The following is a 57671-nucleotide window of genomic DNA, read 5'->3' as shown; positions in this document are numbered from 1 at the left end:
CTTGGCGAGTTGCATCTCCGCCGGATTCGTCTTCAGCGCAATCTTGTCGGTGAAGGTTTTGAGCGGGTGCGGATTGAGGATGTCGTAGGCGCGCTTTGCCAGTTCAAGGTCGGCATCATTGATGAAAGCCTCGCGCCAGATCGGGAACGGCAGTACCACCGAGCCATCGCCCCGCTCGGCCGCGATCGCATCGAACAAGCCGACATATTGCGGCGGCACCATATCGTTGAGCGACTCGCCGTTATTCGGGACGAAGGCGTTCCAATAGACCAGCCTGCGAATCCGCTCCGGCGCGAGGTCGGCGACGCCGGTGATAACCATGCCGCCATAGGAATGTCCGAGCAGGACTACCTCCTTGAGATCGTTCTCGGCGAGATAATCGACGATCGACTGGATCGCTTCCTTGAGCCCCGTCGTCTTGGCATCACCCGGCCGATTGCCTTTGATCGTCGGCGTATAGACCCGATGGCCGGCGGCGCGAATCGGCGCGGCGACGGACTCCAACTCGGCACCAGTATGCCAGGCTCCGTGGACGAGGACGTAAGTCGACATGTTGTGGCTCCTCCCGAGGAATGGTTAGATCGGCCGGGTGTCGGCGTCGGTTCAGCCATATTGAACCGCGCGGGGGCCTCAGCGCTTGTCTGGCGCTGAACCGCATTGGTCTCGGAGCGAACTGATGGAGCAGGTCATTTCCGAAAGGCGGCCGCGGCACTTCATCTGGGATACCGCGGAAACACGCCCCTTGGAGCAATTTTCCTATTATCGCGAGGCGATCTGCCAGGCCTTCATGAACCTGACGCCGGAATCGGCGGTGACGTTACGCTTTCCGGCGAAGGTCGAGACGATCCGGCTTGGGGCCGGCGCAATCAACCGGGTGGCGTTTCCGGAGCATACCGTCAACCGTCGTCGCGCCGATATCGCCGCGTCGAGTGAGAGCTGCTTCTACCTCAACCTCAAGATCGCCGGCCGATGCCGCATGCTGCAAGGCGATCGAGAGGTCAGCCTGTCGCGCGGCCAGGTCGGCATTATCGACAGCGACCGCGAACTCAAACTGCTGCATGATCGCGGGCCGGCGCTTGCGGTGGCCTCATTCTGGGTACCCTCGCGCGCGCTGCGTGATCGGCTGCCGCCATCCTTCGACTTCGAGGCGGAACGGGTCTCAGACGATCCATATGTTGGCCATCTCATCGTTGAGACCGCGCGATCGCTGAACTCCGGCGCACTGCGAATGACCGAACAGGACGGCGTTCGGTTGTTCGGCGTGTTGCTCGATCTTGTCGCACTCAGCCTGTCGCGCCGCTCGCGAGGACAAACGGCGGAAGCGCCGTGCTTTGCGGATGCGACGGCGCTCGCGCTGCGTCGAACCGTGCACGAGCGGCTGCGCGAACAGGGGCTGACCGTAGCGGCAGTCGCAAACGCCGTCGGCATCAGCGAGCGCTATGTGCACAAGCTGTTCGAACGCTCCGGCACCACGTTTTCGCGCTACATCGTCGAGCGTCGACTAGACGGCGCAGCGGCGGATCTGAAAGATCCGGCGCTGCTGGACCGCGAGATCGGGACCATTGCCTTCGATTGGGGCTTTTCGGACCTGTCGCACTTCACAAAACGCTTCAAGCAACGCTTTGGCTGCAGGCCGCGAGATTGGCGTAGCGGATAGGACCCTCACGCATCTTCCGTCGCGGCCATCGGCTTCGGCGCAACGCCCTCGCCCGGCTTGAGGCGGAATTCGTAGGTCATGAGATGCCAGGGCGATGCCGCCGGCTTGCCGTCCGGCATGGTCGGATCGGTGCGCTTTTCGACCTTGGCGATCAGTTCGTTCTTCACGCCGAACACGACGTCGGTGTCGATATATTTGTCGCCTTCGACGAAGACATGCGTCACCAGCGGCTCGTGTCCGGGCGCATTGACCAGGAAGTGCACATGCGCCGGGCGCATCGGATGACGGTGCAGCGCGAGGATCATCTGGCCGACCGGACCATCGGTCGGGATCGGATAGCTGCACGGCAGAATGGTGCGGAAGAAGAACCGGCCATCCTTGTCGGTGATGAAGCGCCCGCGCGAGGACGGACCCGCCGTCTCATAGTTCGGCTTTTGTGAATCGTACCAGCCGTCGTCGTCGGCGTGCCAGATATCGACCGGAACGTTCGCGAGCGGCTTGCCATCGAGATCGGTGACGCGGCCCTGCACGAACATCTTCTCGCCCTCAAGGTTGGGAGAGACGTCGGTGCCATGCGGCATCGGTTTGTGCTCGCCGACATAGAACGGACCGAGCACCGTGGTTTCGGTCGCGCCTTCGCGCTCGCGGTGATTGACGGCGTCCACCAGCATCGAGACACCGAGCACGTCAGAGAGCAGGATGAACTCCTGCCGGCTCGGCGTGCATTTCTGCCCCACCCGGGTCAGGAAATCGATCGCATATTCCCATTCGCCGAAGGTGAGGTCGGTCTTTCGCACGAATTCGTGCAAGGACTTCGTCAATTCCTCCATCAGGAATTTCACCCGCGGATTCCTGACCTCCTCGAAGCTCTTGATGACGGCGGCGGTAAGTTCCTGGTCATTGAATTGGGGCATTTCGCTCGGTCCCTGGGGTTATGTCCGTTTGGCGGGAAATCTACACCAGCGAACAGCTCAAAGTAAGCCGAACGCGATTGGAATGCCGTGCCGATTTCGGCTATCACCTTCTCACTTTTTCAGGAGATGAAACCCGATGGCCGCCTCGCTCCCCCTCACCTCTCCCGAAGTCGCCGGCATGTCGAAATCGGCTTTCGAGCGGATCGAGAACCACCTGCGCGAGCGCTACATCGAGGCTGGCCGCTTTCCGGGAGCCCAGCTTTCCGTCTATCGGCGCGGTCACCTCGTCCACTCCTCCTCGCAGGGCTTTGCCGATCTCGAGCGCAAGGTCCCGGTGAAGGACGACACGATCTTTCGCATCTACTCCATGACCAAGCCGATCACGAGCATTGCCTTCATGATGCTGGTCGAGGAAGGCCGCGTCGCGCTCGACGAGCCCGTCCATAAATATATCCCGGAGTGGAAGAACCTCGGCGTATTCCAGGCTGGCGTCTGGCCGGCCTTCCTGACCCGCCCGCCATCGCGGCCCATGCAGATCATCGACCTGATGCGGCACACCTCCGGCCTGACATATGGCTTCCAGCAGCGGGGCAATGTGGACGCTGCCTATCGCGAACTGAAACTCGGCGAGGTCGAGAAGGCCGGCACGCTGCAATCGATGATATCGGATCTCGCCAAAATTCCGCTGGAGTTTTCGCCGGGCGAAGCCTGGAACTACTCTGTTTCGACAGATGTGATCGGCTATCTCATCGGGCTGATCAGCGGCAAGCCGTTCGAGCAATTCCTGCAGGAGCGCATCTTCGATCCGCTCGAAATGGAAGACACCGGCTTCTTCGTCCCGACTGAGAAAGCCGACCGTCTGGCCGCGTGTTACTCGGCAAGCCCGCAAGGCGCGATGACCTTTCATGCCACCGATCGCAAGGGCGGCCTCACCTTGCAGGACGATCCGGCGACTTCTTCCTTCCTCTCGCCGCCCTCGTTCATCTCCGGCGGCGGTGGGCTTTGCTCGACGTCGGCGGATTACCTTACCTTCTGCCGCGCTTTGCTTAACGGCGGCGAGCTCGATGGCACGAGGCTGGTCGGCCCGAAGACGCTTCATCTGATGCGGTCAAATCACCTGCCTGACGGCAAGACGCTGCCCGAATTGTCGCGATCGCTGTTTTCGGAAGCCACGTATCACGGCATCGGCTTCGGCCTCGGATTTTCCGTCACGCTCGATCCGGCGCGAACGCTCATTCCCGGCAGCCGCGGCGAATATGCCTGGGGAGGCGCGGCGACGACGTCGTTCTGGATCGATCCGGCGGAAGAGCTGATCGCCATCTTCATGACCCAGGTGCTGCCGTCGACCGCAACCCCGATCCGGCGCGAATTGCGAACCATGATCTATTCGGCGATCACCGAGAGCAACGTCTAGCCGATGCTTTGCAGACTCGGGAAGGTCTCGAGCAGCCAGATGCTGGCTGCCGAGACACCGCCGGTCAAAAAGGCAATTCCCGTGGCGACGAGCAGCACGCCCATGGCCTGTTCGACGCGCGCAAGATGCCGCTTCATGCGCGCAAACAGCTCGGAGAATTGCTCGACCATGAAGGCTGCGATCAGGAACGGAATGCCGAGGCCGGCGGAATAGACCGCGAGCAGACCGGCGCCCTTCGCCACCGTGGTTTCAGAAGCTGCAATCGACAGGATCGCCGCCAGGATCGGCCCGATGCAAGGCGTCCAGCCGAACGCAAAGGCAAGCCCCATCACATACGCGCCCCAGAGCCCGACGGGTTTTGGGATCGGCAGCCGCCCTTCCCGCATCAACAGATCGATGCGCGTCAGCCCGAGGAAGTGCAGACCCATCACGATGATGACGATGCCTGCGACAACCGACAGCTCGGCCGACCAGGCATGGATGAAGCTTCCGACCAGCGACGCGCTGGCGCCGAGCGCCACGAACACGGTGGAAAAGCCCAACACGAACATGACGGCCGAGATCATGACCGCGCGGCGGGAGCTCGATACGGCTTCGTCGTTGGCGACGTGCTCGATCGTCGCGCCCGTCAGATAGACCAGATAGGGCGGCACCAGCGGCAGCACGCAGGGTGACAGGAAGCTGACCAGGCCCGCAATCAGCGCGGCGGGGATCGAGACGTCATGGATCATGGTGGGCGTTCCTTAGCGGATATCGCAAAATCCGCAAATCACGACCTTGCGCGAGTGTCCCGCTTCCGAAGCTGGCCGCGTGACGCCCGGAGGCCAACGCCCTTACTTGACGAGCTTCAGCGAAACCGGACCACGCGGGCGCAGGCCTTCCTGCGGTTTCGACGAAACCGGCTTTGCCGCCCCCTCCTTCTCCCGCACCATCGCATCGCACAACGCCTTCAATTCCGAATCCTCGATCCGGTTGAGCTTGATCCGGAGCTCCAGAATCGCGACCGAAACCAGTTGCGCCGTGTCGCGATCACCGTTCAGGATGAGAGATGCCTGGCACTCCTCGAGGGTTGCCAACACGGCTCGCAAATTCACTTCAAAATGAGCCACAGCGTGTTTCCGTCACCGAGCTTGCGAGAAGATCAAAGTCGTCCGGGCAACAGATGCACCAACCCCACGCCACCCGAAAAAGTCCGAAGATATTAGGACTGAGAAGATAGTTTTCGTCGTTACACAGATTTGTGACATCACCGCCCGTCCCCTAATGATTCGGCCGCAATTGTCGCGTGCCTCGCCCGCGACCTGCGTTGTTTATTGCTGGTGCACCGCGAAAAGCCCCCGAACCAGGCTTTGCCAGTCTAGCTCCGATGCTCCTTTCAGTTTCGCGGCGACCTCTTCGAGGAGCGTCAGAGTCAAAGCCACACTGGAATCATAGAGTTGCAGTGTCCCCTTTGGTTCAGACATTCGCAAACACGCGCTGCCGCGATATCGTACGAATGTCTGAACCGGGACACTAGTGCCCACTGAAGTTCGTGCTCTATCGCGGCGCGCACCTTCACGAACTTCGGAAAGTCTTGGGCGCTAGCAAACTTGTTGATTCTAGTACCGCTTTATCGATCTGAAGTCCCTGATCGAACTAGCCGCCTGTCGTGCAAGGACTTCAGATCGGCGGTACTAGTGCAGCCTGTGGGTGTAGGTGTCATTTTTCGGCGAGGCATTTAAGCCAGACGCGTCAAAAAGTCCTCCCGCTGACAGCGTCAGGGTTGTGATATGACCAATAACCTGCCAAAGCAGGTTAGGACGATCCTTAGGATTAGAAGTATTGGAGAAACGCCTTGCGGAAGGCACTTTCTGTCTGGATCGAAGCAAGGCGCAGTTCGATGGCGTTCGGGACCACCCTGCCTTTTTTGTCGGATTACGAACGTCATTCATTTGCAGGCGGCGGTTGAGCCGTTTTTTGGAGGGTGTCAAATCCCCGTAGATTTCCGGGGGTGGACACCAATTGACACACTGGATGCAGGTCCGAAGCCGTATAAGGGTGATCCCCCGACCCGGATATTCGGACGCTTCATGAGCGAAGGACGGTAGAAGCAGTATGAACAAATCCATGGCCAAGAAGATGAAGCAACGCAGTGCCGGGAAGCCGGACATTGAGCTGGGCAAGCGGATCCGCTTGCGGCGTGTGGAGCAGAAGATTTCACAGGCCGAGCTTGGGGAACAACTTGGCGTCAGCTTTCAACAGGTCCAGAAGTACGAGAAAGGCGTCAATCGCGTCGGCGCCGCCCGTCTTCAGCAGATCGCAACCGCGCTCGATGTGCCGGTCACGTTCTTTTACGATGGCGACAGCAAGGCGCGCGAAGTCGAGAGCCTGCTGTTTCTGGACAGTGCCTTCAGCCTGAGGTTGCTTCGCGCCTACTCGAAGATCAAGGACCAGACGGTGCAGCGTCAACTCGTCTCCTTGATGGAATCGATCGCAGCGAACGAGGACTGATTCAGGGCGCCCGCGACGTTCCTTCCGCGGACGCGGTCGATCAGGGCCAAAGGATCGGCTGGCGCGGAATGGCCGCGCCATGCCACATGCTGATCGGGCCGCGACAGCGCCAAGCGACCATCGCGAGCCATCTCCGGCGGAACTGCAACGTCGATCAGCTTGAGCGGGAACTTTCTCATCTCCGCAGCCTGCATGAGCGTTGCGGCGTCCGTCGCCGGATCAAACCGCAGCAGCGTGAATTCCGGCCCCATCCGGTCATACAGCGAAACGCCATCCACATCCATGAGATGCGGCGTCCGGCAACCCGGCACGGTCGAGGGCGTATAGCTGCCCATCGTATAGGACGGCGGCTCGGCGCCGTCATAGGCGATGATCGGCGAGCGATCGTAATAGCTGCCGAAGTTAAGCCCCGCACAAGCATATTGCTGCACGTTGATCTCGTAAGTGAGGCGTCCGACATCCTGCCGCACGCGGTCGCCTTCCGCGCTCGCCTCCTCGATTGTCTCGGGAACGGCGCCGCGGCGCTTGATCTCGGCCTCGGCATGCGACATCGCAAACCGCGACACCTGGTTCGTGATCGGGTGCCGCTCGGCCTCATAGGCATCGAGAATGGAGGCGGGAGCCCAGCCATTGAGATGCGCCGCCAGCATCCAGGACAGGTTGGTCGCATCCGCTATGCCGGCATTCATGCCGTAGCCCGCGTAAGGCACCCAGATATGAGCGGCATCGCCTGCGATGAAGGCGTTGGACCTTCGGAATTTGCTCGCGATCAGCCGCCGGCCGACCCAATCCTCCCTGGAAATCACCTCGTAGCTGAAATCCGCCCCCACGCCCAAAATGGTGCGGATGCAGGCGTCGCGATCGACGGAATCGAAATCGTTCTCGCCAGGCATCATGTAGTTGTGCACCAGCCAGCGCTCGCGGCCATCGATCGCATAGACCATGCCGGAGCGGCGCGGATTGATCGCGCCGGTGCCCCAGGCCGGCGCAACTTGCTGGCGGTCGATCAGATCGGCACTGCGGATGTAGGTCGATTGCACGCGCTGGATCACCGCGTCGCCTTCAAAGGCGGCCCCGATCGCCTTGCGGACGATCGATCGTGCACCGTCGCAACCGATGAGATAGCGGCAGCGTACGGATTTCACCAATCCCGTGTCGAGATCGCGCAACCTCACATCTGCGAATTCGTCGCCGAGCACCACCTCTTCTGCCGAGGTGCGGTTGACGATACGGATCTGTCTTTGCGCCGCGGCGTGCTCGAACAGGATCGGTTCGAGGAAAATCTGGTTGATGCGGTGCGGTGGCTCAGCCGTCGGCCAGTTGCAGTCCGGACCATCCTTGCGCGAAAAACGGTCGCGGCGGCAGGGAATTTCGATCCGCGTCAGTTCGAGGCCGGTAAACGCCGTGCGGTAACTGATGTCGTGCGGATAATCCGCCGGCAGGCCGGCGTTGCGGACCTTTTCGGAAAGCCCCAGCCGCCGAAAAATCTCCATGGTGCGGGCGGCGACGTGATTGCATTTCGGCTCCGGCGGCTCGGCGGCCGCACGGGTCTCGACCACGGTGACGTCGATCCCCCGCCATGCCAGATCGATTGCCAGCGTTAGGCCCACCGGACCCGCGCCGACGATCAGGACATCCACTTCCACCCCCTCTGACATCAGGTCCAGAACCTCCGCCAAGCGGCTGACAGCCGTGCTTTTTCTCGAACCAGACTAGCGTCGCCGGCGACATACCGAAAGCAGCCCGCGCTGCGCGCAGCGTGGGATGCAAAAACCGCAATTCGGGCTTAATCGGAAGGCAACCCTCGGGGTTCTATTTTCGAGACGTTTCGCCGGTCGATTGGGCGGCTACCTGCTTTTGATTTTGGGGGATTTGATTCATGCGCCACTTGATTGCGCTGGCCGCGGGCCTCGTCCTTGCGACATTGCCCGGCTTTGACCGAAGCGCCGCCCAGGCTCCCAACCCGCCAATGGCGCTGAAGCCTGTCGCCGCAGCGCCGGGCGCCCCAACCCACGCCAAGCCGGCCGTGGCTGTCTCGACACCCGAGTCCCGCTCGGCCGCCGCGCTCGCGCTGTCGCATGAGCCGACCTTTGACGAAGGCACCGCACAGCGGATCAAGGAGGCGGCGCTGAGCTATGGCGATATCGCGGTGCGCGGCGGATGGCCGATGATCCCACCGGACGCCAAATTCGCAATCGGCACAGCCGGCCCCAACGACGATCTCTTGCGCCGCCGCCTGATCATCAGCGAGGATCTCGCCAGCGACAAGGCGACGGGTCCGTTCGACGAAGCGCTTCTCGAGGCGGTCAAGCATTTCCAGGTGCGTCACGGCCTCGCCGCCACCGGCACCATCACGCCGCGCACGCTTGCCGCCCTCAACGTGCCGGTTCAGAAGCGCATCAAACAGCTTGAGGCTTCGCTCGAGCGGCTTGAGAACATGAACTTCCAGTTCGGCCAGCGCTATGTGGTCGTCAATCTTCCCGCGACCTTTGCCGAAGCGGTCGAGAACGACGTCGTCGTCCGCCGCTATCGCGTGATCGTCGGCAAGACCGAAAAGCCCTCGCCGACGCTGACCGCCGAAATCACTGGCGTTGTTCTCAACCCGACCTGGACCGTCCCCTCCTCGATCGCGAAAACCGAAATCTCGTCGCATATGCGTAAGGACCCCACTTACCTGTCGCGCATGCACATGGAGGTGCTGGACGCGCACGATCGCCCGATCGACCCGGGGTCGGTCGATTGGTCCGGGACGCATGTGCCGAATTTCACCGTGCGCCAGCAGAACGGCACCTTCAATGCGCTGGGTCAGGTCAAGATCGATATGCCGAATCCCTATTCGGTTTACATGCACGACACCAACCAGCGGAATCTCTTCAGCGACGACTACCGCTTCGACTCCCATGGTTGCTCGCGGGTCGATAACGTTCGCGACCTCGCCACCTGGCTGTTGCAGGAGGAGATGCAGAAATGGAATCGCGCTGCCGTCGATGCAGCGATTGCCACCGGCGTGCACCAGGAGATCGCCCTGCCAAAGAAGGTTCCTGTCGCCTGGATCTATCTGACCGCGTGGATGACCCGCGACCAGACCGTCCAGTTCCGTAACGATATCTACGCCCAGGACGAGCAGCTCTTGGAAGCGACCGCCGAGGAGGCCGCCTTCTTCAACCAGGCCGCCAATCATCCGCTGACCGCGCATATGGCGAGGTGAGCCCAAGCTCGGCCTCATGGTTCTCCCGGCGATGCGCAGCATCGTCCGGAGACGCACAGCTTCGCAGTGCTCCTCACCATGAGGGTTTCAGACCTCATCCTGAGGAACGCGCATCCCGAGGCAGGCCGCTGCGAACGGTTCCAGGAAAGCGCGCGTCTCGAAGGATGAGGCCGCGATCCCCGGTTGAATTTGCGCGCCCGGAGTCCTATGCGTAAGCCGCATGAACAGCCTCGCTACGGCCGAAAAACCCCTGATGTCCTGGTCTCGCCACGGTTCGCATAATGTGGCGAGTTCCACCAAGGCAGCGCCGTTCCTCCCCATGAGCCGCGCCGAGATGGCGGCGCTCGGCTGGGATGCCTGCGATATCGTGCTGGTGACGGGCGACGCCTATGTCGACCACCCGAGTTTCGGCATGGCGATCATCGGCCGTCTGCTGGAAGCGCAAGGCTTCCGCGTCGGCATCATCGCGCAGCCCGACTGGCAGTCGGCGGAGCCGTTCAAGGCGCTCGGCAAGCCAAGAGTGTTCTTCGGCATCACCGGCGGCAACATGGATTCGATGGTCAACCGCTACACGGCGGATCGGCGTCTGCGCCATGACGACGCCTACACACCGAACGGCGAAGGCGGCAAGCGGCCGGACCGCTGCACCATCGTCTATGCGCAGCGCTGCCGCGAGGCGTTCAAGGATGTGCCGATCGTGCTCGGCGGGATCGAGGCCTCGCTGCGCCGGATCGCGCATTTCGATTACTGGTCCGAAAAAGTGCGCCGCTCGGTGCTCGCTGACGCCAAGGCCGACCTTTTGCTCTATGGCAACGCAGAGCGCGCCGTGGTCGAGGTGGCGCACCGGCTTGCCGGCGGCGAAGCGCCGCGCGACCTCAGCGACATCAGAGGCGTCGCACTGTTCCGCCGCGTGCCTGAAACTTATACCGAGCTTCACGCCGACGATCTCGACTCCGCCGACGAGGGCGCGCGCCGCCAGGCCGGCGACACCGTGATCCGGCTGCCGGCGTGTGAGCAGGTCGAGCAGGATCGCGAGGCGTATGCCAGGGCTTCACGCGTGCTGCATCGGGAGAGCAATCCCGGCAATGCCCGCCCGCTGGTGCAGCGCCATGGCGATCGCGACTTGTGGCTGAACCCGCCGCCGATCCCGCTGACATCGGACGAAATGGATTCCGTCTACGACCTGCCTTACGCCCGCGCGCCGCATCCATCTTACGGCGATGCCAAGATCCCCGCCTGGGATATGATAAAATTCTCGGTGACGATCATGCGCGGCTGCTTCGGCGGCTGCACCTTCTGCTCGATCACCGAGCACGAGGGCCGCATCATCCAGAACCGCTCGGAAGGCTCGGTGCTGCGCGAGATCGAGCGCATCCGCGACCGCACGCCCGGCTTCACCGGCGTGATCTCCGACATCGGCGGCCCGACCGCCAACATGTATCGGATGGCGTGCAAGGACCCGAAGGTCGAGGCGCTATGCAGACGCCCGTCCTGCGTCTTCCCCGACATCTGTCCGAACCTGAACACATCGCACGACGACCTGATCCGCCTCTATCGCAAGGTGCGCGAGGTGAAGGGCATCAAGAAGGTGATGGTCGCCTCCGGCGTCCGCTACGATCTTGCAGTGAAGAGCCCGGAATACGTCAAGGAGCTCGTCACTCATCACGTCGGCGGCTACCTGAAGATCGCGCCCGAGCACACCGAGCGCGGTCCGCTCGACAAGATGATGAAGCCGGGCATCGGCGCCTATCACCGCTTCAAGGAGATGTTCGAGGCCGCCGCAAAGCAGGCCGGCAAGAAATATTACCTGATCCCGTATTTCATCGCAGCGCATCCGGGCACGACCGACGAGGACATGATGAACCTTGCGCTGTGGCTCAAGAAGAACCGTTACCGCGCGGATCAAGTTCAGACATTCCTGCCCTCGCCGATGGCGACCGCTACCGCGATGTACCACACCGGCGTCAATCCGCTACGCGGCGTGCGGCGTGGGACCAGCGACAAGGTCGAGGCGATCAGGGGGCTCAAGCAGCGCCGGCTGCACAAGGCATTCCTCCGCTATCACGATCCGGACAACTGGCCGGTCCTGCGCGATGCACTACGGCAGATGGGCCGCGCTGACCTGATCGGTTCGCGCCCCGATCAGCTCGTGCCGGCGCATCAGCCGCCGGGCACCGGCAAGGCCGCCGGCACGCGGCGGCCGATACGCGACGGCGGGCGGACGCAACGCTTCACCACCAAGGGCGTGCCGATCCGCAAGTAGGCGGCGATCAGGGCGACTCGGGCATCACCGCTTTCGCATTGTCCTTCGCAAAAATCGTGGGCACGTCGAACTTGCCGGTCTCGAGATCATATCGGCAGCGCCAGCCATTCACCACGCCGGTCTGCATCGGCTTGTTGCCCTTGACGTCCGCGTCGCCTGAGAGCCCGATGAGGAGATAGCGGTTCGCCGGCCAATCGACGCCGAGCCAGCGATAGTTCTCGTCGGTGCCCTTCACGAGATTCGCCGAGATGTGGTACTCGGGCTCCTTCTTGACCTTTCGCCATTCGGGACGGGTCTTCATGTAATCCCAGGCCAGGTCGGCCAGCGGCTTCTTGGTTGCGGCAACGAAGCCTTGCGGCGTGAGGTGATACAGATAGAGCGTCATTGTACCCGAGCCGATTTTTTGCATGCGCACCAGCCACTTCGAATCGCTGGTGAAGCGAAACCCTGCTGAATAGTCGTCCTGCTCGGGACCCAGCATGGTGAATGTGCCCTCACGGCGCGCCCAGAACTGCCATTTCCAGTCGTCGGCGTCCTTGTTCACGTATTGCTCGATCGTGGTCGCGCCGTCCGGCGATTTCTGGGTGTGTTCGTCTTCGATCTTGTAGCCGGCCGGCGGACCCGCCGGCCGCGCTGCAGCCGCGGCGCTGCTCCAGGCGCCGATGCCGCAGGCCATAAGCAGACCGAACACGAGTATTCGAGTCTTCATTTTCGCAACTCCTCTGGCCCCTTCACGCGATTAGTCGCGCCTGTCGCGATCCAGTTCATTGAGGGCGGGACCCGTCGGCTCGAAGCGCGCAGGCCTTCACCAGAATCCCGACGGATTATCCGGAAGGGGTTTGCCCTTGCGGTCGTAATGCCGGACCTTCACCACACCTTTTGCATTCGTGGTCTTGACGGACTTGCACCTGCCGTTGGGGTAGTAGGCATATTCAAAATCGAAGAACACGGCGCCGTTGAGCATCTTGGTGGCGCGCGTCAGCTTTCGCCCATCATAGTGGCCGATCAGGTAGACGCGCCCTTCAGTGTGAAGCGCATCGGCCTCGTCTTTCGTGATCTTGTCGCAGAGACTGATCGGGTGCCAATAGCCGTCCCAGCCGAGATAATATTCGACCGGATCGCGTTTGATGCGCGCCCTGACGATGGCGGCCCAGGCAAGCCAGCCGCCGATGAGGAGGCCGATCAACACGATCGCGCCGATCAGAATTTTGACGATTAGCAAGGTCGCGGAGATCAGGAAGTCCATGGCCATGCCCTCGATGGCGCGGTGCCAGCTACTTCGTGCGGCGATAGAGCCCCTGGAACGTCACGCCAGCGCCGCCGCATCCGCCGTTGTCGCCGACTGCGAGCCAGGGGCCGATGCGCTGCATCTGCACGTGGCAGCCGTCGTCGTTATCGGTGAAATCGAGCATGTCGTCTTTCGGCACGACATCGCCCGCGAACTCGCCGGTGTGGAAATCGCGCGCGGTCGGAACGGTGATGCCGCCCTCGACGTGCAATTTGCCGTCGGCGCCTAACGTGATCTCGATCGGGCCGCCGGGGTGAAACCACTTGCCGATCCAGTCCGACGCCTTGGTCGGCGACATTCTGGCAACGGGCGTCAGCGCTGCGGTCGGCAGCCAGCCTGTCGCCCAGATCTGCTTCTTCGCCAGCGGCGACTGGTAGTTGATGCAAGTGAATGCGCCATTGGTCTTGCCGGCAAAAACCAGGTCGTCGGTGACGAGATAGGCGTTGCGGCGGCAGGCATCGGTCGGCGCCGGGCAGCTTTCCGCCTTGAAGTCGTCATCGTACGGGCTCTTGACGAAATTGACGCGCGGCTTCGCGGTCACCTTTGCGATGACCCAGGGCGACTTGTTGTCCCAATCGACGCCGTTGCAGTTCTTCGGATCTTCGGGATCGTAGGCCGACGCGCGGCCGGCCATTAACAGAGCAATCAGAATCAACAGGCAGCCAGCCGTCTTGCACATCGAAATCCCTCGAGCGGTTTATTGCTAGTCGTCACTGGCAAGGTGCCGGTTCAACTCCGCCGCCGGGTCCGTGCCGATGGCTCGTGCCTCTACGGCTGAGCGGGCGAGGTTCTTGCAAATGCCGGCACGGCGACAAAGATCGGAAGACTCCCGAGCAGAATCGGGATAAAGGCCGCGCTCGGACTGCCCGCTGCGTCCCACGCGACGCCCGAAAGGAACGAGACCAGCATCGCGAAGCCGTAACCGATCGAAAATGCCGCGGCGGATGTCAGCGCAACCTCATTGGCGCCGCAGAGCAGCGGCGCGAGGGCCAAGGACAAGACCAGCGCGGCGCCGAGCGAAAATCCGGCGAGACCTGCCCAGAATACGGTCCAGGCACTTGCGGAAAACATGATGCCGATCACGCAGGCAGAAGAGATCGCCGCTAACGTCAAAAGCGGCCATCGTTTGCCCTGAAGCCTGTCGGCCACAAGCAGCAGGAGGAAGGATGCGGGCAGCTGTCCAAGGTTCATTGCGATCAGAGCCGCACTGATGAGATCGTGGCGGCCGCTTCCGTCCAAAGACGAAGGCAGGAAGCCGTTGAGGCAGAAGTAGGTGCTCGTCGTGCTTGCCAGCGTCATGCCAATGCGCCAGTTCAGCGTGCTATTCCATTTCGGGAGCCAGCCGCCGGAGGCGCTTGGCGAGGCATTCGCCGCCGCCTTGGGCGTGAGCACCAGAACCGCCACAGCGGTGGCAACCAGGGGAAGAGACCAGATTCCGAGCGCGGGGCGCCAGTTTCCGTCGAACCAGGGCAGCACGACCGGAAGCATCATCGCGACGGGGATGATTTCCCCGGCGACCAGGCCGTTTGTGTAAACGGCCGTGCCGAAGGTGGCTCGGTTCGGCACCCAGTCACGAACTGCGGCCGCCATTGCCGGCTGCATGATGGCAACGCCAGCGCTCATCACGATACTTGCGAGGTACAGTTGCCACGCGTTTGGTGCCGCTGCCCGGAGCACGCCGCCAACCGCCGCAATCAACAGGCCCCACACCAGGGCGCCACGCACACCCATTCGGGCGATGACGATCGATCCGGGTGCGGCAAAAATAGCAAAGATGACGACGGGTATGCCCGATAGCAACCCGACTTCCGTGCCCGAAAGATGGAGGTTTTGCTGAATGACCGAGATGAGGGGCGGCACCGCCAGCACGGTAAGGCGAAGGCTTGCGCCGCAAGCCCATAGCAGGAAAAAGGCTGCGCGCGCCGTCATCGATTGATTCACTAAGGGCCTCTCCATCGCCGACCAGCCGTCTTTTGCACGCCCTTGACCGTGCGTCCAGCGCGCCCTCCACGACGGGCCGCGGCGTAGAGCAGCCCTGCGGGACGACATGGCATCCCCGCCATTGCAGCCTTCGCAAAGCGGTGCTTCATTGCCGCCTCACACCATCACTTTCCCAAAGGCGCGCTCATGCTCGACGTTCCCGCCCAAAATCAAAAATCATACGCCGACGGCAAGATCCTCAGGAGCGTGACCGAAGGCGTCGGCATCGTCACTTTCAACAATCCCGACAAGCGCAACGCCATGTCGATCGAGATGTGGGAGGGTCTGGGCGCGGCGCTGACCGAATTGCGCGACGACGAGAACGTGCGGGTGGTGATCCTGACCGGCGCGGGCGACAGGGCCTTCATGTCGGGCGCCGACATCAGCCAGTTCGAGAAGAACCGCAGCGATGCCAAGGCCAACGAAGAATATAACCGCAAGAGCGACGCCCAGCGCGCGCTGCTGGCGAACTACCCCAAACCGACGATCGCCTGCATTCGCGGCTTCTGCCTTGGCGGCGGCATGCAGGTGGCGATGCTGACCGACATCCGCTTCGCCGCTGAAGACAGCCAGTTCGGCATCCCTGCCGCCAAGCTCGGCATCGCCTATGGCTTCGAGGGCTTGCGTCACCTGGTTTCGCTGGTCGGCCCGTCCTGGGCTCGGCTGATCCTTTACACCGGCATGCGGATCGATTCCGCGGAGGCGCTCCGGATCGGTCTCGTCGATCGCGTGATGCCGAACGACAAGCTCCTGGACGAAACGCTCGAGGTCGCCCGCACCATCTCCGGCAATGCGCCGCTCGCCATCAAGGCGGCCAAGATCACGATCGCGCAAGTCTTGAAGGACAAGGACGAGCGCGACATGGCCGCTGTCAAGGCGATCGCAACGGCTTGCATGGACTCCGAAGATTTCCGGGAAGGCCGGCAGGCCTTCATGGAAAAGCGCAAGCCACAGTTCAAGGGGCGGTGATTGAGTAGACCCCTTCAGGGATAGCCGGCACCGGCAGTCTCCACCTCGACAACGTCGATGCGCGCGGACGACCTACCCTGCCTGAGTTCCTCGGGCGTGGTCGCAGCACTCAGGCAAAACAGCGTTGTCTTGTCCGGGCCGCCAAGCGCACAGGCAATCGCTCGACGGCCGGACACGCTTATTCGCTGCCGCTCCTTCCCATCCCGATCGATCCTGACGAACGCGTCCTCGCTGTAGCAGGCGGCCCAGACCGCCCCGTCGCGGTCCAGGCAAATGCCGTCCGGATCCTTTCCGCATTTATGCCGAGCACGAAGGCGCAAGCCACCATCGGATTGAATTTCGTAGTCGGCGAGACATTCGCCATCCATCTCGGCGACAACAAGCCGCTTGTGATCTGCCGAAACCGCAATGCCATTTGGAAAGCGTAGCCCGTCGGCAACGACCTCGGTCCTGCCGTCGGGCGTCACCAGGATGATTCTGCCGACGGCGCCTCGCTCGGGCGGAGGCGGAAAATCGAATCCGAGATCACCGACATAAGCGCGCCCCAGCCCATCGACGATCATGTCGTCAATCGTACCAGTTGCGGCATGCGATAGATCTGAATAGAGCGACAGCTGCCCATCCGAGAACGTGAGGAGTTTTTTGCGGAACATGGTCAGCACAACGAGCCTCCCGTCCGGCAAAAAGCCGAGGCCGCACGGAGTATCGCCCGCGACCTTCGCATGCTCCTGCAGATCGCCCGTCGGGCCGATGCTTAGCAGGGTTCGGGCAATGCAATCGACGAACCAAAGGCGTCCGCCATACCAACGGGGTGCCTCAAAGTAGCGCCCTCCGTCGAGCACGGTTCTGAGTTCGCCCTGATTCATGTCGCTCACCCGGCTAGCCGACGTTCGTCAACTTCGAAACACAATGCGAGTTCGGCTGATAAGCCATAGCACGCAGGGCCGCGCAGCGTCGGGATGCGACGAGATTGTGATCGACAATGTTTCGAACATGACGAGCCGATTTGCCCGTCGTGCCAATTCGCCGCAGGGATATCGCTTGTGGCGTCGGGCAAATCACCTTTAGAAGCCCGCCCGTCCCGCGCCCGATCTAGAGGGGCGCTTCGCGATCGTCACGAACGTTGGGTGCGGGATGCGATGGACGCTTTCGCATCGGCTGACGATCGATGAGACGAGCGGACGGCGAAGTCGTGTGGTCTTGGCGCCTCGACGCTGGCGTCAAGCCGGCGGAGATGATCCGCCGGCGATGGTGACAAGAAAGCCCGATCACCAGAGAGAGCACGAAGGAAGCCGTAACACCATCGCCGCGGGGAGTGCCGGATTGTTCCAGACGAACCTGTGGTGACTAACTCGTGTGCTTTCTATCTTTGCGCACGAGGCTGCGGGTGCGTCTGGCACCCGGCATTCCCCGCGCCCTCTTTGGTTCAGAGGGACAATGTTTTGGAGAAACCCGGGCGCTGGATGCGTCGCGGTAAGGAGAATGCTTGTGCCTTTTGCTGTCGTTCCGGGGCGATGCGAAGCATCGAACCCGGAACCTCGAGATTCCGGGTTCGCTCATTTCACTCGCGCCCCGGAATGACGTCGTCAGAGAATTTACAACGCCGCGAGCACCGCGTTGGCGACGTCGGCGGTGCCGTTCGCACCGCCAAACTCCATCGGCTTGATGCCGCCCGCATACGCCTTGTCGACGGCTTGTTCGATGCGCTCACCGGCTTCGGCGGCGGATTCAAGACCGTGCTTGTCCGCGAGCCAGTCGAGCATCATCGCCGCCGACAGGATCATGCCGGTCGGGTTGGCTTTGCCCTGCCCCATGATGTCGGGCGCGGTGCCATGACAGGGCTGGAACACGGCATAGCGGTCGCCGATGTCGGCCGAGGGCGCCATGCCCATGCCGCCGATCAGGCCGGCGGTCATGTCGGAGAGGATATCGCCGAACATGTTCTCCATCACCATGACGTCGAAATCCCAGGGCCGCTTCACCAGCATGGCCGAGCAGGCGTCGACATAAAGATGGTCCTTCTTGACGTCGGGGTGACGTTTGGCGGCCTCGTCGAACATCTCACGAAAGAACGCGAAGGCCTTGAACACATTGGCCTTGTCGACGCAGGTGAGTGCGCCCGGACGCCCGCGCTTCTTGCGGCGCTCGGCGAGGCGGAAGGAAAACTCGAACAGCCGCTCGGACGTCTTGCGCGTGATGACCAAGGTCTCGCGTGCGTCCTCATGGGTGACGACGCCCTTTCCCATCGAGGCGAACAGGCCTTCGGTGGACTCGCGGATCACGACGAGGTCGATGCCGCGCTGGTCGGCGCCGACGATCGGGCTCGGCACGCCGGGAATGAGACGCGCCGGGCGCACGCCGGCATAAAGATCGAAATGAAAGCGCAGTTCGACCTGCGGCATGATCTCGGTGTTGTCGGGGTAGCGCACCGACGGCAGGCCGCAGGCGCCGAGCAGGATCGCATCCGCCTCCTCACACAGCCGGATCGTCGAATCCGGCATCGACTTGCCGGTCTCGCGATAATGATTGGCCCCGGCGGCGGCCTCGGTGAAGCGGAACTTCAGGTCGGTGGTTTTTTCGATTTTGCGCAAGACTTCGAGCGCCGGCTCCATCACTTCGGGACCGATGCCGTCTCCGGGGAGGACGGCGATGTGGAGCGCGTTATTGGCAGACATGAAGAGTGTCCTTGGAGTTTTGATAGATCGGGTTTTTCTGGATTGTCATGGCCGGGCTTGACCCGGCCATCCACGTCTTTCTTGCTGCTGCACCCAAAGACGTGGATGCCCGGCACAAGGCCGGGCATGACGGCGGCGTTTGTATTAAGGCGTCAATATAGCTCGGCCGACCAGGCGTCCCTCCTTCAGACTGCAGAGTGCGTCGAAAGCCTTGGCGAGCGGCATCGGCGTCACCGGGATCGGCGCGATCTTTTTGGCGCGCACGAGCTCGAGCAATTCCTGGGTTTCGCGCAAATTGCCGACATAGCTGCCTTGAATCGTGATCGCCTTGATCGGGATCAGCGGCAGGGCGAAAGTCGCGCCGCCGCCGAACAGGCCGACGATCACGAGCTTGCCGCCCTTGCTCAGGCAGTCGAAGCCGAGCTGCGTGGTCTTGGCATTGCCGACGAGATCGATTACGGCGCGGATCGGCTCGCCCGCCTTCTTGATCAGTTGCTCCAGCGCATCGGCCGCGCCGCCATCGACGGTTGCGAGCGCACCGGCCTTTTCCGCCGCTTCACGCTTGCCGGCATCGATGTCGACCACGATCGCGCCCTTGCCGCCCATCGCTTTCAACAGCGACAACGCCATCAGCCCGAGGCCGCCGGCGCCGATGATCACGATCGGCGTATCGAGCACGGACTCCACCTTCTTGAGCGCACTATAGGTGGTGACGCCGGAACAGGCGTAAGGCGCGGCGGTGACGGGATCGAGCCCCTTCAGGTCGATCAAATATTTCGGATGCGGCACCGTCATGTGGTCGGCATAGCCGCCGTCGCAATAGACGCCAAGCGCGCTTGGCTTGACGATGCACATGTTCTCGTCGCCACCGATGCAGGTCTTGCACTTGCCGCAGCCGAGCCAGGGATAGGCCAATACGACATCGCCGAGCTTCAGCCCGCCTTTGTCGCTTTCCTTAACATCAGGCCCGAAGGCTATGATTTCGCCGACAGTTTCGTGTCCCATCGTCAGCGGCAGCGACACGCCGCGGTCCTTCAGGGACAGCGGCTTGCGGCCGTGGCCGAGATCGTAGCCGCCTTCCCAGATGTGCAGGTCGCTGTGGCAGACGCCAGCCGCCTTCACCTTGATCAGCACGCGCGTACCGGCCGGTTGCGGGGTCGGCTCCTCCATCTCTTTCAATGGGGCATTGAACTCAGCGACCCTGAAACTTCTCATCGTTCCGCTCCCTTTGACTTATTGGCTGACGTGATAGGCCGGAAGCCATCACCCCCGCAAGGCCGAGGGCTACGGCTTGCCGATCACACCTTCGATCTGGCTTTCCGAAAATCCGGCCTCGCCGAGCACCTCGCGGGTGTGTTCGCCAAGCGCGGGCGCGCGCGCTCCCGCCGCGACTTTGGCGCCGGACATCCGGAACGGCAGGTTCACGACCTTGAAAGGGCCGCCATCGTCTTCGACCTCGGCGAGCGCACCGCGATGGACAAGCTGCGGATCGGCCATCGCCTCGGCCACGGTTCGGTATGCCGAACAGGGCACACCGTATTCAGCGAGATCCCTGAGGCACTTTTCGGTCGTCACCGTTTTCGACCAGTCCTCGACGCCATCCATCAGCTCGGTCCAGTAGCGGCGGCGGTCGGCATATTTCGCAAATCGGGAATCGCCGATCCACTCGGGACGGCCGGCGGCGCGAACGAGGCCCTGAAACGTCTTTTCGCTGGCAATCGCCACCATCACATAGCCGTCCGCGGTCTCGACCGGACCGAACATCGGACGGCTCGGCGGCGGCAAGTGGAATTGCGCGGCCTGCACTTCGGTCGGCGTCAGCGTGAGCATCGATTCCAGCATCGACACGTCGATGTGCTGGCCCTTGCCTGTGAGGGTCCGCTGGTAGAGCGCGGCCGAAATCGCACCGAAGGCGTAGACGCCGGTCAGAACGTCGGCGTGATAGATGCCGCAATAGTCGGGCCGGTTTCGCCCCGGTTGGTATGCCAGATGCGCCATATCATAGCCGGATGCGGCGTGAATGACCGGCGCGTAGGCCGGCAGTTCCGCCGACGGTCCGCTCTGGCCGTAACCGGAGATCGAGCAACAGACGAGCTTCGGGTTGAACGGCTGCACGGACGAATAGTCGAGCTTCAAACGCCGCATCACGCCGGGCCGAAAGTTCTCGACGAGAATATCGACACTCTTCACCAGGTGAAGGACGACCTCGAGCGCCTCCGGCGATTTCAGATCGAGGACGATGCTCTTCTTGCCGGCATTGAGCTGGCCGAACAGGCTCGAGCATCCGTTGCGGACCGGAGGACGAATTCGCATCGTCTCGCCGTCAACCGCCTCGATCTTGATGACCTCGGCGCCGACATCGGCCAGCATCCGCGTGCAATGCGGACCGGCAATCGTGGTCGAGAAATCGAGCACACGCAGGCCATGGAGGCTGCCTGTCGCATTCCGCTCATCGATTTCCGCTATGGTCATTGCAGGACTCCCCTGTCGGCCGGTCTAGCCGAAAACATTAGAAGGAGCAGGCTCAAGGGGAAAGCCCGGCAAGGAATGCCGGCCGAGACGCCAAGAATGGATGCAGCGGCTGCCCAAGTAAGCGGCGGCAAGCATCTGGAACTGATCTTGCATAGACAGCGTTTAGCCACGGCAGCGTGCGAGGGCGTATTTTGAAGGTCCTGTTCGTTACCACGGAGATGGACGACTTCGTTCGGGTCGGCGGCCTTGCCGCCGTCTCGGCGGCGCTACCTCGGGCGCTGCGGCGCTGGACCGACGTCCGCGTCTTGCTTCCCGGCTATAGCGACGTCGTCGAACAATTCACGCATATCGAGATTGTCGGCTATTCTCCAGCGCTTGCGGAGATGCCGGCCTGCTCGCTCGGCCTCGGCGCGACCAAGGACGGCCTGCCTGTCTACGTTGTGTTGTGTCCACAATTATACGATCGGCCGGGCAACCCCTATGGCGACGAGGACGGCCGTGACTGGCCGGACAACGACATCCGCTTCGCACGACTGGCTTCGGTCGCCGCTGAGCTCGCAACCGGCAAGCTGGACAAGAATTGGGCAGCCGATCTGGTCCACGCCAATGACTGGCAGGCGGCGCTGGTGCCGGCCTACCTCGCCTGGAGCGGCAGCAAGATCCCAAGCATCTTCACCATCCATAATCTGGCGTACCAGGGCCTGTTTGCGAAGGAGACGCTCAGGCGGATCGGCGCCCCGCCGGACTCCTTTCACATCGACGGCCTCGAGTTCTACGACAAGCTGTGCTTCCTCAAGGGCGGCCTCAACTACGCCTCGCATCTGACGACCGTCAGCGAAACCTACGCCAAAGAGATCACAACGCCCGAGTTGGGTTGCGGCATGGAGGGGTTGCTTCGACGCCGCTCGGACGCGCAGCAACTGACGGGCATTCTGAACGGCATCGACGAGAGCTGGGATCCGCGCGTCGATGCCCAGTTGGCGCAGCAGTTCGCGCCCGGCGACTGGATCGGCAAGCAGGCCAACGCGGACTATGTTCGCCACCAGTTCGGCCTCGCGCTGTCGCGCGGACCGCTGTTCGGCCTTGTCGCCCGTCTTGTTCACCAGAAGGGCATCGATCTCGTGCTGTCGGCGACCGACGAGATCATCAAGGCCGGCGGCCAGATCGTCATCACCGGGCGCGGCGAACCGGAAATCGAGAAGGCGCTGGTCGCGGCGCACCGGCGCCGGCCCGACGCGATCGGCGTGGTGATCGGCTTCAACGACGGTCAGGCGCGGCGGATCTTTGCCGGCAGCGACTTCACCTTGATGCCCTCGCGCTTCGAGCCATGCGGCTTAAGCCAGATGTATGCACAGCGGTTCGGATCGCTTCCGATCGGGCACATGACCGGCGGCCTCGCCGAGACGATCAAAGACGGCGAAACCGGCTTTCTGTTCTCGCAACCCTCGACGGAATCCTTCCTCGGCGGCGTCCGGCGCGCCTTCTCGACCTACCTTTCGAAAGATCGCCTCGACGTGATGCGCCGGAGCGCGATGGCGCGATCCTTCAGTTGGAGTATTTCCGCGGCTCTCTATGGCGCGCTCTACCGCAAGACGTTGACGGTGGGACCCTAGAAAGTCGTTTACGCTTGCCGGCTTCGCGATGGCGGCCGGGTTTCCGGCATCGCCAGCCAGATGACGGCAAGGCCGAGCGCCGCAACGCCGGCAAGGCCGGCGAAGGCGACGCTGCTGCCAAACTTGTCGCTGACGTATCCAGCCAGCACGGTGCTCAGCGAGGCGCCTATACCGGTCGCGGTGCCGACGACGCCTTGGGCGAGATTGAAGTGGCCGCTTCCGAACGCGACATCGGCGACGACGAGGGGAATCAAGACGCTCAAAACTGCCGCCGTGATGCCATCGAGCACCTGGATCGCCACCAGGAGATACGGATCGTGCACGGTCGCAAACATCAAACCTCTTGCGGCGAGCGCAGCAAATCCGAGCAGGAGCAGCGGCCGCCTTCCCCATGCTTGCGCTTTGCGTCCTACCGACGGAGAGGCCAGCGCGACGATGGCTTGCGGCACGATGATGCAGGCCGCAATGAGAACGGTCGCCCATTGGCTCGATCGCGTGGTGACGATGCCAGCCATCAGCGGAAGCATCGAGGCATTGGCCAATTGCAGCAGCAGAATGCTGCTGGCAAAGATCAGGAGAGGACGTTGCCGCAAGAGCACCAGCACGCTGGTCGATTTGGCGCTCGGCTCGCTCGGCGGCACGAAACCATGGGCGCGGGCGGCGTCGACTTCACGTTCCCGGATGCGCGAAAGCGCGAGCAAGGTCGGGATCGCCAGCGCGAAAGCGACAAGGAACACCGAGCGGCTCGACAGCAGATAGCCAAATGTCCCCATCAAAGCGGCGGCGACGCCGTTGCCGAGCGAGGCAAAGCGCGCGTTGCGCCCCAGCCGCTCGCTGATCGCCAAGGGCCCCACAAGGCCAAGGCTGATCGCGGCAATCGCCGGACCAAGCACACAGCTCGCCGCCGCATGCAGCGCAGCCGCCGCCGCGATGACCGGGAAGATCGGCCACAATGCGTAGGCCAACGCGCTGCATCCGATCGTCGCGATGGCAAGACCCGCAACCAGCCGCTCGGATTTCGCCGCGTCGATGATCGCGCCGCCCGGCATCTGGCCGAACAGGGCGATGATGCTGCCGATGGAAAGGATCGAGCCGATCTCGACCTGAGTCCATTTCTCCGTGGTCAGGTAGACCGCGACGAACGGACCGAAGCCGGTCTGCACATCCGCCAGAAAGAAGATGAACCAGTCGAGACCGCGAAGGCTTTCGCGAGAGGGAGCCGGCGCCGCGCGTGCCATCATCGCCTCAGCTTTGGAACGCACCATCCGAGGGTCACGACCCGCTTGCCCGCTCTCCTCAGGGCGGTTGCGTTGTTTTTGGGGCGGGGATCGGCGCGCAAACATTTCTCCGCCGTCTTACTGATGATCGAATTGCCACGGCTTGAGGCTGCCCGCGGCGCCCAGAACCACGATCGGCGTGCCGTCCTTGTATTCGGGAGCGGCCATCACCTGTTCCTTGGTCAAATCAAGCGTAATGCTGTCACTCTTGTTGGCGACGTGGCCGAAATGCAGTGCGTTCCAATCGACGACAATCTTCCGGCTGCCAACACCCAGAAAACCGCCAAAATCGATTACAGCCGCGCGCACCGTCCCCTCGCGGTCGACGATGACATCAACGATGCGTCCCATGTCTTCGTCTTTCGCGCTTCGAACGTCCCGACCGAGCACACCATGCGCTTCGCTTGCGCCGATGATCGTGACGGATGCAGGCGGCGCCGGCTCCTTCGGCGCGGCCGCAGGCGGAGCACCCTCTTGCTGCTGCGGTGGCGGCGGAGATGTTGCTTCGCCTTCGGCCCAGGAATGCGCTCGGTAAAGACAAACAAAGCTTATGATCGCGAGCGTGAACAACATTCTGGCGCGCATCTCATCCCCTCGCTTGAAGAACGGCAGCGAAATCTTCCGCCGCCACTGATCAGGGTACAGCCGTCGCTTCCCTCGAGATCAGCGGGAAAGCACGATGGAAACCTGAATCTTGCCCCGCGTCTTCATGACCTCGAGCGACACTTCGTCATCATGTCGGCGCAGCCGGAGATCTGCGCTCGAAGTGCCCAGTCGCAGATCGCGAAGAACGACTTCGTTGAGGAAGGCCGGCAGGCGCGGGTTGCGCAGACGGATTTCTCCATGGTCGGCATCGAATTCGAGTCCGAGCGCCGCCTCGAGCAAAGTGAACGGCGTCGCGCTCGCCCAGGCTTGCGGCGCGCAGGCGACCGGATAGAGCGTCGGCCCACGTCCCTTCTCGCGCCGGAAGCCGCAGAACAATTCAGGCAGCCTGCGCAAATCCATATAGGTCGCGGCATCAAACAGCGCCTTGAACACCTGCTCGACCGCGAGTTTATGCCCATAACGCGCGAGCCCAAGCGCGATCAGCGCGTTGTCATGCGGCCAGATCGAGCCGTCGTGATAGGACATCGGATTGTAGCGCGCCTCACCCTGCGCCACGGTGCGGATGCCCCAACCGGTGAAGAAATTGGGTTGCATCAATCCGGCCGCGACCTGGCGAGCGCGATCCTCGCTCACGATCCCGGTAAAAAGCAGCTGCCCGGCATTCGACGTGCGTACCCGACAGGGCTTCTTTTTGCCGTCAAGCGCAACCGCGTAAGTGGAAAGCTCATCGCACCAGAAGGTCTTTTCGAAACGCTCCGCGAGCTGCGCCGCTTGCCCCTCGAGCTGCCGCGCCCTCTCGAACAATCCCATGCGCCCGGCGCAACGCGCCGCCAGTTTCTTTGCTGCAAAGACGTAACCCTGCACCTCGGCGAGCGCGATGTAGCCTTCTGCGAGCTGCCCGTCGGCATGGAAGATCGCATCGAACGAATCTTTCCACCCCTGATTGGCGAGCCCCTGTTCCGATGCACGTTGATACTCGACAAAGCCGTCTTGATCGGGATCGCCGGCGCCGTCGATCCACGCCAGACCTGCTTCGATCGCCGGCCAAAGTTCGGCAAGCGTATCGTCATCGCCGGTTCGATCGACATAAAGGCCGGCCAGAAGCACAAACAACGCCGTGGCGTCGACACTGCCGTAGTACTGCTTGAACGGCACCTCGCGCAGCGCAGCCATCTCGCCGCCGCGCATCTCATGCAAAATCTTTCCCGGCGCTGCATCGGCAAGCGGATCGACCGCTTTGGCCTGATACAGGGCCAGGCGCTTCAGCACACCGCGGGCTACCCGCGGATCGATCCACAGCATCTGAAGCGCAGTGATGATTCCGTCGCGGCCGAACGTCGTCGAGTACCAGGGAATTCCGGCATACGGGTACCGGCCCTGCGGCGTGTCCGTCATCAGGATGTTGAGATCGGCCATCGAGCGGCAAAGAACCTCATTGAAAATATTGTTCGAGGTTTCGATGCTGACAGCGCCCTTCGTCTGCTCGCGCATTTCCCGGCGATGCGCCAGCAAGCCGCGAAAGAACGGAACCGGCTTTGAAGCCACTGGCTTGTTGCACGACACGATGACAAACAGCGAGTGCGTCTGCTTGGGCGCGAGTTCGAGATGATAGGTCGCCGCGTTCGCAGTAAGCCGCGTTGGCTGCGGATCGAACTGAAGCGCGGTGGACCGCGGGGTGCCGTCAAGGCCCGTATAGTCGAGCAGGACATCGGACGGCCCCAGCAGCTTGCCCGAGGCGACGCCGCGGCGCTCGCGACGCTCGCCCCTCACCTCAAACAGATCGGCAAAATCGTTGCCGAACAGCAGCGTCAAATCGAAGTTCGCGGTATCTTCGCTGTGATTCTGAACGCCGATGCGCTGGTAGGCGGCGCCTCGCCACAGAAAGATGGTGCGCACAATGTGCAGCACGTCCTTCTGAAGCACATTGCGCCCCTGGCGATAGACGTCGGGGTTGGTCAAATCCACCGTGAGCGCCGAATTGTCGTCCCGAAGGCTCGAGCCAAGGAGCAGCGGCTGCACTTCATCCAGCACCAGTTCGAGCCGAGCCAGATAGCGCGTGTCGGTGTTGAACAAGCCATCCGGTCCGCCTGCGGAGGCGCCGATGTCTCCGTGGCTATCGAGCACGATGAAGGTATCGTCATGCTTGAGCGAGCGGCGCGGCCGGGCGGCGGGACCGGTCATCGGAATATAGAAGGGAGATTCCGTGATCGTTTCCGCAACACGCAAGGTGGTGATGCTCGTGACGGCTTCGGCTGACATATGACCTCGCTTGGACTGCAGCGACAGGCTTACGCAACGCTCATCTTGCAAGTCAGGCCGCGTGCTTCGCAAGGCGCCTCATTTCCTGCGTCACCAGCTCGCGGTATGGGCCCTGCCCTTGCATCAGGCGATCGGGCGAACCGTCCTCGATGATCCGACCGGCCTTGAGCATCACGACGCGGTCGAAATGACGCAACGTAGCCAGCCGATGGGCAATCGCGACGACTGTACGCCCACGCATCAACCGCGACAGCGCCTCGCGTATGGCTTCCTCGGACTCGCTGTCGAGCGCGGCGGTCGCTTCGTCAAGCAACAGGATTGGGGCATCTTTCAGGAAGGCGCGCGCGATCGCGATCCGTTGCCGCTGTCCACCTGACAACTTGACGCCGCGGTCTCCGACCATGGTTTCCAGTCCATCCGGCAGCTGCTCGACAAAATCGCAGCGCGCCGCGATTGCGGCCCGCAACACCTCGTCGTCGGTCGCGTTCGGTCGTCCATAACGGATATTTTCCATGATCGAGCGGTGGAAGAGCGAAATATCCTGAGGTACGACCGAGATCGACTCACGCAAGCTTTGCTGCGTGACGCGCGAAATATCCTGACCGTCGATCGTGATGCTTCCATGTTGAACGTCGTAAAATCGTTGCAACAGGACGAACAGGGTCGACTTTCCGCCGCCGGACTGGCCGACCAGCCCCACCCGTTGTCCGGGCTGAATGCGAAGGCTGAACTTGTCGAAGACCGTCGCTCCGCCGGGATAGTTGAATGAGACATTGTTGAAGGTAATCGCCGCGCCACTCTTGATCAGTGGCTCGGCTTCCGGATGGTCGCACAGCTCATGCGGAAGCAACAACGTGGCAAGCGCCTCGGTCAACCGGGCGACATGCTGCGTCACATCGACCAGCGCAACGGCAAGATCGCGCGTCGCACTGAGGATGGAAATGCCAAGTGTGCAAACCAGGACGACATCGCCGGTGGTGGCACTGCGGCTTTGCCAAAGTGTGATCGCCCAGGCCAGGATCGCAATCGTCAGCACAACGGTCACTGCGGCATGGGTGAGCCGAAGTTTCTCGAGATATCGAAGACTGCGCCCACGCGCCGTGAGCTCCCGTTTGACGGTCGCATCAAAACGTTCATGCTCGAAGCTTAGTCCGCAAAATGCGCGCACCAGCGGCATGTTGTTGATGACGTCGACCATTTCGCCGTCGACCGCGGCTGCCTTGTCGGCGAAATCGTCATGCAACGGCTTTCCGGCTGCTGCGAGCCGAAACATTGCCACCACCATCCCGCCCGCGACGACGATCAGGACTGCCGACATCTGCAGGCTGACGGTTCCAATCAGCGAAATTGCGGAAATCGTGGCGATACACGGCGGCAGCACGTTCCAGATGAACATGTTTTCAACGGAAAAGACCGCGTTCGACGTCGCGGTGATGCGGCTGGTCAGCATTCCCGGCAAGCGATCCGAGAAATAGCTGGGCGCATGGCCGGTCAGATGACGAAACATGTCGCGGCGCAGGTCACCGGTGACCCCGACAAACGTAAAACTCGCAATCCAGCCAGCAATTCGCCACAAGAAATTGTCCGCAGCGATGAGTGACATCAACAACGCAAACGCAAGCCACACTCTGTCGGCGTTACTTGGTCCGCCTGAGAGACCATCGACCAGAAACTTCACGCCATATTGGGTGCCCACAGAACAGGCAACCGCCGCAATAACGGCCGAAAAAATACAAAGGTGTGACGCCGGCCTGTTTCGAAGGTAACGCAGCACGAAAGCAAACGGGCGATTGGCATAGCCTGAGAGTTCATCCATGTGCCGCAAAACCTTTTTGTGTGGCCTGTTTCCAGGTCCGTTTTGTTCCAGCCGATGGAATGCCGCACGTTGCTTCACGGTTCCCGCCCCGCTGTCTTCAGGCACAGCAAATCTCGTTCACCGCAGACATCAATGGTGACGTTCCCGATGAAAGAAGTGCGCGCCTTACTGGAACCTCGCAGATGCGGAAACGTTCCCCTCGCGGCGCTGCTGCGCCGGGCTAACGGTAAGTGGGGGCTGTTCATCCATGACATCGGTAAGACGAGAGGAGACGGGTAAATGCGCATCGCGCAAGTAGCTCCGCTGACGGAGGCTGTTCCACCCAAATTTTATGGCGGAACTGAACGGGTGGTACATTGGCTGACGGAGGAACTTGTCGCACTTGGAAACGATGTGACCTTATTTGCCAGCGGAGACTCCCAGACATCTGCGAAACTGGACGCGACGTGGCCGAGGGCCCTACGCCTGGATGGATCGGTTCGCGATCCAAACGCACTTCACATGGTGATGTTGGAGCGGGTTCGGCGAAAATGTGACGATGAGGAGTTCGACTTCCTCCATTTTCACCTCGACTACTACCCGTTCTCGCTGTTTTTTCGGCAGCCGACACCGTTCGTGACGACGCTGCATGGGCGGCTGGACCTCCCCGAGCACCAGCCGGTCTTCAATACTTTCTCGTCAGTTCCGGTGATCTCGATTTCGAACGCGCAGCGGCGTCCGGTGCCGCAAGCGAACTGGCTTCGGACCATCCATCACGGCTTGCCGGAAAAGCTGCTGACGCCCCGGCCGGTCACTCCTTCCTATCTTGGCGTGCTTGGCCGGATCGCGCCGGAAAAAGGCGTCGATCGCGCGATTAGGATTGCCATCCGATGCGGTATCCCCCTGAAGATCGCTGCCAAGGTCGACCGCGCAGACCAGGAATATTACGACGAGGTGATCCGCCCCATGATGGATCATCCGCTCGTCGAATATATCGGCGAGATCAGCGATCACGAGAAATCCGACTTTCTCAGTGGTTCGCTCGGCCTGCTCGTCCCGATCGATTGGCCCGAACCATTTGGTCTCGTCATGATCGAGGCCATGGCGTGCGGCACCCCGGTGATTGCCTTCAACCGCGGCTCAGTACCGGAGATCATCGACGAGGGGCTGACCGGGTTCATCGTCGAGGACGAGATCAGCGCGGTTACGGCGGTGGCAAGTGCGGCGCAGCTCGATCGCAGCAGGATCCGCAAACAGTTTGAGAGGCGGTTCACCGCAAAGCGGATGGCGCTCGATTATCTCGCCGCATATCGCAGCCTGATGGAAGTGAGCGAGCCGCGCATCAAACTGGTCAGCAGCGCAGAATGACACCTGCCCTCATGCCGTCTGACGGTCGGCTTTCCCGAAGCGCCGCTCGTAATCCTTGATATAGGCTTCAGGTGCAGGCTGCAAATGACGTCGGGTCAGCGCCACAAGCTCGTCCCGACGCGAATTGCGCAACGCCTTGATCATGTCGCGGTGATCCTGTCGTGCACGATCGAGCACGTCGGGAAACGCATTTGCATATGAGCGGATGCCATAGACCTTCTGCGCGAGAAGATCGATGGTCTCGATGAGACAGGAATTGCCGCAGAGGCCGAAAACGACCTGGTGAAAACTGAGATTGCTGTAAAACACCGTCAGCAGGTCACCGGCCGCGATCGCCTCGGCATGCTTTCGCTGAATTTCATCCAACTTTTCAAGATCAGCCGCTGCCACCGGAAACGGGATGATCCGGACCGCCATCACCTCGAGCTCTTCCCGCACTGCGTAGATTTCCCGCACCTCTTTTGGCGTCAACCCGCGCACCACGGCGCCACGATTGGGAATTCGCTCGACCAGTCCCTTCTTTTCGAGTTCGAAGAGGGCCAATCGCACATCGCCCCGATGCGTGCGGAAGAGATCGCCGAGATCCTGTTCGACCAACCTTTCGCGCGGTTGACGCCGCCCAAGGACTATGTCCTCCTCGATGCGCTTGGCGATGACGGCAGCAGCCGGCTCGCGCGGCCGCGACACCGGCATCCGCTGAGATTTCGGCGCTCGGACCGTGCTGCGCTTGGCTGGTTTTCCGGCCATTATGTCTCCGCTATGACGCGGCCTCTTCGACGGCCGCCCAGGAGCTCGCGGTAAAGTTCAACGGCATATTGTAAACAATATTGAATACGGTTACCATCCCGAAAAATGAGCGGCTCGGACCAACGGGACGCGAGCCCGACAACGGCGGCAAGGGAGGAAATCACATGAAAAAACCGCGCAGGGATTCCGACGGCAAAATCTCTCTGGGGACGTTGTCCAGGCGACAAAGCCGCCGCGAATTCATGGTCAAGACGGCTTTGGCGGCTGGTGCATTCGGCGCGGTGCCGCTGCGCGGCTGGGCCGCCGACCCCGTCAACATCGGCGCGCTTTATCCGACCACCGGCAGCATGGCGCAGATTGGCGTCGGCTGCGTCGCTGCTGCCAAACTCGCGGTCGACATGGTCAACGACGCCGGCGGCATCAAGTCGCTCGGCGGCGCGAAACTCAATCTGATCGTTTCCGACGTGCAAAGCGACACCACGGTGACGCGGACGGAAACCGACCGCCTCATCACCGGCAACAAGTTGTCAGCCATTCACGGCTGCTATGCCAGTGCTCTCACTTTGATCGCGAGCGAAGTCGCCGAGCGCGCCAAGGTCCCGCTGATCACGGGATCGAGTTCGGATCAGCTCAACAAGGGCCGCACCTACACCTTCACGCCGTTTGCCCGCGCCTCGCAATTCGCCCGCGCGCAATTGCAGATGAGTAAGCTCGTCAGCGACACGCCGAAGGTCGCCGTCATCTTCGAAAACACGGCGTTCGGCACATCGACGTCGAACGGTCTCAAGGAACAGGCTACGGGCGAAGGCGTCGAGATCGTGATGTTCGAGCCCTACTCGGCCGGCTTTACCGACGCGAGCCCACTGATCAACAAGGTCAAATCCTCCGGCGCCAACACGCTGTTCTCGGTTTCCTATCTGAACGATCTCATTCTGATCGTGCGAACCGTCAAGCAGTTCGGCCTCAACATCTCGATCAACGGCGGCTCGGGCGGCTTCGTCATTCCGGATTTCTACAAGAATGTCGGCAAGCTCGCCGAAGGCCTGCAAGGCGTCGCGCACTGGAACCACGATGTCAGCGAGGACGCGCAGAAGGTCAACGCCGAGTTCAAGAAGCGCACCGGCGATTTCGCGTTCGAATATGCCGGTGGGCTCGTTGCTCAAACCTTCATGCTGGCGGACGCGCTGGAGCGCGCTGGCTCCGCCGACCCACAAAAGGTGCGCGAAGCACTGTCGACGCTCGATGTATCCTCCGGCTATGCCGCAATGGCGCCGGGCGGCAAGGTCAAGTTCGGCCCCGACGGCAAGAACATCTACGGACATCCGGTCGGCGTGCAGTGGCAGAACGGCGATCTCGCCAGCATCTTCCCGAAAGAAGATGCGCGCGCGCCCGTCATGAAGATCTAGAGCCGGCCGCATCTCGTACCGCCGATCTGAAGTCCCTGCAGCGTTCGCGGCCGGTTCGTTTTCAGGGACTTCAGATCGGTAAGCGGTACGAGCAATCAAATTTTGCTAGTGCCCGTGACTTTCCGAAGTTCGTGAAAGGTGGGCGCTGAGGGTGGGACACGAACTTCGGAAAGCGGGCACTAGATGTTCGAGACAGTGGCCCAGGCCGTCATCAACGGCCTGCTCATCGGCGGGATTTACGCGCTCGTCAGTATCGGCGTCACGCTGATCTTCGGCGTGGTCAAGATCGTCAACTTCGCCCAGGGCGAATTCGTGATGATCGGGATGTACATCAGCTTCTTCCTCGCCAATCAGTTCGGCGTCGACCCTCTGCTCTCGCTGTTCGTTTCGATGCCGGTGCTGTTCGTGGTGGGCGTTCTGATCCAGCATTTCCTGATCCGCAGGGTGCTCGGGCCAAACGACATGCCGCAAATCTTCCTGACCTTTGCGCTGTCGCTCCTGCTCCTCAATCTCGCACTGATGCTGTTCACCGCCAACTATCGCACCGTGCACACGTCCTACTCCGACGAAGCCTTCCATATCGGCGGGCTCTACATTCCAGAGGCAAAACTGATTGCCTTCGTTGTCGCGATGGCGTTGAGCGCCCTGCTCTGGCTGTTTCTGCACACTACCGATCTCGGCAAGGCGATGCGCGCGGCCTCGCAAAACCGCGACGTGGCGATGTTGATGGGCATCAACCCCAACCGCGTTTTCTGCGTTGCGCTCGGCATCGCACTGGCGCTGGCGGGCGCCGCCGGATCGCTGCTGATGCCGTTCTATTCCGCCTACCCGTTTGTGGGTCAGGTGTTCGTCTTGATGGCGTTCGTCGCGGTGGTGTTGGGAACGCTCGGCAATGTCTTGGGGGCTTTGGTCGCAAGCCTGATGATGGGCGTCGCTGAATCCCTCGGCATTCAATATGTCGGCGCCGACTCCGGCCTGATCGTGGTGTTCGCCATGCTGCTGCTCACGCTCGCCTTCAAGCCGACCGGCCTTGGCGGAGGCCGCGCGCGATGATGCAAGATATCAATCCGCGTCACGCCATTCTCATCGCGATCGGGATTGCGATCCTGATCGCCCTGCCGATGGTGGTGAAGAGTTCGTTTGCCATCGACATCTTTGTGCGGATCCTGCTGTTCGCCTTCATCGGCACCGCATGGAACCTGATGGGCGGCTACGCCAAGCAACTCTCGCTGGGACACGCCGCCTATTTCGGCCTCGGCGCCTACACCTCGACCATTCTCCAGATCGACTACGACGTCTCGCCCTGGATCGGCATGGTTGCCGGCGGCGTGGTGGCTGCGCTGGCGAGCCTGCCGATTGGCTGGCTCTGCTTCCGCCTGCGCGGCCCCTATTTCACCATCGCGACCATCGCAACCGCACAGGCATTGATGCTGATCTTCCTGAAATTCCGCGATTTCGCCTGGGGCGCCGAGGGCACGACGATCCCCAATCTCGGCACTGCGCCCTTGATGATGCAGTTCGAGAACAAGAGCTCCTACTATTATGTCGTGCTCGGCTTGCTGCTGCTCAGTCTCCTCGTCACCTGGCTGATCGAGCGTTCCTGGGTCGGCTACTATCTGGTAGCGATCGGCGAAGACGAGGATGCAGCCGAGGCGATAGGGGTCAACGCGCCGAAAATGAAGCGCGACATCTACATGATCTCTGCGTTTCTCACCGCGCTCGCCGGAACGTTCTATACCCAGTACATCTACTTCATCGATCCGGCGACGGCGTTCTCCTTTAACATCTCGATCGAGGCCGCGCTGGTGTCGATCGTCGGCGGCATCGGAACGCTGTGGGGTCCGCTGATCGGCACCGTGCTGCTCGAGACGACGTCCACACTGCTGCAAAGCTGGCTCGGCAGTTCGATCGGCGGCGTCCAACTCACTGTCTACAGCCTGATCCTGATGGCCGTGATCCTTTGGCGGCCGACCGGGCTGATGGGCATGATCGAGGAACTCCGTCAACGCACCGCCGGCCGCAAGCCGGCGCGGGCTTGAGGATACATCGATGGCAGACGCGCTCGTCATCAAGGCTTTAAGCAAACGGTTTGGTGGCCTGCGCGCCGTTCAGGACGTCAGCTTCACGGTGAAGGAAAACGAAACGCTCGCGCTGATCGGACCGAACGGCGCCGGCAAGACCACGAGCTTTCATCTCATCACCGGATTTCATCGGCCGGACGCCGGGTCAGTGCTGGCCTTTGGCCGCGAGATCGTCGGTCTGAAGCCGCATGATATCTGCGCGCTTGGCCTCGCCCGAACCTTTCAGGTCGCCAAGCCCTTTGGCGCCATGACCGTGCTCTCGAACGTGATGACCGGCGCGTTCCTGCGCAACAGGAACAACGCCGTTGCACGCGAGAAGGCGCGCGAAGCGATCGAGTTCGTCGGCCTTTCGGCTCGCGAACAGACGGCCGCCAAGGACCTGACCACGATCGACCAGCGGCGGCTGGAAATGGCGCGCGCGCTTGCCACCGAGCCACGAATCCTCCTGCTCGACGAGGTCATGGCGGGCTTAAATCCGGCGGAGATCGACCAGGCGGTCGCGCTGGTCGGAAAGCTCTCCGGCAAGGGACTGACCATCGTCATCGTCGAGCACGTGATGCGCGCGATCATGGCGGTCGCCCGTCACATCGTTGTGCTCGATCACGGGCAGAAGATCGCGGAAGGCTCACCGAAAGAGATCGTGGAAAATCCGGAAGTGATCCGCGCCTATCTCGGCTCCTACGTGCATCCTCCGACAGGAGTGGCCTGACGTGCTCAAGTTGGAAAATGTCAGCGCCAGTTACGGCTCTGTGCCGGCGATCTCGAACGTGACGATCGAGATCGGCGAAGGCGAAGCGGTCGGCCTGTTGGGCGCGAACGGGGCCGGCAAGAGCACGACGCTGCGCGCAATCTCGAGTCTCGTGAAACTGACCTCCGGCACCGTCACCTTCGACGACGTCAATCTGGCGTCCTATCCGCCGCACCGGATTCCGGAACTCGGCATCGCCCACGTCCCGGAAGGCCGTCAGGTCTTCCCCGAGATGACAGTCAACGAAAACCTCGAGATCGGCTCCTATGTGCCGAAGGCGAAGGCCGAACGCAAAAACACGCTCGAACTCGTCTACAGCATCTTTCCTCGCCTTGCCGAGCGGCGAAGGCAACTCGCCGGCACCATGAGCGGCGGCGAACAGCAGATGCTCGCCGTCGGCCGCGGCCTGATGCTCAAGCCTCGCCTGTTGATGCTGGACGAACCGTCGCTCGGCCTTGCGCCCGTCATGACCGATGTGACGTTCGAGAAGATCGGCGAGATCCACAAGATGGGCACGGCGATCCTCCTGGTGGAGCAGAATGTCAGCCGTGCGCTGTCGCTGGTGCAGCGCGCCTATGTGCTGGAAAGCGGTAACGTCATCATGAGCGGCTCCAGCAACGAACTCGCCAACAACAAGCAGGTGCAGGCGGCGTATTTGGGGATTTAGCGCGACACGCTGCTAGCATGCGCAAGAAGTCGCACTGCCGGGAGGATTTGCCGTCATGCCGATGCCGGACAGACCAGCGTCCGCGAAAGGCCGGAAGCTCTGGACAAGTCGTCAGCATCTTGTTCAAATTCGACCCCAGCAGTCAGAATTCGGCGAAAGACCATTGATGACTGCACAGGGCCGCGGGAACAACGCGAGCTGAAAAACAGGGAGAGATAAATGGGCGTTTCACGTCGGCAGGTGTTGCTGGGCAGCGCGGGCGCGATCAGCGCCGCGACATCTATCCTTCCGAAACCTGCGATCGCCGCATCCGATCCGATCAAGATCGGCTTCCCTGCAGCGATGACCGGGCCGAGCTCCGCGCCGACGATCGGCTTCAACCGTGGCGTCACTTTCGCGGTTGACGCGATCAACGCCGCCGGCGGCGTCAAGGGTCGCATGCTCGAAGTCATCACGCGCGACACCCAGGGCGATCCCACCAAGGCCGTGAACGCGACCCAGGAGTTGATCAGCCAGGCCAAGGTGCATGCGATCTGGGGCCCGTTCAATTCCGGCGAGGCACTGGCGACCACGCCGATCATGGCGCGCGCAAAAATGCCGAACGTCCACCCTTGCGTCGTGGAAACGCTGATCGACCCAGCCAAATTCCCGAACGCGTTCCGGCTGGCTCCTTCAAACAACCAATGGGACGATGCCGTCCGTAACTATTGCCTCAACATCCTGAAGGTCAAAAAGGTCGCGGTCATCGGAGATACGACCGGTTACGGCGTCACCGCAGTTGGCGCCTCGGTCGCGGCCTTCAAGAAGGACGGCGCGGAGGTGGCCTATCAAGCCAATATCGATGCAACCCAGCCTGACATGACGCCTGACCTGCTGCGCGCAAGAAATGCCGGCGCGGAAGTCATCGTGGTCTGGAGCGTCTCCACGGGCATGGAGGCGCGGATGTTCAACACCCGCGCAGCGATGGGCTGGGACATCTCCTTTGTCGGCCATCCGTCGATGGCGTCGGGCGAACTCGCCGGCCTCGTCGAGAAACCTGAGAACTGGAAGAAGGTCTATGCGATCGGCTACAAGAGCTGCAGCTACGACGCCTCGGGCAAACTGCCCGCCAAGAGCCAGGACCTGGTGGATCGCCTGCTCAAGGCCAATGTCTCGGTCAAGGACACTCTATTATGGTGGATCGCCGGCGGCGTCGACGCGATCGACCTGATCGCCAAGGCGGTCGAGGAAAGCGGATCGACCGATAGCGCGGGCATCATCAAATACTGGAATTCGCTATCGAAATATCCGGGCTATTTCGGCAATTACGCATTCTCGCCGACCCAGCATAACGGCTATCTCACCGAAGAAATCGTTATGTCGGAGGCGTCTTCCGCCAAAAACGGCACCTTTGCGCTGGCGCCGGGGTATACATAACGGCGCCGGGTCGCGCGGACCATGTTCGCCTCCATCCTTGCATCCGGTCTTGCGGCAGGCGCGATCTATGCGCTTGTCGGCGTCACCTACAACACCATGTTCTCGACCTCGCGCGTGATGAGCTTCACCGCCGGACAACTTGCCATGCTCGGCGGCCTGTTCGGCTCGATGTTCACGCTGAAATTGGGAATGCCGCTGCTCGCTGGCTTTCTGCTGACGCTGATCGCCTGCGCCATCGTCGGCATCATCACCGAATTCGTCGCCGTGCGGCCCGTACTGAAAAGCCTCGACCAGCATCTTTACGTGCTCTCCACACTGGCCCTGGCACTGATGATCCAGCAGGTCGCGGCCATCAAGTGGGGCACCGAGCCGCAACCGTTTCCACGGCTGATCGGTTGGGGCTCTGGCGTATGGGATGAAAAATTCTGGCTGCCGGTCGTCGCCTGCGCGATCACGATTGCAGGTCTCGAATATCTCTATCGCCGCACCCTGGTGGGCCGCGCGTTCGTCGCGATCGCGGAAGACAATTTCGCGGCGCGTGCGCTCGGCCTGCCCGAGCGCAACTTACGCGTTGCAAGCTATGCGCTCGCCGGCGTGATCGGCGGGATCGCGGGCTTTTCCGGCGGTGAACTGTTGCTGGCGTTCTTTGCCAATGGCGCGCTGTTGAATTTCTACGGCTTCGTGCCCGTTGCGCTGGGTGGCCTCGGCAACAACCGGGGCGCCATTGTTGGCGGGCTTGCGCTCGGCCTGTTTCAGCAGGCCGCGAACTTTCTGGTCGGCGGCATCTTCTCCTCCGTCGCGGTGTTTGCGCTGTTCATTGTGGTTCTGCTGGCGAGACCGCAGGGATTGTTCGGCTTCCAGGCGGCGCGGAGAGTTTGATGACCGCCGTTGCCGAAGCGCCCGTCCGCAGCGAGAGGCGCGACTTGCGCGGGATCGGATTGCAGATTGCGCCGTTCGTTGCAGTTTTCGCAACCGCAATGATCCTGCCCTTTGTCAGCAATGACTACTGGGCGCTGATCGGCACGCGCGCCGCCATCTACTGGGTGCTCGTCTCCGGCCTCAATCTGGTCGTCGGTTTTGCCGGTCACCTCGCAATCGGCTATGTCGCCCTGCTGACGCTCGGCGCTTACACCACAAGCGTGCTGGTGGCCGGCAATGTGACCCCGCCGCTCGACGTGTTCGTGGCTCTCGCGGTCGCAGGGCTCGTCGGCGCCGTGTTCGGCGTCGTCGTTGGCCTGCCCGCACTTCGCCTCCGCACCTTCTACTTCGCCATGTCGACGCTCGGTTTCGCCACCATCGTCACGCAGATTGCGCTGGCCTGGCAGAGCGTGACCGGCGGCGGCATCGGCATCGCGGGGCCGGAATTTCCCGCGCCCTTCGACACGGCGTGGGGCTATTACTATCTTTGTATCGCCTTCGCAGCCGCGTGCACCTGGCTCAGCGCGAACATCGCACACAGCCGGTTCGGCCGGGCGTTGATCGCCATTCGCGATGCCGAAGTCGCGGCCGAGGCGACCGGCATTTCCAAGCAGCGCTTGCTGATCGCGATCTTTCTCTTCGCCGGCGCCCTCGCCGCCATCGCAGGCGGCCTGTTCGCGAGCCTGCAAACCTACATCACGCCAGACGCATTCACCTTCGATCTCTCGGTGCTGTTCTTTATCGCGATCCTGATCGGCGGGCGCGGCTCGATCCTGGGCCCGCTGCTCGGCACCATCATCCTGACCATCCTGCCGGAGATCGCAGCGCCTTTAGCGGCGTGGTCGACCTTCCTTTATGCGGTGTTGCTGCTGGTGATCGTGCTGGTGATGCCCGGCGGCATCGCAGCGCTGCTGGACTGGCGCAATCGGCGTCCGCTCCTCTCAAACCGGGCGATCGTCCCGCGCCCTGCGGCGCTCGCGGAAGTTTTACGCAAAAGCCCCGGCGACAAGCTCTTGCGCCTGCGCGGCGTGACGCTGAGCTTCGGCAACGTGCGCGCCATCGACAATCTCGATCTCGACGTCAAGCCGGGCGAGATCCACGGCCTGATCGGTCCCAATGGCAGCGGCAAGACCACGACGTTGAACGTGATCTCCGGATATTATGTCGCCAAAGCCGGGACCATCGGCCTCGGAGAGCGCGTGCTCGATCCCGGAGAGCCGACGCTGCGGGCCAGATGCGGCGTCGCCCGCACCTTCCAGACGCCGCGGATCATCGGGGAAGCCTCGGTGCTTCAGAATGTCATGATCGGCGGCACCATCGACGGACAGTCCTCCTTCGTCGAGGCGATGCTGTCGTTGCCGCGCAACCGGCGCGACGAGCGCATGCTGACCGCGAAGGCCCATGCACTGCTTGGCGTCGTCGGCCTCGATGCGCTTGCCGATGTCCGCGCCGATCGCCTGCAGCACAGCGAATTGCGTTTCATCGAGATCGCCCGCGCGCTGATGCTGGAACCGGATTTTCTGCTGCTCGACGAGCCTGCCGCCGGTCTCTCCGGCGACGAGATCAAGCGCCTTGCCGCGCTGGTCAGCGCGATCAGGCAGCGCGGCACGGGCCTGTTGCTGGTGGAACATCACGCAGACCTCATTTTCGATATCTGCGACAGGGTCACCGTGCTCAATCTCGGCCGCATCCTCGCCGCCGGGACGCCGGCGGAGATTCGCGTGCACAAGGAGGTGGTCAGTGCCTACCTCGGTGGCTGAACCGTTGCTTGACGTCGGCCGGCTTGAATCCGGTTACGGGAAGATTCGCGTGCTGCACGGGGTCGACCTGAAAATATCCGCTGGTGAGGTCGTGGCCCTGCTCGGGCCGAACGGCGCGGGCAAAACCACCCTGCTGCGCGCGCTGTCCGGACTGCTGCCCGTCAATTCCGGCGGCGTGAGCTTCGCTGGCCGCGATATCACCAACGCAACGCCACGCGAAACGGCGCGCCATGGCCTCGTGCATGTGATCGAAGGCCACCGCGTGTTCACACAGCTATCGGTCACCGACAATTTGCTGCTCGCAGCGTACGACCTGCCGCGCGGCGAGCGCATCGCGCGGCTCGAGCAGGCCCTGTCGTTCTTTCCAGAGATCGCGGAGAAGCGCAACGAGCGCGGCGGCGCGCTCTCCGGCGGTCAGCAGCAAATGCTGACGGTCGCCCAAGGCCTGGTTCGCCGGCCTCGCCTGTTGATGCTGGACGAACCGTCGGCCGGTCTTTCCCCTGTTCTGGTCGACCGCGTACTCGACGTCATCGCGCGGCTGCGCAGCCAGGGAACAGCCGTGCTGCTCGTCGAGCAATTGCTCGAAAAGGCGCTGCGCATCGCCGATCGCGTCTATGCGCTGGCGCAGGGCCATATCGTGCTGGAAGCCACGACCTCTGAGGCCGATCTGCCGCAGCGGCTCGAACGCGCATATCTTGGCGAGGATAGCGCCGCTCCGGTCGATCTCGCCGAAGGGCGGCATTAGAGCCTGTTGCCCGGCGTCGCCATTTTCCTATTCAACTTGTCAAACAGCCCATTCGTCATCGCGAGCGCTAGCGAAGCGATCCAGGCTGGATTGCTTCGTCGCTGCGCTCCTCGCAATGACGTACTCAAGCCACACTTTCGCATTCTCGCGACGTGATCCGTCCGAGTCTTGCTTAAATCTTCCGCCCATAGAGAGGGCGCGGAGAATGCCGGGCGCCAGGCGCGCCCGCAGCCTTGTGTGCAAAAGTAAAAAGCACACAAGTTAGTCACCGCAGGTGGCGCCGGAAACACCCGGCATTCCCCGCACGATGGCTTTACGGCTTATTCCACGCTCTTCCCGGCGATCGGGCTTTCTTGTCGCCGTCACCGGCGCGATTGCCGAAGCAATCGTCGCCAGCTTGACGTCAGCGTCGAGACGTCAGAACCACGCGGCTTCGTCGTACGCTCTCCAAGCGCGTTCGTCTTTCGCGCAAAAAGCGTCCATCGCATCCCGCCTCGCGTCCGTGACGATCGCGAGCCGCCCCTTTGTGAGACGAGACGGGGCGGGCTTGTAGAGATGATTTGCCCGACGGCGCAAGGGGAAATTTGCGGCAAAGGCTGGAGAGGCAAATCGGATTGAAGTGCTTCGAGAATTTCGATCTTACCCGCAAATGGTAGAGTCTGGTTTTCGCCGTGCCAGATGCTTGCAATATCAAATTAGACCACGACTTTCGCTGGGGTTGCCTGAGTTGCCACTAATCTCTCGAACCGTTCATTGATGTTGGCGAACAACTTCGTGGAACGCTCAATAGTTGTCGGCAAAGGCGTCGCAGAGCCTCGCCACCATAGCTCGGTGAGCGAAAGCGTAATGCGTGCCTTGGCGTCGTGGGTCATCCGGCCCCAGCCATTAGCCGCAAACAACTTGTATAGCGCTTCGACGTTTGTTTCTCCTGCCGCTTTCGTAGGAACTGTCGAAGGCTTCAGGCCCATTTGCTCAAGACCAAGCAACAACTCGGAAAGTTCGGCTAAATCCTCTCCTTCCGCCTTCGGTACACCAATGATATCGCCCAGCAAGATCACCGAGTCTCGACCATGCGCCAACATTTCTACAAGCTTTTTTGCCTTCTCGAGTCCTGGTCGATCGCTATCAAGCAGCACGGCCAAGCGATTTGGTCCCATTTGTTCACGCGCTGCCATCACGCTGGCAAGAGGAAGCATATGCGACGTCCCACCTGCCCATAGGACCACGGTGTCTTCGTGAATACCGCCGCCGCCGTGTTCTTGTAAGTAGTGCGAGAGTGTCTTCAATAGCCAATAGTCCGAAATGCCTTCCACAATGAGCGTTCTTCTCCCGAGGAAAACGGTTTGAGCCAAGCGATAGGCGCCTGCTGCTTGCATAGGCAGCAAAGTATCGCGGTCGCCCTCAGGTTCCGCTCCCTCAGACACGTGAGTATATGCGCGCGATTTCGGGTCCGCTGCGTCCCTTGGGCGAAGGTACACGGTTCTAACATTGTCTACGTGATCGGGATCGACCATGAACATTGAGTGCGATGAGTAGATGATTTGGTTTTTGGCGGAGATGCGCTGGAAAAACGCCAAAAGCTTCTCCTGAGCAGTGGGATGCAGATGCAGCCCGGGCTCGTCTAGGAGAATAATTGCGCCTCGATGCGCTTTTCCAGATTCCACTAAGAACGTCAGGTAGAAAGAAAAGAACCACTGAAACCCGCGACTACGCTCCCCGAAGGCAATTTCCCAAGGGTTCACGTTATCCGAGACCTTTAACTCTAGCTCATCGCCGTCGGCAGTGACTTTCAAGTTGTGAGTTCGTTGGTCCCACCATTCGACCCAATCCCCCGATAGATGATACGATGCCGATTCGAGAATTCTCGCTCTTTCAGCCTTGCGCCGCTCCACAGCCTCTTGGGCTTCGTTTCCCTGCTTTGGGAGTCCAAGATTTCGTAATTCTTGTGCGTCGAGACCGGCCCATTCAAAGAGCGCCGCTTGAGTCCGATGGAGCATTCTTTCTTCTGGATCGGTCGGCGTGGTTCCCTGTTTGGCGATGTAGTCCGGTAGATGGATACGAGTCCTGAGGCGGCCGTAATCTTCAAAATAAATGAAGATAGGCAGCCTAGCCGCTGACCAATCCTCAGCTTTCTTCTTCCAGTCAGTCTTGCTGTGTATAAAAAGCGCCGCTAGCGCCTTAATTGCGGCTTTGCCTGTGTCTTCAAGCGTTTCTTCGGGGATAACGCGCAATGCGTTAATGGCGGCTTCAATCGTTGGAGCCGGAATTTCGGTTGCGGGCTTATCGGGTGCGCTTTCGGAAGCTAATTTCTCTAAGCTCTGCCGCGCCGTGGAAAGAGGCGCCAATTCTGGCGACGCCGGTTCGGCGGAATCTGCTAGGGTTCTTAGCGCATGGATCGTGGCCGCCACATGCGCATCTACTGTGCTGTAGTGCGGCGGAGTATACGCAAGGTCTAGTTCGACAGTGCGCTTTTTGTCATAGGTCGAACGAACCGTAACTTTCTTTGGCGTGACCCCGATCTCCGGAAGCTCTTTCGAGAAATCAATCGTATCCTGTTCCTCTAGAACAAACTCAACCGCGACCACCTCCGGGTCGCTCGTCCGCATCCGTGTAAAGAACTCTGCCGGGAGATCGAATAGTCGATCATAGTTGGCCCCGGACACGTTGTTGAACTTCCAAAGAGCCTGCATGACCGCCGATTTACCGGCTTCATTTTTTCCCAGCAGACATGCGACGTTCGCGTCGATTTCGACGCGACCGCTGTCCAGCACGGTTTTGTAATTCTTGACTTCAAATGCCTTTAATCTCATGCACCGATCCCCCAGACCCCTCCATCGTGGCGCGAAAGAGACCAGATTTGCAACCATATTCTGGCTTATCGGGAGTTGCGGGACGCACATATTCGGAAGTGACAGAAGTTCGGAGATTTCTTTTTGATCGATATCGATGACCTGCGACCGACCGGTTCGCGCGTCGGCTATCGTTCTTGTCGAGAGCTTGGATGTCCAGCTTGAATACTCGCCGTAACAGCAGGACAGAAAATAGTCCGCATTACACAAGCACCAGAAGACCTCGCGCGCAATGCCGAGATCGTCGTGAGGCCTTGGCCCGGCCGGAAGATGCAGTCCCCAGCAACTGACGTTAGGTCATCAGCTTTGATGCGGACCGCGCATCATCTTCATGGCTTCTTCAATATGACGCCACTCCCGGGCCTCCTCGGCGTCGCCATTGTTTTCACAGGCCTGCGCCTTCTGTGCCGCTGCCGCGATCGCCGCTGGCCCATGCTTTTCAAACATCTGCCGCGCAATCGTGTGAACCTGCGTTTCGGGCATCATTGGGACTCTCCCTGGTTCCACTATCCGAGACCACGGCGATCCGCCTTTGCGGTTGCCATGCATTCTATCAAACGGCTCGGGGCATACTCTCGTTCCGCAACCGGCCGGGCACATTTTGCACACGGCCTGTCGCTCGACGCCAGACAGCGCCTGACGGGCGGGTCGGGACTGAAAAAATTCCTGAAAACTATTTTTTGGAAATCGGATCGGGAAAGCTGAGGCGATTTGAGCTGAGGCGATGCCCGATTGCATCAGGCAAGCCGGGGCCGAGATGGCCGGAGCCAGGCGGCGCGTCAGCGGATTTAGTGCGAGCTTGCGCTGGTCAGTATCTCCACCACTGCTTGCCCCGTTGCCGCGGTCCCGAGCTTGCCGCCGACGTCCGTCGTCGCCCTGCCCGTTTCGATCGCTGACGCCACAGCCCCTTCGACGGCGCGGGCGGCCTCGGCAAAACGCGGCGCGCCGATCCGCTCGCCATGCCAGGTCAGCAGCAGCGCCATCGACAGGATCAGCGAGAACGGATTGGCGACGTCGCGGCCGGCAATATCGGGCGCCGAGCCGTGCGCGGCCTGCGCCATGGCATGACTCACGCCGACATTGAGCGAGCCGCCAAGGCCGAGACTCCCCGAAAGCTCCGCCGTCAGGTCGGAGAGAATATCGCCGAACATGTTGGTCGAGACGATGACGTCGAAGCGGGCCGGGTTGCGCACCACATGGGCCATCATAGCATCGACCAAGATGTCGTCGACCACAAGCCCGGGAAAGCCTTTCGCGGTCTCGCGGCAGATATCGAGGAACATGCCGTCGCCGATCTTCAGCACATTGGCCTTGTGGACGATGGTGAGATGTTTCTTGCGCCGCATCGCGAGCTGGCAGGCGGACTTCGCGATCCGCTCGCAGCAAAGGCGGGTGATGCGCCGGAGCGAAATGACGACGTCTGATGTGACGAGGATCTCGCCGTTGCCCTGCTCCATGTTGCGGTCGGCGTAAAAGCCTTCAGTATTTTCCCGCACCACCACGAGGTCGAAATCGCCAAGCGGATTGCGTAAGCCGGGATAGGTTCGCGCGGGACGCACGTTGGCAAACAAATCGAGATTTTTACGAAAATATTTCGACGGATTGATCTCGCCGTTCTGCTCGTCCTTGAAATCGAAGGTCGCAGTCGGGCCGAGAATGAGACCATCCGCGGAGCGCACGGTCTCGAGCAGGCCGGGCTGCACCGTGGTGCCGAATTTCTTGAGGCTCTCGTGGCCGACCGGGTGCTCCTCGACAGTAACGCCGAGCTGGAAATGCTCCGATGCGGCCTTGAGCACATGGGTTGTCGCCTTGGTGATTTCCGGGCCAATACCGTCGCCGGGCAAAACGACCATTCGCATGTGCAGCCTTCCTTCAAAGCTTGAGGTCGCGGCCAAAGACCTTAGAAACGGCGCTTCGGGCAACAGCCTCTCGCGGCATGGCTGATCTTACGAAAACGGGCAGGTCGATGCGGCGAGGCGCTCAAAACAACCGGTCTCCCAAGCCCGTTTATTCCATGGCGTCCCCGCAGAATATTGATTTGAACCGCCTCCATTTCCGGTCCAAATTATCGGCTGTTCAATTGATGAATTGAACCAACCAGGGGATCGCGATGGCAAACCTCACAATCAACGGAAAATCCTTTAACGTCGACGCCGAACCGGATACGCCGCTGCTCTGGGCGATCAGGGAGAACGTCGGCCTGACCGGCACCAAATACGGTTGCGGCATTGCACAATGCGGCGCCTGCACCGTCCATGTCGACGGGGTCGCAATGCGCTCCTGCGGCGTCACGCTGAGCGAAGTCGCCGGCAAGCAAATCACCACGATCGAAGGACTGGCGGCTGGCGGCGCCCTGCACAAGGTGCAGCAGGCCTGGATCAATGCCGACGTGCCGCAATGCGGTTATTGCCAGAGCGGCATGATCATGGCGGTCGCGGCGCTTCTGAAGGAGAAGCCGAAGCCGACCGACCAGGACATCAACGACGCCATCACCAATATCTGCCGCTGCGGCACCTTCCAGCAGGTGCGCGAGGCGATCCACGCCGCCGCGAACGCTTGAGGAGGACATCATGAATCATATGCCCCGCCTTAACCGCCGCGCTTTCGTCATTGGCAGCGCCGCGCTCGGCTCCGGCCTCGCGCTTGGCCTCGACATTCCCTTTGGCGGCCCGGCCGTCGTGCGCGCCGCCGACGGTTCGCCCGAAGTGAACGCCTGGGTCGTGATCCGGCCCGACGACACCGTCGTGATCCGCATCGCCCGCTCGGAAATGGGCCAGGGATCGCTGACCGGTCTTGCCCAACTCGTTGCGGAAGAACTGGAATGCGACTGGTCGAAAGTCACGACCGACTACCCGACCCCCGGCCAGAGCGTCGCTCGCAAGCGCGCCTGGGGTGATTTCTCGACCGGCGGCAGCCGCGGCATTCGCGCCTCGCAGGACTACGTCCGCAAGGGCGGCGCGACCGCGCGCGTGATGCTGATCGAAGCCGCCGCCAACGAATGGAAGGTGCCGGCCTCCGAATGCACGGCGGCCAACAGCACCATCACCCACACGCCGTCGGGGAAAACCACCACCTACGGCAAGGTCGCGGAAGCCGCCGCCAAGCTGACGCCGCCCGCCGACGTGAAGCTGAAGGATCCGAAGGACTGGAAGCTGATCGGCAAGCCGGTCAAGCGGCTCGACACCGCCGACAAGACCACCGGCAAGATGATGTACGGCATCGACGTCAAGTTGCCGGGCATGCTCAATGCCGCGATCAAGCAGTGTCCGGTGTTCGGCGGCAAGCTGAAGAGCTACGACGAAGCCAAGATCGCCGGCATGAAGGGCGTGAAGAAGGTGGTGAAGGTCGGCGACAGCGCGATCGCCGTCGTCGCCGATACCTGGTGGCACGCCAAGACTGCGCTCGATGCCATGCCGATCGTCTGGGACGAAGGCGAGAACGCGAAGGTCTCGAACGAGACGATCGCAAAATGGCTCGCCGAAGGTCTTGATCCCTCGCAGCCGGCCTTTGTCGGCAACGAAAACGGCGATGCCAAAGCGGCACTTGCCAGCGCCGCCAAGAAGGTCGAGGCCGTCTACAGCTATCCCTACCAGAACCACGCCACCATGGAGCCGCTGAACGCGACCGCACTCTATACGGCGGACAAGTGCGAAGTCTGGTGCGGCACGCAGAACGGCGAAGCAGCCTTCGCGGCCACCGTGGAAGTCTCAGGCCTGCCGTCGGAGAAGTGCGACGTCTACAAGCACATGCTCGGCGGCGGTTTCGGCCGCAAGGGCAACACCGATTATGTGCGGCAGGCGGTCGCCATCGCCAAGCAGATGCCGGGCACGCCGATCAAGTTGTTGTGGTCGCGTGAAGAAGACATGCAGCACGGCGCCTACCATCCGGTCACCCAGTGCAAGATGACCGCCGGTTTCGACGCCGACAACAACCTCACCGCGCTGCATATGCGGATCTCCGGCCAGTCGATCCTGGCGAGCCTGCGGCCCGAGGCGATGGTCAACGGCAAGGACCCGGTCACCTTCCAGGGTCTCAACCCCAACGGCGAGACCGCGTTCGGATACACCATTCCGAACCTCTTGATTGACCACTCGATGCGCAATCCGCACGTTCCGCCGGGCTTCTGGCGCGGCGTCAACGTCAACCACAATGCGATCTACGTCGAATGCTTCATGGACGAGCTGGCGCATGCGGTGAACCAGGACCCACTGGAGTTTCGCCGCAAGCTGATGTCCAAGAATCCGAAGCACCTCGCCGTGCTCAATGCGGTGGCGGAAAAGATCGGCTGGGGCAAGCCGGCGCCGCAAGGGGTCTATCGCGGTATCGCCCACTTCATGGGCTTCGGCAGTTATGTCGCCGGTGCTGCCGAAATCTCGGTCACCGATGGCAACAAGATCAAGGTGCACCGGATCATTGGTGCGACCGATCCGATCCACGCCGTCAATCCGGCGCAGATCGACCGCCAGGTTGCGGGCTCCTTTGTCTACGGACTTTCGGGCCTGTTCTATGGCGGTTGCACCGTCAAGGATGGCCGCATCGAAGAAGCGAACTTCGACACCTACAACTCGATGCGGATCGCCGAAATGCCGCGCGTGGAATCCATCATCATGCCGAGCGGCGGCGGCGGGGCCTGGGGCGGCGTCGGCGAGCCGACGATTTGCGTCGCCGCGCCCGCGGTGCTCAACGCATATTTCGCAGCGACCGGAAAACGAATTCGTTCGGTGCCGCTGCGGGATCAGAACATTACCTTCGCGTGACGTCTGAAGCGGTGGCCTCTATAGGCCGCCGCTCTCTTTCCAGAGCCAGGTTTTGATTGAATCAAAACCGGGCGCTAAAGCACGATGAGGTGAGTCGAGTCGTCATTGCGAGCGAAGCGAAGCAATCCAGGGTTACAAAGGCAGACTGGATTGCTTCGTCGCTTCAGCGCAAAATTGCTTTGCAATTTTGTCGCGAGCTCCTCGCAATGACGGTCAAGTCAGCTAAAATCATCGGCTCCAGCTTCTTGTTTGACGTGTTTTCTTCACGCGAACCGGTTCCCACTTCGCTCGAAAACGCTCTAGGATCATGTGGATGGATTCACGGCGGCCCAAGGCGACGCGGAGACATGTCGTACGCGGATTTGCGGCGGCAGCGGCGTCGTTCGCCTTCCCCTGCCCGTCCTTTGCTCAATCGGCAGCGCGCGTGATCGTCATTGGCGGCGGCTTCGGCGGCACGAGTTGCGCGCGCGCGTTGCGAAAGATCGATTCGAAATTGCAGGTGACGCTGGTCGAGCCGAACCGGATTTTCACGGCCTGCCCGTTCAGCAACGAGGTGATCGCCGGCCTGCGCGACATCAGCGCGCAGCAATTCGGCTACGAGAAGACCGCAGCGGATGGCGTCACGGTGATTGCGCAGGCTGCGGCCAAGGTCGATCCGCAAGCGAGGACCGTTGGTCTTGCCGACGGAACGTCGCTTCCCTACGACCGCCTCGTGCTCGCGCCCGGCATCGACATGCGGTTCGACTCCCTGGAAGGATACGACGAAGCGACTGCCGAAAAAATGCCGCATGCCTGGAAGGCCGGCGCACAGACCGTGCTGCTGCGGCGTCAGATCGAGGCGATGGAAGACGGCGGCGTGGTCGCGCTCGCTGTTCCGGCAACGCCCTATCGCTGCCCGCCCGCGCCGTATGAGCGCGCCAGCCTGATCGCTCATTATCTCAAGACGAAAAAGCCGCGTTCCAAAGTTCTCATCCTGGACGCCAAGGACACCATTCCTCAGCAACAGCTGTTCGAACACGCGTGGAAGACGTTCTATCCCGGCATCATCGAACGCATCGCTCTGTCACAAGGCGGCCGGCTCGTTTCGGTGGATACGTCAACCGGCACGCTGGTCACCGAGTTCGGCAATTACAATCCGCAAGTTGCCAATGTGATCCCGCCCCAGAAGGCGGGCAATATCGCCAAGCTCGCCGGCGCGGCCGACAACACCGGCTGGTGCCCGATCGATCCGGCGACATTTGGCTCGAAACTCGTGCCCAACATCCATGTCATTGGCGATGCGATCATCGGCGGCAGCGTTCCCAAATCCGCATCGGCCGCGCATGCCGAAGGCAAGGTCTGCGCTGCGATGGTGGCGAGCCTGATTGCCGGAAAACCTCCGGCAAGTCCGACGTTCGAAGGTATCTGCTACAACACCGTGTCGCCCGGCTATGCGTTTTTCATGTCGGGGAGCTACCATCCGCGGGACGAGCTTTTTGCCGAGATCGTCGGCTCCAGCTTCACGAGCCCGCTCAACGGTCACGGACTGGACGAGGTTCGCAAGCGCGAAGCCGATCAGGCGCAATCCTGGTTCAAGACCATCACGGTGGAAACCTTTGGCTAATACCGCCATTTCTATTGTCGGAGGTTGTGTCGCGGTCGCGCTGCTGTCGCTGCCTTGTCCGGCCGGCGCAGAGGAACTTAAGGCTTACAATGTCACCGGCGATGCCATTCTGGAGTCGCTGACCGGCGCGCCCGGGGATGCCACACGCGGCCGCAAGTTGATCGTGGAGCGCACCACCACATGTATCCTGTGCCACAGTGGCCCGTTCCCGGAGGAAAGGTTCCAGGGCGACCTGGCGCCCAACTTTTCCGGCGCCGGCAGCCGCTGGTCGGTCGGCCAGCTCCGGCTGCGCCTGGTCGACGCCTCGCGCCTGAACCCGGAGACGATCATGCCGTCTTATTACCGGGTCGACGGGCTCGATCGCGTGGCGCAATCCTGGCGCGGCAAACCGATCCTGTCGGCCGAGCAGATTGAGGATATCGTGGCGTATCTGGCGACGCTGCGCGATTAAGAAGGGATGCGAGGAATGCAAGGACCACCAACTTCCAGCCGCCGCCGCTTCCTCGGCCTTGCCGGCAGCACGGCCGTGATCGGCGCCCTGCCCGTGGCCATCACCGTGCGTCCGGTGGAAGCGACACCCGAGATGATGGCGACCGCCATCCGCGCGGTCACCGGCGGCGCCAATGTGCAGACCGGCAAGGTCAAGCTCGACATTCCCCCGCTGGTCGAAAACGGCAACAGCGTGCCGATGACGGTGAGCGTCACGAGCCCGATGACGCCGACCGACTACGTCAAGAGCATTCACGTCTTCAACGAAAAGAACCCGCAACCCAATATGGGCAACTTCTACCTCAATCCGCGCACCGGCCGGCCGCAGATTTCCACGCGGGTGCGGCTCGCCGACAGCCAGAAGATCACCGCAATCGCGAAGCTGTCCGACGGTTCGTTCTGGTCGACGACCGCCGACGTCGTGGTGACGCTGGCCGCCTGCACCGAGGAGGTGATCTGATGCCCTCCGTCCTGATCAACGTTCCCAAGAAGGCGAAAAGCGGCGACGTCATCGAAATCAAGACGCTGATGTCGCACATCATGGAAACCGGCTATCGCCACACCACCAATGGCAAGGTGATCCCGCGCGACATCATCACGAGCTTCACCTGCCGCTTCGAGGGCGAGGAAGTTTTTCGCGCCGATTTCTTTCCCGCGACCGCGGCCAACCCGTTCATCTCCTTTTTCACGACCGCGAGCAAAAGCGGTAAATTCGATTTCGAGTGGATCGGCGACAACGGCTTTTCCGAAACCGGCTCGGCCAACATCACCGTCGAATGAAGGGTCCGATCACCATCGTCATGGCCTCGCTGCTGATCGCGGCCGGCATCGTGCTTCGTCCCCTGATCGCGACCGAAATCCCAACCGCCGAGCGCCGCTCCGGTTACACGTTCATGGGTGCGGAAACCAGGGCAATGCAGGATGACGATACGGCCAATCCCGGCATGCTGGGCGTGCTCGACGGCGAGGCCTTGTGGAATAGCAGGGCGGGCTCTGCGGGAAAATCCTGCGCCGATTGCCACCAGGATGCGAAGAGCAGCATGAAGGGCGTGGCGGCGCGTTATCCGGCCTACGACAAGGTGCAGGGGCGCCCGGTCAATCTCGAACAGCGCATCAATCTCTGCCGCGCGCGTCACCAGGAAGCCGAACCGCTGCCTTACGAGAAGCACGATCTGCTTGCGCTGACCGCCTTCGTCGCCGAACAATCCCGCGGCATGCCGATCACGCCCGACACGACGGCTGAGCTTCAGCCGTTCGTCGCGAAGGGGCGCGACCTCTTCATGCATCGGCAGGGACAGCTCAATCTCGCCTGCACCAACTGCCACGACGACAACTGGGACAAGCACCTCGCCGGCTCCGCGGTCACGCAGGCGATGCCGAACGGCTATCCGATCTATCGGCTGGAATGGCAATCACTGGGATCGCTGCAGCGACGCTTGCGCAATTGCATCACCGGCCAGCGGGCGCAGAACTACGATTTCGGATCGGTAGAACTGGTCGAGCTCGAGCTTTATCTGATGTCGCGCGCCCGCGGCATGCCGATCGAGACGCCGGCCGTGCGGCCTTGATCTATTTCGGCACGGTCAGCGAGACCAGCCTCGAAACATCCGCGCATGTCTCGACGTTCCAGATCGCCTCGATCAACGGCGTCGCGTCATGGTGCGGATTCCACCCCTCGGCAGCAGTGCGCAGCTTCTTCTCGAGATCAGCATCGGACAACGGATTGGCATCACTGCCGCGCGCGGCCGATTGCTCCAGCTTGAAGGTCTGCCCGTCAGTCGTCGTGATTTCGACGGCGGCGGCCACGGTTGAAAAGCGCTCATCGCGTACGACCTCGACCTTGCTCCGCACGGCCATTACTTCCGGATCCTGCACACAAGCGTCGGTAAACTGATCGAGCCCCGCTTGTCCCGTGACCAGCGCCGCCGCGACCGCGTGTTGCACGCTGACTTGCGCTTCACGCCCCGTCGAAATGTCCGGCCGGTCGGCGCGAACGGCGAGCAGCGGATTTCCCCGCACCACGACGCGCGCCACCTCGACTGTGGGATGATCGCCCCGCCAGTCGAGTACGCAATCGAGCACGGGGTGAATCACGAAGCCGCACGGATAAGGCTTGTAGGAGGTCGCCATGGTCTCCCAGCTCTCGCCCCAGCCGCCCGTGATGCGTGAGAGGTCCGCGTCTTCCACGAGCGCATGATAGAAACCCTGTACGCCCGCGAGAGGTTCAGCGGGCCCGTCATATCCCTGCTCGGCCAGCAACGCCGACCACAGACCGTTGCGCGCGGCGTTGCCGACGCTGACGCTTTTGGCCGGCGTTCCCAGACATTCGCACAGTCCCGCCGATTGCGTGGCCGCAATCCCGAGCGCCCACACCATCTGACGCTGATCCAGTCCCAAGAGCTTGGCCGTCGCGGTCGCCGCGCCGAATACCCCGCAGGTCGAGGTGATGTGCCATCCCCTGTTGTAATGACTTGGCGACATCGCAAGCCCAATGCGCCCCTGCACTTCGTTGCCAAGCACAAGGGCAAGCAAGAGGTCGCTGCCGTTGATGGGCCGCAACCCCGCATAGGCGAACAGCGCGCCCGCCACCGGCGCTGTGGGGTGAATGACCGTCGCGGTATGGGTGTCGCAGAAATCATCGACATTGGCGCTGGCCGCATTGAGAAAAGCGGCGCTGAGCGCATCGATCCGCTCGCTGCGCCCGATCAAGGCGACGGGCTTGCCGCCGGAGAACTCCAAAAGCGAGCGCAGCGCAGTTTCGACCGGCCGGGAGCGGCAACCTGCCAGCGTCACCGCGAAAAAATTGATCAGGGATCGCTTGGCCTGATGGCTCACCTCGCGCGGGATATCGTCCCATCGCGTTGCAACAATATGACGAGCCAGACTCTCGGTCACGCCGGGTTTACGAAGCATTCCTGTTTCCCTGTTCTTGACGGCGCACAGCATCGCTAGTGCCGCCTATTTGACGTTCCTGCACCACAAGCGGCGAATTCGATCCAGGAACGTCAAATAGCAAGCGGCACTAGCATCATAAGTTAGCTGGTGCCCATGACTTTCCGAAGGTCGTGAAAGGTGCGCGCTGGGATGTAACACGAACTTCGGAAAGTGGGCACCAGGGTGACCAAGCGCAACCAAGGGACGATAGACCGGCCATGAAATTCTGCCCTATGCTGGACCCATAACGACCAACAAGAAACTGCCCGGGGCCATGTTCATTCGTTCGAACTCCTTTTCGCGTGTATCGCTTCTCGTCGTCATCAGTGCCGCGCTGTTGGGACATGCAGCGCGAGCCGATGACTTCCCATCGCATCCCATTCGCCTGATTGTGCCTTATTCCGCCGGCGGCTCGGCCGACGCGACGGCGCGCGTGATCGCCCGGCAGATCGGCAAGGCTAACGGCCAGACCATCGTCGTGGAAAATCGCGGCGGCAGCGCCGCGATCGTCGGAACTGAAGTGGTCAAGAACGCCGATCCCGACGGCTACACGCTGCTGCTTGGACAATCCGGGCCGATCTCGATCAACCCGGCGGTCTACAAGGACCTGCCCTACGATCCCATCAAGGACTTCGCGCCGGTCTCGCTGACCAGCACCTATCCCTACATCATGGTCGTCAACCGCTCGCTCGGCGTCAAAACCTTGCAGGAGTTCGTGGCGCTCGCCAAGAGCAAGCCCGGCGCGCTGAATTACGGCAGCACCGGCGTCGGCGCCTCCAATCATCTGCTCACCGAGCTGTTCAATCTCAAGGCCGGGATCAAGATGACGCACATTCCCTATCGCGGCACGGCGCTTGCGGTCGCGGACCTTGTCGCGGGCCAAGTGCAGGTGGTGTTCTCCGATCCGATCTCGGCGCTTGCCCTCATCAATTCCGGAACGCTGGTCGCGCTGGCCGTCACCAGCAAGGATCGCTCGCCGGTGGCGCCGAGCGTGCCGACGATCGCCGAGAGCGGCTATCCCGGCTTCGACGCGGTCGGCTGGCACGGCATTCTCGCGCCCGCCAAGACGCCGCCCGCGATCGTCGCCAAACTCAACAGCGAGATTGTGCAGGCATTGAAGGATCCCGAGACCAGGTCCCTGCTCGAGAGCCAGGCCATTCAGGTGGTCGGCAGCTCGCCGCAGGAGTTCGCGAGCTACATCAAGCAGGATCTTGCGCTCTGGAAGGACGTGGCGGAACAGGCGAAGATCGAAGTGAAATAGCAGCGCCCCCACAGCGAGCGATCGCCGAAGCAACCCGCCAACACCTCCCAGGATCGGATGGCTGGCGCGAAACTTGCTACGCATTCGCTGTTTGCTCTAGGATCAGCTGATCGTTCGGGGGACGTTTGATGGCCACAATCACCACCGCCGCGCCGGTCGCGCGGAAACCGCTCTACAGCTCGCTTTTTGTCCAGGTTCTCGTCGCGCTCATGCTGGGCATCGTGCTGGGAGTGGCGAGCCCCGACTTTGCCATCTCCTTAAAAATCCTCAGCGACGCCTTCCTGAAGCTGATCACCATGATCGTCGCCCCGATCGTGTTCTGCGTCGTCGTTCACGGCATTGCCGGTGCAGGCGACCTCAAGAAGGTCGGGCGTGTTGGCGTCAAGGCGCTGGTCTACTTCGAAGTCATGACCACGGTGGCACTGGTCGTCGGCCTTCTGCTCGCCTACCTGTTCGGCCCCGGCCACGGCATGAACATCGACGCTTCGAGCCTCGATCCCAAAGCGCTCGGGACGTTTGCCGACCGGGCGAAAAATCTCAAGGGCGAAGGCATCGGCTCCTTCCTCCTCAACATCATCCCCACGACCTCCTTCGATGCGCTGTCGCGCAACGACGTGTTGCAGGTCTTGTTCTTCGCCATCATCTTCGGCGTCAGCCTCGCGCTGGTCGGCGGCGAGAAAGGCGAGAAGGTCGCCTCATTCATCGACGCGGTCGCGACCGTGCTGTTCCGCGCGATGGGCCTGATCGTGCGCACCGCTCCGCTCGGCGTGCTGGGCGCGGTCGCCTACACCGTCGGAAAATACGGCGTCGGCTCGCTGAAGCAACTGATCTCGCTGGTCGCACTGTTCTATGTCTCGGTCTCGATCTTCGTCCTTGCCGTGCTCGGCGGCGTCATGGCGTTCTGCGGGCTGAATATCCTCAAATTCCTCTCCTACTTGAGAGAGGAATTGACGATCGTGCTCGCTACCGCCTCATCGGATGCGGTGTTGCCGCAGGTGATGCGCAAACTCGAACGGCTTGGCGTGAAGGATTCGGTGGTGGGGCTGGTGATCCCGACCGGCTATTCCTTCAACCTCGATGCCTTCTCGATCTATCTCACGCTCGCCGTCGTGTTCATCGCGCAGGCAACCAACACGCCGCTCTCGTTTGGCGACCTTCTGCTGGTGCTCGGCGTCTCCTTGATCACCTCGAAGGGCGCGCACGGTGTGCCCGGTTCGGCGATCGTGATCCTGGCGGCCACGCTGAACGCGGTGCCCAGCATTCCCGCAATCGGTCTGGTGCTGGTGCTGTCGGTCGACTGGTTCATCGGCATGGCGCGCGCGGTCGGCAACATGATCGGCAACTGCGTCGCCACCGTCGTCGTCGCGGCCTGGGAAGGCGATCTCGACTACGCCAAGGCCGAGCAGGTGCTCGATGGCGCCGAGGTCGTCGACGTCACCACCGGTTAGGGCGTATCTTCATAAAGGCAGCTTCTGAGGGCGAAGCGGATGTTGCCTGGCTCGGCCGCTATCGGCGGCTTTTGACCCTATTCGGAATTCACCACCTTTTTTATTTTGCACAACTTGGTTTTGGCGTCCCGCTCATAATGATAGGTTTAGCCCATCGATTTGAGGGCACATGAGACGACGCGATTTCATCTCACTGGTAAGCGGCTCCGCGGTCGCATGGCCGCTCGCGGCGCGCGGGCAAAAGAAGCGCGGCCCGGTGATTGGCTTTATCGACCCAGGGTTGGCACAGGTAAACGGTCCGTTCCTGGTGTCCTTTCTCGAAGGCATGCGAGAACTGGGCTGGCGTGACGGCGAGAATATGACGGTCCTCGACCGCTGGGTTGAGAATCAGCCGGCGCGGCTGCCCGGTATCATGGCCGGATTGCTGGCCGAGAGAGTCGATCTTCTGGTCACGGGCGGTTCTCTCGTGACCAATGGAGCCCGTGCCGCAACGGATGGCCTACCTATTGTAATGGTCGCAGTCGGAGACCCCGTTGCGTTTGGCCTCGCGCAAAGCTTGGCGCGGCCGGGCGGCAACGTCACGGGACTGTCCAATATGTCGCTCGACCTGGTAGCCAAACGCCTTCAGCTTCTCGTCGAAATGGCGCCGGCGACCAGGCGCGTCGCTGTGCTTGCGGATTCCCGTGATCCGGGGACGCCGACCTATTGGCTCCAGACCCGCGACAATGCCACAAGGATCGGTCTGACGCCGCAGCTAGTCGAGGTCGCCACGGCAGATGACATTGATAGCGTATTCATCGGACTGTCGGAGCGCACTGACGCGTTGTTCGTTACAATGAATCCACTGACGGTCGCCAATCGGACGAAGATTGCGACCCTTGCCCTCGCAAACGGCTTACCGACGAGCTGCCCAATCCGCGACTTCGTCGTTGCCGGCGGCCTGCAATCTCTCGGATCCAGCCTACCCAGTGATTTTCGGCGCGCCGCCGATTTCGTCGACAGAATTCTCAAAGGGGCGCGGCCTGCCGACTTGCCGATCATGCAACCGACCAAATTCGAGTTGGTGATCAATGTCAAAACCGCGGGAGCGTTTGGCCTCACCGTCCCGCCGACAATACTCGCCATTGCTGACGAGGTGATCGAATAGGCATAATTTGCTGCGGTGCATGAGTCCGCCGATGGCCCGAAGCCGCCATGCATTCAAATTTCCGTCGCCTTTTGAGGGCAACGCCGACACAGAAGCGTCATTGCGAGGAGCCGCGACAAAATCGCTGAGCAATTTTGCGCTGAAGCGACGAAGCAATCCAGACCTTCTCAACGGTTCTGGATTGCTTCGGCGGAGCCTGTCATCGGGCGGGCATTTGCCCGACCCGTTGGCTCGCAATGACGATTCAATAAACTCATCACGCGGCTAGCTGTTCGGCCTGAAATTCTCGATCACGCGCAGCAGCACGCGCGCGCCGGCATCGGCGTCGTCAGGCTCGACATGCTCGTCGGGATGGTGGCTGATGCCGCCGCGGCAGCGGACGAAAATCATCGCGACATCGGCAATGTCGACCATGGCCATGCCGTCATGGCCCGCTCCGCTTGCGAG

Annotated in this window: 50 protein-coding genes (1 of these 50 running past the window's edge); 27 read left to right on the top strand and 23 right to left on the bottom strand. The window is 61.7% G+C overall.

Annotation, left to right across the window (positions count from 1 at the left end):
• On the bottom strand, positions 1-552 hold the 5' portion of the coding sequence (locus VFB05_RS08240; RefSeq protein WP_325010884.1) for an alpha/beta hydrolase. The gene continues 174 nt to the left of window position 1, outside the view; 552 of the gene's 726 nt are visible here — the first part of the coding sequence; it begins with the start codon at positions 550-552; its stop codon lies off the left edge, out of view.
• A gap of 124 nt (positions 553-676) precedes the next feature.
• Here VFB05_RS08240 and VFB05_RS08235 point away from each other — a divergent pair, with 124 nt between their 5' ends.
• Positions 677-1657, top strand: a complete 981-nt coding sequence (locus tag VFB05_RS08235; RefSeq protein ID WP_325010882.1) for a helix-turn-helix domain-containing protein — start codon at positions 677-679, stop codon at positions 1655-1657.
• A gap of 5 nt (positions 1658-1662) precedes the next feature.
• Here the strand turns inward: VFB05_RS08235 and VFB05_RS08230 are convergent, their stop codons facing one another.
• Positions 1663-2571: an intradiol ring-cleavage dioxygenase gene (locus VFB05_RS08230; protein WP_325010879.1), complete on the bottom strand. Its 909-nt coding sequence runs from the start codon at positions 2569-2571 to the stop codon at positions 1663-1665.
• 136 nt (positions 2572-2707) lie between these two features.
• On the opposite strand from VFB05_RS08230, the gene VFB05_RS08225 reads away from it, so the two are divergent.
• The gene (locus tag VFB05_RS08225; protein ID WP_325010877.1) at positions 2708-3985 is read left to right on the top strand and encodes a serine hydrolase domain-containing protein; all 1278 of its coding nucleotides are present in this window, start codon (positions 2708-2710) and stop codon (positions 3983-3985) included.
• Here VFB05_RS08225 and VFB05_RS08220 read toward each other — a convergent pair.
• Both VFB05_RS08220 and VFB05_RS08215 read right to left on the bottom strand, forming a co-directional pair.
• Positions 3982-4716 carry a cytochrome c biogenesis CcdA family protein gene (locus tag VFB05_RS08220; RefSeq protein ID WP_325010875.1) on the bottom strand — a complete coding sequence of 245 codons (735 nt, stop codon included), beginning with the start codon at positions 4714-4716 and terminating at the stop codon, positions 3982-3984. The two genes, VFB05_RS08225 and VFB05_RS08220, sit on opposite strands and share 4 nt — an antisense overlap.
• A 102-nt stretch (positions 4717-4818) precedes the next feature.
• Positions 4819-5094: a hypothetical protein gene (locus VFB05_RS08215; protein ID WP_325010873.1), complete on the bottom strand. Its 276-nt coding sequence runs from the start codon at positions 5092-5094 to the stop codon at positions 4819-4821.
• A gap of 985 nt (positions 5095-6079) precedes the next feature.
• Between VFB05_RS08215 and VFB05_RS08210 the strand changes: the two genes are divergently transcribed.
• A complete protein-coding gene (locus VFB05_RS08210; RefSeq protein ID WP_325010871.1) occupies positions 6080-6475 on the top strand; it encodes a helix-turn-helix transcriptional regulator in 396 nt (131 codons plus the stop codon).
• Here VFB05_RS08210 and VFB05_RS08205 read toward each other — a convergent pair.
• Positions 6430-8133 (bottom strand): FAD-dependent oxidoreductase, encoded by a 1704-nt coding sequence (locus VFB05_RS08205; RefSeq protein WP_325010869.1) that lies wholly within the window; start codon positions 8131-8133, stop codon positions 6430-6432. The two genes, VFB05_RS08210 and VFB05_RS08205, sit on opposite strands and share 46 nt — an antisense overlap.
• Positions 8134-8354: 221 nt before the next feature.
• Here VFB05_RS08205 and VFB05_RS08200 point away from each other — a divergent pair, with 221 nt between their 5' ends.
• Positions 8355-9683 carry a L,D-transpeptidase family protein gene (locus tag VFB05_RS08200; protein ID WP_325010867.1) on the top strand — a complete coding sequence of 443 codons (1329 nt, stop codon included), beginning with the start codon at positions 8355-8357 and terminating at the stop codon, positions 9681-9683.
• A gap of 220 nt (positions 9684-9903) precedes the next feature.
• Positions 9904-11946, top strand: a complete 2043-nt coding sequence (locus tag VFB05_RS08195) for a YgiQ family radical SAM protein (protein ID WP_414643165.1) — start codon at positions 9904-9906, stop codon at positions 11944-11946.
• Between the two features lie 7 nt (positions 11947-11953).
• On the opposite strand, the gene VFB05_RS08190 is transcribed toward VFB05_RS08195, so the two are convergent.
• The 4 genes from VFB05_RS08190 to VFB05_RS08175 all read right to left on the bottom strand — a co-directional run bounded on the left by VFB05_RS08190 (position 11954) and on the right by VFB05_RS08175 (position 15175).
• A complete protein-coding gene (locus tag VFB05_RS08190; protein WP_325010863.1) occupies positions 11954-12655 on the bottom strand; it encodes a hypothetical protein in 702 nt (233 codons plus the stop codon).
• A gap of 96 nt (positions 12656-12751) precedes the next feature.
• Positions 12752-13192 (bottom strand): hypothetical protein, encoded by a 441-nt coding sequence (locus tag VFB05_RS08185; RefSeq protein WP_325010861.1) that lies wholly within the window; start codon positions 13190-13192, stop codon positions 12752-12754.
• 28 nt (positions 13193-13220) lie between these two features.
• Positions 13221-13913 carry a hypothetical protein gene (locus VFB05_RS08180; RefSeq protein ID WP_325010859.1) on the bottom strand — a complete coding sequence of 231 codons (693 nt, stop codon included), beginning with the start codon at positions 13911-13913 and terminating at the stop codon, positions 13221-13223.
• 89 nt (positions 13914-14002) lie between these two features.
• Positions 14003-15175 (bottom strand): CynX/NimT family MFS transporter, encoded by a 1173-nt coding sequence (locus VFB05_RS08175; RefSeq protein WP_325010857.1) that lies wholly within the window; start codon positions 15173-15175, stop codon positions 14003-14005.
• A 186-nt stretch (positions 15176-15361) separates the two neighbouring features.
• Here VFB05_RS08175 and VFB05_RS08170 point away from each other — a divergent pair, with 186 nt between their 5' ends.
• Positions 15362-16183, top strand: coding sequence for an enoyl-CoA hydratase (locus VFB05_RS08170; RefSeq protein WP_325010855.1), 822 nt, complete (start codon positions 15362-15364; stop codon positions 16181-16183).
• A gap of 14 nt (positions 16184-16197) precedes the next feature.
• On the opposite strand, the gene VFB05_RS08165 is transcribed toward VFB05_RS08170, so the two are convergent.
• The 4 genes from VFB05_RS08165 to VFB05_RS08150 form a co-directional block, all read right to left on the bottom strand.
• Positions 16198-17049, bottom strand: a complete 852-nt coding sequence (locus tag VFB05_RS08165) for an SMP-30/gluconolactonase/LRE family protein (RefSeq protein WP_325010853.1) — start codon at positions 17047-17049, stop codon at positions 16198-16200.
• Between the two features lie 729 nt (positions 17050-17778).
• Positions 17779-18858 (bottom strand): isocitrate/isopropylmalate dehydrogenase family protein, encoded by a 1080-nt coding sequence (locus VFB05_RS08160; protein WP_325010851.1) that lies wholly within the window; start codon positions 18856-18858, stop codon positions 17779-17781.
• Positions 18859-19002: 144 nt separating this feature from the next.
• The gene (locus VFB05_RS08155; RefSeq protein ID WP_325010849.1) at positions 19003-20073 is read right to left on the bottom strand and encodes an alcohol dehydrogenase; all 1071 of its coding nucleotides are present in this window, start codon (positions 20071-20073) and stop codon (positions 19003-19005) included.
• Positions 20074-20142: 69 nt separating this feature from the next.
• Positions 20143-21330 (bottom strand): CoA transferase, encoded by a 1188-nt coding sequence (locus VFB05_RS08150; RefSeq protein WP_325010847.1) that lies wholly within the window; start codon positions 21328-21330, stop codon positions 20143-20145.
• A 191-nt stretch (positions 21331-21521) separates the two neighbouring features.
• Between VFB05_RS08150 and glgA the strand changes: the two genes are divergently transcribed.
• Positions 21522-22943 carry a glycogen synthase GlgA gene (gene glgA, locus VFB05_RS08145; protein WP_325010844.1) on the top strand — a complete coding sequence of 474 codons (1422 nt, stop codon included), beginning with the start codon at positions 21522-21524 and terminating at the stop codon, positions 22941-22943.
• Between the two features lie 8 nt (positions 22944-22951).
• Here the strand turns inward: glgA and VFB05_RS08140 are convergent, their stop codons facing one another.
• From VFB05_RS08140 to VFB05_RS08125, 4 genes are all read right to left on the bottom strand, one after another.
• On the bottom strand, positions 22952-24208 hold the full coding sequence (locus VFB05_RS08140; RefSeq protein WP_325010842.1) for an MFS transporter: 1257 nt from the start codon (positions 24206-24208) through the stop codon (positions 22952-22954).
• A gap of 90 nt (positions 24209-24298) precedes the next feature.
• Complete coding sequence (locus VFB05_RS08135; protein WP_325010840.1) at positions 24299-24805, bottom strand: PRC-barrel domain-containing protein; 507 nt, start codon at positions 24803-24805, stop codon at positions 24299-24301.
• 78 nt (positions 24806-24883) lie between these two features.
• On the bottom strand, positions 24884-27085 hold the full coding sequence (locus VFB05_RS08130; RefSeq protein ID WP_325010838.1) for an amylo-alpha-1,6-glucosidase: 2202 nt from the start codon (positions 27083-27085) through the stop codon (positions 24884-24886).
• A gap of 52 nt (positions 27086-27137) precedes the next feature.
• Positions 27138-28901, bottom strand: a complete 1764-nt coding sequence (locus VFB05_RS08125; RefSeq protein ID WP_325010837.1) for an ABC transporter ATP-binding protein — start codon at positions 28899-28901, stop codon at positions 27138-27140.
• A 279-nt stretch (positions 28902-29180) separates the two neighbouring features.
• Here VFB05_RS08125 and VFB05_RS08120 point away from each other — a divergent pair, with 279 nt between their 5' ends.
• Positions 29181-30248 (top strand): glycosyltransferase family 4 protein, encoded by a 1068-nt coding sequence (locus VFB05_RS08120; RefSeq protein WP_325010836.1) that lies wholly within the window; start codon positions 29181-29183, stop codon positions 30246-30248.
• Positions 30249-30257: 9 nt separating this feature from the next.
• Here VFB05_RS08120 and VFB05_RS08115 read toward each other — a convergent pair whose 3' ends face one another.
• Complete coding sequence (locus VFB05_RS08115; protein WP_325010835.1) at positions 30258-30995, bottom strand: GntR family transcriptional regulator; 738 nt, start codon at positions 30993-30995, stop codon at positions 30258-30260.
• A gap of 164 nt (positions 30996-31159) precedes the next feature.
• On the opposite strand from VFB05_RS08115, the gene VFB05_RS08110 reads away from it, so the two are divergent.
• From VFB05_RS08110 to VFB05_RS08070, 9 genes are all read left to right on the top strand, one after another.
• Positions 31160-32401, top strand: coding sequence for an ABC transporter substrate-binding protein (locus tag VFB05_RS08110; RefSeq protein WP_325010834.1), 1242 nt, complete (start codon positions 31160-31162; stop codon positions 32399-32401).
• A 183-nt stretch (positions 32402-32584) separates the two neighbouring features.
• Entirely contained in the window at positions 32585-33454 is an 870-nt protein-coding gene (locus VFB05_RS08105) for a branched-chain amino acid ABC transporter permease (protein ID WP_325010833.1), read from the top strand.
• Positions 33451-34440: a branched-chain amino acid ABC transporter permease gene (locus VFB05_RS08100; protein ID WP_325010832.1), complete on the top strand. Its 990-nt coding sequence runs from the start codon at positions 33451-33453 to the stop codon at positions 34438-34440. Before VFB05_RS08105 ends, VFB05_RS08100 begins: the two co-directional genes overlap by 4 nt.
• Positions 34441-34450: 10 nt before the next feature.
• A complete protein-coding gene (locus VFB05_RS08095; protein ID WP_325010830.1) occupies positions 34451-35191 on the top strand; it encodes an ABC transporter ATP-binding protein in 741 nt (246 codons plus the stop codon).
• A gap of 1 nt (position 35192) precedes the next feature.
• Positions 35193-35897, top strand: coding sequence for an ABC transporter ATP-binding protein (locus VFB05_RS08090; protein WP_325010828.1), 705 nt, complete (start codon positions 35193-35195; stop codon positions 35895-35897).
• A 219-nt stretch (positions 35898-36116) separates the two neighbouring features.
• Entirely contained in the window at positions 36117-37313 is a 1197-nt protein-coding gene (locus VFB05_RS08085; RefSeq protein WP_325010826.1) for an ABC transporter substrate-binding protein, read from the top strand.
• A gap of 21 nt (positions 37314-37334) precedes the next feature.
• A complete protein-coding gene (locus VFB05_RS08080) occupies positions 37335-38192 on the top strand; it encodes a branched-chain amino acid ABC transporter permease (RefSeq protein ID WP_325010824.1) in 858 nt (285 codons plus the stop codon).
• Positions 38192-39991: a branched-chain amino acid ABC transporter ATP-binding protein/permease gene (locus tag VFB05_RS08075; protein WP_325010822.1), complete on the top strand. Its 1800-nt coding sequence runs from the start codon at positions 38192-38194 to the stop codon at positions 39989-39991. Before VFB05_RS08080 ends, VFB05_RS08075 begins: the two co-directional genes overlap by 1 nt.
• Positions 39972-40736, top strand: coding sequence for an ABC transporter ATP-binding protein (locus VFB05_RS08070; RefSeq protein WP_325010820.1), 765 nt, complete (start codon positions 39972-39974; stop codon positions 40734-40736). The genes VFB05_RS08075 and VFB05_RS08070 overlap by 20 nt, the downstream gene beginning before the upstream one ends.
• Before the next feature lie 695 nt (positions 40737-41431).
• Here the strand turns inward: VFB05_RS08070 and VFB05_RS08065 are convergent.
• The 3 genes from VFB05_RS08065 to VFB05_RS08055 all read right to left on the bottom strand — a co-directional run bounded on the left by VFB05_RS08065 (position 41432) and on the right by VFB05_RS08055 (position 45444).
• Positions 41432-43546: an AAA family ATPase gene (locus tag VFB05_RS08065; RefSeq protein WP_325010818.1), complete on the bottom strand. Its 2115-nt coding sequence runs from the start codon at positions 43544-43546 to the stop codon at positions 41432-41434.
• Positions 43547-43885: 339 nt separating this feature from the next.
• The gene (locus tag VFB05_RS08060) at positions 43886-44071 is read right to left on the bottom strand and encodes a hypothetical protein (RefSeq protein WP_325010816.1); all 186 of its coding nucleotides are present in this window, start codon (positions 44069-44071) and stop codon (positions 43886-43888) included.
• 302 nt (positions 44072-44373) lie between these two features.
• Positions 44374-45444 carry an isocitrate/isopropylmalate dehydrogenase family protein gene (locus VFB05_RS08055; protein ID WP_325010814.1) on the bottom strand — a complete coding sequence of 357 codons (1071 nt, stop codon included), beginning with the start codon at positions 45442-45444 and terminating at the stop codon, positions 44374-44376.
• Between the two features lie 251 nt (positions 45445-45695).
• Here VFB05_RS08055 and VFB05_RS08050 point away from each other — a divergent pair, with 251 nt between their 5' ends.
• The 7 genes from VFB05_RS08050 (at position 45696) to soxA (ending at position 52002) form a co-directional block, all read left to right on the top strand.
• Positions 45696-46145: a (2Fe-2S)-binding protein gene (locus VFB05_RS08050; RefSeq protein ID WP_325010812.1), complete on the top strand. Its 450-nt coding sequence runs from the start codon at positions 45696-45698 to the stop codon at positions 46143-46145.
• 10 nt (positions 46146-46155) lie between these two features.
• On the top strand, positions 46156-48342 hold the full coding sequence (locus tag VFB05_RS08045) for a xanthine dehydrogenase family protein molybdopterin-binding subunit (RefSeq protein ID WP_325010810.1): 2187 nt from the start codon (positions 46156-46158) through the stop codon (positions 48340-48342).
• 307 nt (positions 48343-48649) lie between these two features.
• Positions 48650-49945 (top strand): FAD-dependent oxidoreductase, encoded by a 1296-nt coding sequence (locus VFB05_RS08040; protein ID WP_414643164.1) that lies wholly within the window; start codon positions 48650-48652, stop codon positions 49943-49945.
• A gap of 40 nt (positions 49946-49985) precedes the next feature.
• A complete protein-coding gene (gene soxX, locus VFB05_RS08035) occupies positions 49986-50396 on the top strand; it encodes a sulfur oxidation c-type cytochrome SoxX (protein ID WP_414643169.1) in 411 nt (136 codons plus the stop codon).
• Positions 50397-50402: 6 nt separating this feature from the next.
• Complete coding sequence (locus tag VFB05_RS08030; RefSeq protein WP_325010806.1) at positions 50403-50894, top strand: SoxY-related AACIE arm protein; 492 nt, start codon at positions 50403-50405, stop codon at positions 50892-50894.
• A complete protein-coding gene (soxZ, locus tag VFB05_RS08025; protein WP_325010803.1) occupies positions 50894-51214 on the top strand; it encodes a thiosulfate oxidation carrier complex protein SoxZ in 321 nt (106 codons plus the stop codon). Before VFB05_RS08030 ends, soxZ begins: the two co-directional genes overlap by 1 nt.
• 20 nt (positions 51215-51234) lie before the next feature.
• Positions 51235-52002 (top strand): sulfur oxidation c-type cytochrome SoxA, encoded by a 768-nt coding sequence (gene soxA / locus VFB05_RS08020; protein ID WP_325011211.1) that lies wholly within the window; start codon positions 51235-51237, stop codon positions 52000-52002.
• Between the two features lies 1 nt (position 52003).
• On the opposite strand, the gene VFB05_RS08015 is transcribed toward soxA, so the two are convergent.
• Positions 52004-53347, bottom strand: a complete 1344-nt coding sequence (locus VFB05_RS08015) for an MmgE/PrpD family protein (protein ID WP_325010801.1) — start codon at positions 53345-53347, stop codon at positions 52004-52006.
• A gap of 295 nt (positions 53348-53642) precedes the next feature.
• Between VFB05_RS08015 and VFB05_RS08010 the strand changes: the two genes are divergently transcribed.
• The 3 genes from VFB05_RS08010 (at position 53643) to VFB05_RS08000 (ending at position 57224) form a co-directional block, all read left to right on the top strand.
• A complete protein-coding gene (locus VFB05_RS08010; RefSeq protein ID WP_325010798.1) occupies positions 53643-54629 on the top strand; it encodes a tripartite tricarboxylate transporter substrate binding protein in 987 nt (328 codons plus the stop codon).
• A gap of 128 nt (positions 54630-54757) precedes the next feature.
• A complete protein-coding gene (locus VFB05_RS08005) occupies positions 54758-56077 on the top strand; it encodes a dicarboxylate/amino acid:cation symporter (RefSeq protein ID WP_325010796.1) in 1320 nt (439 codons plus the stop codon).
• 256 nt (positions 56078-56333) lie between these two features.
• Positions 56334-57224, top strand: a complete 891-nt coding sequence (locus VFB05_RS08000; RefSeq protein ID WP_325010794.1) for an ABC transporter substrate-binding protein — start codon at positions 56334-56336, stop codon at positions 57222-57224.
• A 264-nt stretch (positions 57225-57488) separates the two neighbouring features.
• Here VFB05_RS08000 and VFB05_RS07995 read toward each other — a convergent pair.
• Positions 57489-57671, bottom strand: a 183-nt coding sequence (locus VFB05_RS07995) for a M20/M25/M40 family metallo-hydrolase (protein ID WP_325010792.1), incomplete at its 5' end; no start/stop codon positions are given.

This window comes from Bradyrhizobium sp. (assembly GCF_035652035.1).
In the GTDB taxonomy this organism is placed as follows: domain Bacteria; phylum Pseudomonadota; class Alphaproteobacteria; order Rhizobiales; family Xanthobacteraceae; genus Bradyrhizobium.
Note: the sequence above shows the minus strand (reverse complement) of the source record. Positions and strands in the feature narration are given on the sequence as shown.

Coding starts and splice junctions, on each gene's coding strand:
- soxZ (WP_325010803.1), top strand. CDS start 50,894: ATGCCCTCCGTCCTGATCAACGTTCCCAAGAAGGCGAAAAGCGGCGAC.
- VFB05_RS08200 (WP_325010867.1), top strand. CDS start 8,355: ATGCGCCACTTGATTGCGCTGGCCGCGGGCCTCGTCCTTGCGACATTG.
- VFB05_RS08130 (WP_325010838.1), bottom strand. CDS start 27,085: ATGTCAGCCGAAGCCGTCACGAGCATCACCACCTTGCGTGTTGCGGAA.
- VFB05_RS08095 (WP_325010830.1), top strand. CDS start 34,451: ATGGCAGACGCGCTCGTCATCAAGGCTTTAAGCAAACGGTTTGGTGGC.
- VFB05_RS08180 (WP_325010859.1), bottom strand. CDS start 13,913: ATGTGCAAGACGGCTGGCTGCCTGTTGATTCTGATTGCTCTGTTAATG.
- VFB05_RS08230 (WP_325010879.1), bottom strand. CDS start 2,571: ATGCCCCAATTCAATGACCAGGAACTTACCGCCGCCGTCATCAAGAGC.
- VFB05_RS08075 (WP_325010822.1), top strand. CDS start 38,192: ATGACCGCCGTTGCCGAAGCGCCCGTCCGCAGCGAGAGGCGCGACTTG.
- VFB05_RS08060 (WP_325010816.1), bottom strand. CDS start 44,071: ATGATGCCCGAAACGCAGGTTCACACGATTGCGCGGCAGATGTTTGAA.
- VFB05_RS08140 (WP_325010842.1), bottom strand. CDS start 24,208: ATGGTGCGTTCCAAAGCTGAGGCGATGATGGCACGCGCGGCGCCGGCT.
- VFB05_RS08005 (WP_325010796.1), top strand. CDS start 54,758: ATGGCCACAATCACCACCGCCGCGCCGGTCGCGCGGAAACCGCTCTAC.
- VFB05_RS08210 (WP_325010871.1), top strand. CDS start 6,080: ATGAACAAATCCATGGCCAAGAAGATGAAGCAACGCAGTGCCGGGAAG.
- VFB05_RS08115 (WP_325010835.1), bottom strand. CDS start 30,995: ATGGCCGGAAAACCAGCCAAGCGCAGCACGGTCCGAGCGCCGAAATCT.
- VFB05_RS08190 (WP_325010863.1), bottom strand. CDS start 12,655: ATGAAGACTCGAATACTCGTGTTCGGTCTGCTTATGGCCTGCGGCATC.
- VFB05_RS08155 (WP_325010849.1), bottom strand. CDS start 20,073: ATGAGAAGTTTCAGGGTCGCTGAGTTCAATGCCCCATTGAAAGAGATG.
- VFB05_RS08150 (WP_325010847.1), bottom strand. CDS start 21,330: ATGACCATAGCGGAAATCGATGAGCGGAATGCGACAGGCAGCCTCCAT.
- VFB05_RS08085 (WP_325010826.1), top strand. CDS start 36,117: ATGGGCGTTTCACGTCGGCAGGTGTTGCTGGGCAGCGCGGGCGCGATC.
- VFB05_RS08170 (WP_325010855.1), top strand. CDS start 15,362: ATGCTCGACGTTCCCGCCCAAAATCAAAAATCATACGCCGACGGCAAG.
- VFB05_RS08065 (WP_325010818.1), bottom strand. CDS start 43,546: ATGAGATTAAAGGCATTTGAAGTCAAGAATTACAAAACCGTGCTGGAC.
- VFB05_RS08110 (WP_325010834.1), top strand. CDS start 31,160: ATGAAAAAACCGCGCAGGGATTCCGACGGCAAAATCTCTCTGGGGACG.
- VFB05_RS08160 (WP_325010851.1), bottom strand. CDS start 18,858: ATGTCTGCCAATAACGCGCTCCACATCGCCGTCCTCCCCGGAGACGGC.
- VFB05_RS08030 (WP_325010806.1), top strand. CDS start 50,403: ATGCGAGGAATGCAAGGACCACCAACTTCCAGCCGCCGCCGCTTCCTC.
- VFB05_RS08165 (WP_325010853.1), bottom strand. CDS start 17,049: ATGAATCAGGGCGAACTCAGAACCGTGCTCGACGGAGGGCGCTACTTT.
- VFB05_RS08080 (WP_325010824.1), top strand. CDS start 37,335: ATGTTCGCCTCCATCCTTGCATCCGGTCTTGCGGCAGGCGCGATCTAT.
- VFB05_RS08225 (WP_325010877.1), top strand. CDS start 2,708: ATGGCCGCCTCGCTCCCCCTCACCTCTCCCGAAGTCGCCGGCATGTCG.
- VFB05_RS08220 (WP_325010875.1), bottom strand. CDS start 4,716: ATGATCCATGACGTCTCGATCCCCGCCGCGCTGATTGCGGGCCTGGTC.
- VFB05_RS08105 (WP_325010833.1), top strand. CDS start 32,585: ATGTTCGAGACAGTGGCCCAGGCCGTCATCAACGGCCTGCTCATCGGC.
- soxA (WP_325011211.1), top strand. CDS start 51,235: ATGGCCTCGCTGCTGATCGCGGCCGGCATCGTGCTTCGTCCCCTGATC.
- VFB05_RS08100 (WP_325010832.1), top strand. CDS start 33,451: ATGATGCAAGATATCAATCCGCGTCACGCCATTCTCATCGCGATCGGG.
- VFB05_RS08040 (WP_414643164.1), top strand. CDS start 48,650: ATGTGGATGGATTCACGGCGGCCCAAGGCGACGCGGAGACATGTCGTA.
- VFB05_RS08195 (WP_414643165.1), top strand. CDS start 9,904: ATGAACAGCCTCGCTACGGCCGAAAAACCCCTGATGTCCTGGTCTCGC.
- VFB05_RS08055 (WP_325010814.1), bottom strand. CDS start 45,444: ATGCGAATGGTCGTTTTGCCCGGCGACGGTATTGGCCCGGAAATCACC.
- VFB05_RS08120 (WP_325010836.1), top strand. CDS start 29,181: ATGCGCATCGCGCAAGTAGCTCCGCTGACGGAGGCTGTTCCACCCAAA.
- VFB05_RS08135 (WP_325010840.1), bottom strand. CDS start 24,805: ATGCGCGCCAGAATGTTGTTCACGCTCGCGATCATAAGCTTTGTTTGT.
- VFB05_RS08010 (WP_325010798.1), top strand. CDS start 53,643: ATGTTCATTCGTTCGAACTCCTTTTCGCGTGTATCGCTTCTCGTCGTC.
- VFB05_RS08045 (WP_325010810.1), top strand. CDS start 46,156: ATGAATCATATGCCCCGCCTTAACCGCCGCGCTTTCGTCATTGGCAGC.
- VFB05_RS08050 (WP_325010812.1), top strand. CDS start 45,696: ATGGCAAACCTCACAATCAACGGAAAATCCTTTAACGTCGACGCCGAA.
- VFB05_RS08185 (WP_325010861.1), bottom strand. CDS start 13,192: ATGGACTTCCTGATCTCCGCGACCTTGCTAATCGTCAAAATTCTGATC.
- VFB05_RS08015 (WP_325010801.1), bottom strand. CDS start 53,347: ATGCTTCGTAAACCCGGCGTGACCGAGAGTCTGGCTCGTCATATTGTT.
- VFB05_RS08235 (WP_325010882.1), top strand. CDS start 677: ATGGAGCAGGTCATTTCCGAAAGGCGGCCGCGGCACTTCATCTGGGAT.
- VFB05_RS08125 (WP_325010837.1), bottom strand. CDS start 28,901: ATGGATGAACTCTCAGGCTATGCCAATCGCCCGTTTGCTTTCGTGCTG.
- VFB05_RS08205 (WP_325010869.1), bottom strand. CDS start 8,133: ATGTCAGAGGGGGTGGAAGTGGATGTCCTGATCGTCGGCGCGGGTCCG.